This window comes from Aurantimonas coralicida DSM 14790, assembly GCF_000421645.1.
GTDB lineage: Bacteria > Pseudomonadota > Alphaproteobacteria > Rhizobiales > Rhizobiaceae > Aurantimonas > Aurantimonas coralicida.
Genome location: NZ_ATXK01000007.1, coordinates 1 through 57,671 on the forward strand (window position 1 = coordinate 1; position 57,671 = coordinate 57,671).

The 57,671-nt window shown below is 63.8% G+C and carries 49 protein-coding genes and 5 pseudogenes (1 of these 54 running past the window's edge); 29 read left to right on the forward strand and 25 right to left on the reverse strand.

Annotated elements, in window-relative coordinates:
• Nucleotides 1-362: pseudogene (locus tag H536_RS0114745) on the reverse strand (integrase core domain-containing protein); the annotation flags it as partial.
• A gap of 47 nt (nt 363-409) precedes the next feature.
• On the opposite strand from H536_RS0114745, the pseudogene H536_RS22675 reads away from it, so the two are divergent.
• Nucleotides 410-1,578, forward strand: a pseudogene (locus tag H536_RS22675) (IS3 family transposase).
• Nucleotides 1,579-1,728: 150 nt separating this feature from the next.
• Here the strand turns inward: H536_RS22675 and H536_RS24445 are convergent.
• The gene (locus H536_RS24445; protein ID WP_155898505.1) at nt 1,729-3,819 is read right to left on the reverse strand and encodes a hypothetical protein; all 2,091 of its coding nucleotides are present in this window, start codon (nt 3,817-3,819) and stop codon (nt 1,729-1,731) included.
• Nucleotides 3,820-4,139: 320 nt separating this feature from the next.
• Nucleotides 4,140-5,051 (reverse strand): glycosyltransferase family 8 protein, encoded by a 912-nt coding sequence (locus H536_RS0114765; RefSeq protein WP_024351212.1) that lies wholly within the window; start codon nt 5,049-5,051, stop codon nt 4,140-4,142.
• Between the two features lie 224 nt (nt 5,052-5,275).
• Here H536_RS0114765 and H536_RS0114770 point away from each other — a divergent pair, with 224 nt between their 5' ends.
• Nucleotides 5,276-5,572: a hypothetical protein gene (locus tag H536_RS0114770; RefSeq protein ID WP_024351213.1), complete on the forward strand. Its 297-nt coding sequence runs from the start codon at nt 5,276-5,278 to the stop codon at nt 5,570-5,572.
• Between the two features lie 71 nt (nt 5,573-5,643).
• On the opposite strand, the gene H536_RS0114775 is transcribed toward H536_RS0114770, so the two are convergent.
• From H536_RS0114775 to H536_RS24450, 6 genes and pseudogenes are all read right to left on the reverse strand, one after another.
• Nucleotides 5,644-7,134 carry a hypothetical protein gene (locus H536_RS0114775; RefSeq protein ID WP_244495488.1) on the reverse strand — a complete coding sequence of 497 codons (1,491 nt, stop codon included), beginning with the start codon at nt 7,132-7,134 and terminating at the stop codon, nt 5,644-5,646.
• A gap of 40 nt (nt 7,135-7,174) precedes the next feature.
• Nucleotides 7,175-8,542: a polysaccharide biosynthesis/export family protein gene (locus H536_RS0114780; protein ID WP_024351214.1), complete on the reverse strand. Its 1,368-nt coding sequence runs from the start codon at nt 8,540-8,542 to the stop codon at nt 7,175-7,177.
• A 4-nt stretch (nt 8,543-8,546) separates the two neighbouring features.
• Nucleotides 8,547-9,470 carry a glycosyltransferase family 2 protein gene (locus tag H536_RS0114785; RefSeq protein WP_051141605.1) on the reverse strand — a complete coding sequence of 308 codons (924 nt, stop codon included), beginning with the start codon at nt 9,468-9,470 and terminating at the stop codon, nt 8,547-8,549.
• Nucleotides 9,467-11,245 carry a Wzz/FepE/Etk N-terminal domain-containing protein gene (locus H536_RS0114790; RefSeq protein WP_024351216.1) on the reverse strand — a complete coding sequence of 593 codons (1,779 nt, stop codon included), beginning with the start codon at nt 11,243-11,245 and terminating at the stop codon, nt 9,467-9,469. The genes H536_RS0114785 and H536_RS0114790 overlap by 4 nt, the downstream gene beginning before the upstream one ends.
• 92 nt (nt 11,246-11,337) lie before the next feature.
• Nucleotides 11,338-11,955, reverse strand: a complete 618-nt coding sequence (locus H536_RS0114795) for a sugar transferase (protein ID WP_280512689.1) — start codon at nt 11,953-11,955, stop codon at nt 11,338-11,340.
• A gap of 182 nt (nt 11,956-12,137) precedes the next feature.
• A pseudogene (locus tag H536_RS24450) lies at nt 12,138-12,787 on the reverse strand (IS3 family transposase); the annotation flags it as partial.
• A gap of 453 nt (nt 12,788-13,240) precedes the next feature.
• On the opposite strand from H536_RS24450, the gene H536_RS23790 reads away from it, so the two are divergent.
• From H536_RS23790 to H536_RS0114835, 5 genes are all read left to right on the forward strand, one after another.
• Nucleotides 13,241-13,936 (forward strand): Crp/Fnr family transcriptional regulator, encoded by a 696-nt coding sequence (locus tag H536_RS23790; protein WP_162142668.1) that lies wholly within the window; start codon nt 13,241-13,243, stop codon nt 13,934-13,936.
• A 259-nt stretch (nt 13,937-14,195) separates the two neighbouring features.
• On the forward strand, nt 14,196-15,485 hold the full coding sequence (locus H536_RS0114820) for a glycosyltransferase family 4 protein (RefSeq protein ID WP_024351221.1): 1,290 nt from the start codon (nt 14,196-14,198) through the stop codon (nt 15,483-15,485).
• Nucleotides 15,486-15,510: 25 nt separating this feature from the next.
• Nucleotides 15,511-16,713 (forward strand): glycosyltransferase, encoded by a 1,203-nt coding sequence (locus tag H536_RS0114825; RefSeq protein WP_051141612.1) that lies wholly within the window; start codon nt 15,511-15,513, stop codon nt 16,711-16,713.
• Nucleotides 16,710-18,242, forward strand: coding sequence for an oligosaccharide flippase family protein (locus H536_RS0114830; RefSeq protein WP_024351223.1), 1,533 nt, complete (start codon nt 16,710-16,712; stop codon nt 18,240-18,242). Before H536_RS0114825 ends, H536_RS0114830 begins: the two co-directional genes overlap by 4 nt.
• Nucleotides 18,243-18,293: 51 nt before the next feature.
• On the forward strand, nt 18,294-19,091 hold the full coding sequence (locus H536_RS0114835) for a glycoside hydrolase family 16 protein (protein WP_024351224.1): 798 nt from the start codon (nt 18,294-18,296) through the stop codon (nt 19,089-19,091).
• A gap of 60 nt (nt 19,092-19,151) precedes the next feature.
• On the opposite strand, the gene galE is transcribed toward H536_RS0114835, so the two are convergent.
• Nucleotides 19,152-20,147 carry a UDP-glucose 4-epimerase GalE gene (gene galE, locus H536_RS0114840; protein ID WP_024351225.1) on the reverse strand — a complete coding sequence of 332 codons (996 nt, stop codon included), beginning with the start codon at nt 20,145-20,147 and terminating at the stop codon, nt 19,152-19,154.
• Between the two features lie 155 nt (nt 20,148-20,302).
• Here galE and H536_RS24455 point away from each other — a divergent pair.
• Nucleotides 20,303-20,883, forward strand: a pseudogene (locus H536_RS24455) (transposase); the annotation flags it as partial.
• Between the two features lie 168 nt (nt 20,884-21,051).
• Here H536_RS24455 and H536_RS0114850 read toward each other — a convergent pair.
• Nucleotides 21,052-21,501, reverse strand: coding sequence for a hypothetical protein (locus H536_RS0114850; protein WP_024351226.1), 450 nt, complete (start codon nt 21,499-21,501; stop codon nt 21,052-21,054).
• 291 nt (nt 21,502-21,792) lie between these two features.
• Here H536_RS0114850 and H536_RS0114855 point away from each other — a divergent pair, with 291 nt between their 5' ends.
• The 5 genes from H536_RS0114855 to H536_RS25360 all read left to right on the forward strand — a co-directional run bounded on the left by H536_RS0114855 (nt 21,793) and on the right by H536_RS25360 (nt 24,790).
• A complete protein-coding gene (locus tag H536_RS0114855) occupies nt 21,793-22,026 on the forward strand; it encodes a hypothetical protein (RefSeq protein ID WP_155898506.1) in 234 nt (77 codons plus the stop codon).
• 1 nt (nt 22,027) lies between these two features.
• On the forward strand, nt 22,028-22,834 hold the full coding sequence (locus H536_RS0114860) for a TlpA family protein disulfide reductase (protein ID WP_024351228.1): 807 nt from the start codon (nt 22,028-22,030) through the stop codon (nt 22,832-22,834).
• 94 nt (nt 22,835-22,928) lie between these two features.
• Nucleotides 22,929-23,516: a L,D-transpeptidase gene (locus tag H536_RS0114865; RefSeq protein ID WP_373279300.1), complete on the forward strand. Its 588-nt coding sequence runs from the start codon at nt 22,929-22,931 to the stop codon at nt 23,514-23,516.
• Between the two features lie 249 nt (nt 23,517-23,765).
• Nucleotides 23,766-24,536 (forward strand): MauE/DoxX family redox-associated membrane protein, encoded by a 771-nt coding sequence (locus H536_RS0114870; RefSeq protein WP_024351230.1) that lies wholly within the window; start codon nt 23,766-23,768, stop codon nt 24,534-24,536.
• Nucleotides 24,537-24,667: 131 nt separating this feature from the next.
• Entirely contained in the window at nt 24,668-24,790 is a 123-nt protein-coding gene (locus tag H536_RS25360) for a hypothetical protein (protein ID WP_280137485.1), read from the forward strand.
• Nucleotides 24,791-24,801: 11 nt separating this feature from the next.
• On the opposite strand, the gene H536_RS0114880 is transcribed toward H536_RS25360, so the two are convergent.
• The 11 genes and pseudogenes from H536_RS0114880 to H536_RS22695 all read right to left on the reverse strand — a co-directional run bounded on the left by H536_RS0114880 (nt 24,802) and on the right by H536_RS22695 (nt 34,703).
• A complete protein-coding gene (locus tag H536_RS0114880; RefSeq protein WP_024351231.1) occupies nt 24,802-25,215 on the reverse strand; it encodes a c-type cytochrome in 414 nt (137 codons plus the stop codon).
• Between the two features lie 10 nt (nt 25,216-25,225).
• On the reverse strand, nt 25,226-26,626 hold the full coding sequence (locus H536_RS0114885; RefSeq protein ID WP_029703338.1) for a multicopper oxidase domain-containing protein: 1,401 nt from the start codon (nt 26,624-26,626) through the stop codon (nt 25,226-25,228).
• A gap of 61 nt (nt 26,627-26,687) precedes the next feature.
• On the reverse strand, nt 26,688-27,080 hold the full coding sequence (locus H536_RS22690) for a DUF305 domain-containing protein (protein ID WP_051141607.1): 393 nt from the start codon (nt 27,078-27,080) through the stop codon (nt 26,688-26,690).
• Nucleotides 27,081-27,160: 80 nt separating this feature from the next.
• Nucleotides 27,161-27,445: a copper-binding protein gene (locus H536_RS0114895; protein ID WP_024351233.1), complete on the reverse strand. Its 285-nt coding sequence runs from the start codon at nt 27,443-27,445 to the stop codon at nt 27,161-27,163.
• A 31-nt stretch (nt 27,446-27,476) separates the two neighbouring features.
• Nucleotides 27,477-27,965 carry a cupredoxin domain-containing protein gene (locus H536_RS0114900; protein WP_024351234.1) on the reverse strand — a complete coding sequence of 163 codons (489 nt, stop codon included), beginning with the start codon at nt 27,963-27,965 and terminating at the stop codon, nt 27,477-27,479.
• Between the two features lie 44 nt (nt 27,966-28,009).
• A complete protein-coding gene (locus H536_RS0114905; protein WP_024351235.1) occupies nt 28,010-29,401 on the reverse strand; it encodes a multicopper oxidase family protein in 1,392 nt (463 codons plus the stop codon).
• A gap of 17 nt (nt 29,402-29,418) precedes the next feature.
• A complete protein-coding gene (locus tag H536_RS0114910) occupies nt 29,419-30,873 on the reverse strand; it encodes a TolC family protein (RefSeq protein WP_024351236.1) in 1,455 nt (484 codons plus the stop codon).
• Nucleotides 30,874-31,276: 403 nt separating this feature from the next.
• The gene (locus H536_RS24460; RefSeq protein WP_155898507.1) at nt 31,277-31,597 is read right to left on the reverse strand and encodes a hypothetical protein; all 321 of its coding nucleotides are present in this window, start codon (nt 31,595-31,597) and stop codon (nt 31,277-31,279) included.
• Between the two features lie 197 nt (nt 31,598-31,794).
• A complete protein-coding gene (locus H536_RS0114925; protein WP_024351238.1) occupies nt 31,795-33,177 on the reverse strand; it encodes an MFS transporter in 1,383 nt (460 codons plus the stop codon).
• 99 nt (nt 33,178-33,276) lie between these two features.
• Complete coding sequence (locus H536_RS0114930) at nt 33,277-34,014, reverse strand: hypothetical protein (protein WP_024351239.1); 738 nt, start codon at nt 34,012-34,014, stop codon at nt 33,277-33,279.
• A gap of 27 nt (nt 34,015-34,041) precedes the next feature.
• Nucleotides 34,042-34,703, reverse strand: a pseudogene (locus H536_RS22695) (HupE/UreJ family protein).
• 830 nt (nt 34,704-35,533) lie between these two features.
• On the opposite strand from H536_RS22695, the gene H536_RS0114945 reads away from it, so the two are divergent.
• The 10 genes from H536_RS0114945 to cysG all read left to right on the forward strand — a co-directional run bounded on the left by H536_RS0114945 (nt 35,534) and on the right by cysG (nt 49,997).
• The gene (locus H536_RS0114945; RefSeq protein WP_024351241.1) at nt 35,534-36,136 is read left to right on the forward strand and encodes an ANTAR domain-containing response regulator; all 603 of its coding nucleotides are present in this window, start codon (nt 35,534-35,536) and stop codon (nt 36,134-36,136) included.
• Nucleotides 36,117-37,289, forward strand: a complete 1,173-nt coding sequence (locus H536_RS0114950; protein ID WP_169513633.1) for a CmpA/NrtA family ABC transporter substrate-binding protein — start codon at nt 36,117-36,119, stop codon at nt 37,287-37,289. The genes H536_RS0114945 and H536_RS0114950 overlap by 20 nt, the downstream gene beginning before the upstream one ends.
• Before the next feature lie 341 nt (nt 37,290-37,630).
• Nucleotides 37,631-39,013 carry a CmpA/NrtA family ABC transporter substrate-binding protein gene (locus H536_RS0114955; RefSeq protein ID WP_024351243.1) on the forward strand — a complete coding sequence of 461 codons (1,383 nt, stop codon included), beginning with the start codon at nt 37,631-37,633 and terminating at the stop codon, nt 39,011-39,013.
• 74 nt (nt 39,014-39,087) lie between these two features.
• Nucleotides 39,088-40,182, forward strand: coding sequence for an ABC transporter permease (locus H536_RS0114960; protein WP_024351244.1), 1,095 nt, complete (start codon nt 39,088-39,090; stop codon nt 40,180-40,182).
• A gap of 26 nt (nt 40,183-40,208) precedes the next feature.
• A complete protein-coding gene (locus H536_RS0114965; RefSeq protein ID WP_029703345.1) occupies nt 40,209-41,975 on the forward strand; it encodes an ABC transporter ATP-binding protein in 1,767 nt (588 codons plus the stop codon).
• Nucleotides 41,972-42,907 (forward strand): GAF domain-containing protein, encoded by a 936-nt coding sequence (locus tag H536_RS0114970; RefSeq protein ID WP_024351246.1) that lies wholly within the window; start codon nt 41,972-41,974, stop codon nt 42,905-42,907. The genes H536_RS0114965 and H536_RS0114970 overlap by 4 nt, the downstream gene beginning before the upstream one ends.
• Before the next feature lie 11 nt (nt 42,908-42,918).
• On the forward strand, nt 42,919-45,363 hold the full coding sequence (gene nirB / locus H536_RS0114975; RefSeq protein WP_024351247.1) for a nitrite reductase large subunit NirB: 2,445 nt from the start codon (nt 42,919-42,921) through the stop codon (nt 45,361-45,363).
• On the forward strand, nt 45,360-45,704 hold the full coding sequence (gene nirD / locus H536_RS0114980) for a nitrite reductase small subunit NirD (protein WP_024351248.1): 345 nt from the start codon (nt 45,360-45,362) through the stop codon (nt 45,702-45,704). Before nirB ends, nirD begins: the two co-directional genes overlap by 4 nt.
• A gap of 14 nt (nt 45,705-45,718) precedes the next feature.
• Entirely contained in the window at nt 45,719-48,439 is a 2,721-nt protein-coding gene (locus tag H536_RS0114985; RefSeq protein ID WP_024351249.1) for a nitrate reductase, read from the forward strand.
• Nucleotides 48,440-48,491: 52 nt separating this feature from the next.
• A complete protein-coding gene (gene cysG, locus H536_RS0114990; protein ID WP_024351250.1) occupies nt 48,492-49,997 on the forward strand; it encodes a siroheme synthase CysG in 1,506 nt (501 codons plus the stop codon).
• Between the two features lie 84 nt (nt 49,998-50,081).
• On the opposite strand, the gene H536_RS23800 is transcribed toward cysG, so the two are convergent.
• The 3 genes from H536_RS23800 to H536_RS0115000 form a co-directional block, all read right to left on the reverse strand.
• Entirely contained in the window at nt 50,082-50,399 is a 318-nt protein-coding gene (locus tag H536_RS23800; RefSeq protein ID WP_081651944.1) for a hypothetical protein, read from the reverse strand.
• A gap of 389 nt (nt 50,400-50,788) precedes the next feature.
• Complete coding sequence (phnF, locus tag H536_RS0114995) at nt 50,789-51,565, reverse strand: phosphonate metabolism transcriptional regulator PhnF (protein WP_155898508.1); 777 nt, start codon at nt 51,563-51,565, stop codon at nt 50,789-50,791.
• A 5-nt stretch (nt 51,566-51,570) separates the two neighbouring features.
• Nucleotides 51,571-52,779 (reverse strand): alpha-D-ribose 1-methylphosphonate 5-triphosphate diphosphatase, encoded by a 1,209-nt coding sequence (locus H536_RS0115000; protein WP_155898509.1) that lies wholly within the window; start codon nt 52,777-52,779, stop codon nt 51,571-51,573.
• A 71-nt stretch (nt 52,780-52,850) separates the two neighbouring features.
• Between H536_RS0115000 and H536_RS0115005 the strand changes: the two genes are divergently transcribed.
• The 6 genes from H536_RS0115005 to H536_RS0115030 all read left to right on the forward strand — a co-directional run.
• Nucleotides 52,851-53,708 carry a PhnD/SsuA/transferrin family substrate-binding protein gene (locus H536_RS0115005; RefSeq protein ID WP_024351252.1) on the forward strand — a complete coding sequence of 286 codons (858 nt, stop codon included), beginning with the start codon at nt 52,851-52,853 and terminating at the stop codon, nt 53,706-53,708.
• Nucleotides 53,709-53,794: 86 nt separating this feature from the next.
• Complete coding sequence (locus tag H536_RS0115010) at nt 53,795-54,556, forward strand: phosphonate ABC transporter ATP-binding protein (protein WP_024351253.1); 762 nt, start codon at nt 53,795-53,797, stop codon at nt 54,554-54,556.
• Nucleotides 54,549-55,355 (forward strand): phosphonate ABC transporter, permease protein PhnE, encoded by an 807-nt coding sequence (phnE, locus tag H536_RS0115015; protein WP_024351254.1) that lies wholly within the window; start codon nt 54,549-54,551, stop codon nt 55,353-55,355. The genes H536_RS0115010 and phnE overlap by 8 nt, the downstream gene beginning before the upstream one ends.
• A 114-nt stretch (nt 55,356-55,469) precedes the next feature.
• Complete coding sequence (phnG, locus tag H536_RS0115020; RefSeq protein ID WP_024351255.1) at nt 55,470-55,943, forward strand: phosphonate C-P lyase system protein PhnG; 474 nt, start codon at nt 55,470-55,472, stop codon at nt 55,941-55,943.
• 11 nt (nt 55,944-55,954) lie between these two features.
• A complete protein-coding gene (phnH, locus tag H536_RS0115025) occupies nt 55,955-56,551 on the forward strand; it encodes a phosphonate C-P lyase system protein PhnH (RefSeq protein WP_024351256.1) in 597 nt (198 codons plus the stop codon).
• A gap of 1 nt (nt 56,552) precedes the next feature.
• Nucleotides 56,553-57,671, forward strand: partial view of a carbon-phosphorus lyase complex subunit gene (locus H536_RS0115030; protein ID WP_024351257.1) — the 5' portion only. Its footprint extends 12 nt past the window's final position; 1,119 of the gene's 1,131 nt are visible here — the first part of the coding sequence; its start codon is at nt 56,553-56,555; the stop codon falls past the right edge of the window.

Here is a 57,671-nt window from a genome sequence, read left to right on the forward strand (position 1 = left end):
TGTGGTCTGTGATGGTTGTAATCCTCCTTCCATGAGGTGATGGCGCTGCGGGCCTCGGACAGTGTCGAGAACAGCGTGTCATTGAGGCACTCGTCCCTGAAGCGCCCGTTGAAGCTCTCCACGAAGGCATTCTGCATGGGCTTTCCCGGCGCGATGTAATGCCATTCGACGCCGGTCTGCTGGGACCATCGCAGGACCGCCATCGAGGTCAGTTCGGTGCCATTGTCGGAGACGATCGTAGCGGGCTGCCCACGCCAGCAGATGATGGCGTCCAACTCGCGCACGACGCGCAAGCCTGACAGCGAGGTGTCGGCGACAAGCGCCAGGCATTCCCGCGTGTAATCGTCGACCACGGTGGACCTGCCCGGGAAAAGTGGAGAGCACCAACTGAGGAACCAGGGGGTGTTCTATGGGAAACGGGAACAGGTCGACGCCGGAGTTCCGCCGTGAAGCGGTGCGGCTGGCACTGACCAGCGGCCGGACGCGGCGGGAGATCGCGGAGGATCTGGGCATTGGCTTATCGACGCTGACGCGTTGGCTAAGCCATGAGCGCGATGCCAGTGAGCCAAGCGAGGCGCCGGTCGATCTGCATGCCGAGCTGAAGCGGCTGCGGCGGGAGAATGCGGTCCTGAAGCAGGAGCGCGACATCTTAAAAAAAGCCGCGGCCTTCTTCGCGAAAGAGGGAAGTCGATGACCTTCGGCTTCATCGAGGCGGAGAAGGCCAGCTTCCCGATCAGCCGGATGTGCCGCGTTCTCGGGGTCAGCCAGAGCGGCTTCTTCGCCTGGCAGGACCGTCCGGCCTGTCGCCGCCAGCAGCAGGACATGGTCTATCTGGCACATATCCGCACGGCCTTCGCGTTGTCGAACGGCACCTACGGCAGCCCGCGCATGCACCGCGATCTCGTTGATGAGGGCCATGAGATCGGGCGACACCGCACGGCGCGGCTGATGCGCGAGAACCAGTTGATCGCGCGGCAGAAGCGGCGCTTCAAGCGCACGACGGACAGCGAGCACGCCTGGCCCGTCGCCCCGAACCTCGTGGCGCAGGACTTCACGGCGCACGGCCCGGACAGGAAGTGGGGGGCGGACATTTCCTACATCTGGACCGCGGAGGGCTGGCTCTACCTTGCCATCGTGCTCGACCTCTTCTCCCGGCGCGTCGTCGGCTGGGCCACGAGTGACCGACTGAAGCGCGACCTCGCGGTCGAAGCGCTGCGCCGTGCTCTCGTGGCTCGCAACCCGGCGCCGGAGCTGGTGCACCATTCCGACCGTGGATCGCAATACTGCTCTGTCGACTATCAGGGCTGCTACGAAGGCGCGGCATCCTGATCTCGATGAGCGGGCGCGGGAACTGCTACGATTGTGAGACTATGCGGGCAGCCTGAAGGATCTGGCCCGTGCTACGATTGACCTTGTGTCATGGCGTTGATCTGGCAGGTCGCATGGCAATCCCGCAAGCAAGCCGAGAACGCCGTCGCCAGATACATCGACGGGTTCTATAACCCCGTCAGGCGGCATTCATCGCTCGGCTTCCAGAGCCCCATAGCCTTCGAGCGAAACGCCCGGGAAGTAAGCTAAACGCTCTCCACAAAAGCCGGGCAAGTCCACAGGTCAGACTCTAATCTGCCGTGGAGGAAAAACTCAGTGGCAGGTCAGTTCCAGAAGGCACTATGAGAAAGCAGACGCGCGAACCGAAAGCCCGGGGACTAAATCAGATCGAGTGCCACCCTAATTATGGCGTCCAGGGGCATACTTCAATGCCGTAAGGCAGGTCCATCTGAACACTGGCTTCACTGATCTTGCGACAGATCCCTCCGGCCAGTAGGAGATACGGCGGGAGGACCGGCCGCTTTTCGCGAACTTCAGAAGGTTTCTCGGATGGAAGTCCATGAGTCCAGCCAACGGTTCTAGCTGCCGATGCTGTTCGTCCTCTGAATGTAAAAACTGCCCATAAGCATTCGCCTCCTCACGCAGTGGGTACTCGAAAAACATCTCTGTGACTTTCCGAGCGCTCTGCGCCAGCGCCTCGACATGATTGAACGGATCGAGCCTCGCCAGCAGAAGCATATCACCCATTTCCTGCGCGAATGCGATGACAGCTTCCTGCTGGACAATCAGCCCCCAATCCTCTGCGAGAGGGTTCTTTTCCGATTCGAGCAGCGGACCAGAAAGGCCGTCTTCTGCACGAAAATAATTTTTAGTCGTCCCATGAGTGGCTGCACAAAACACTTCGAAGAGCGGGCCCCGTTTAGCCCAATTTCCAGCCTCTAAGCCGCACAGCTCGCTGAACATCGTGAAGGTTCCGGAGTTATCCGGAAAGCTTGTGAGATCGATGTAGAAACCGTGAAGCCTCTCTTGGAACCTAGCTTCTTGCGTAGTCAAGATACGGCAGAGAGAGCGTTGCAGACGACCACGCCATCCGACGTCGACGACGCCAATGGCGCCCGGATCCAGAAGTCCCTCCTGCGCCATGTAGTCCAGGCAAGCGGCGCGACGGTATGCGCTTCGCTGAACGACGAGAGCGCGAAACTCTGACACATCGAGAGCTCGAGATATCTCGGAGACACATGCTGCCGTCAGCCTGCCGTCTGGCGGCAATCGACGCAGTTGAGACTCTGGTGGCACATGGAACAGTAGCTCGAAAGGCTGTATATCAAGCCTATCCAGATGCTCGCGAAGGGTCCTCCCTTCAGCCCCCTCCAAGATCCATTCACGATCCGCCATCCCCACCTCGACCAAGGAAGCCAAGTGAAGACTCTGGCGAGATACGTACAAGTAACGACACTCCACATTCGGCGCGAACTTGGGAGCGAGGACTTTTGCGATCTTTGTCAGTATCTCTCCGTCGCGCGCAAGGAAATAGAGCGTACGCAATCGAAGTCGCACCGCTTCGCGAAGAGACCAGATAACGAAGCTTACTAAGAGCGGACCAACCACGTTAGCCGAAACATCCCACACTGTTTGCTCATGGCTGGAGAGAAACGACCTTCTAAGACGCACAGCACGCGCGCTCCCAGCGAAGATAGAAGCAAGAAGCTCTGAATCTTCGGTAAGTTCACAGGCAGACGCTTCGTATCGGCTCGGTCGTCCCTCGAGGTAGGGAGCCGCTGGCACCCCCCAAGCGCGCGCGCGCTGAACATCGGAGCCGAAATTATCGCCGACGTGCAAGATTTTTTTCAGCGGCTGAGCGGTTCGTGCAAGGTCGGCGAAGAGTTCGCCGCTGTGCTTCGTATGACGTGACACTGATGAGGCGAAAACAGCATCCGACGGCAGACGAACTCCGCACCTTGATAGCAACTGATACAAAACTGAGTGAGGTAGACAAGTGTCGGAAATTACATACGCGCGTCCTCCGCGCGAGACAAAGTCTTTAACAATATTGATATTCGCTTCGATCGGCCGACACAAGCTCTTTTCTAAAAAAATTTCTAATTCCAAAGCTTCGATAATGTTTTCACGAGAAATAAATGCATCACTGACGAGCTTTTCGTAAATCTCCTCAAGAGTCACTTGCTTTGGATAGGTCGCTTTTGCCAGGGTTTGCTCTGCTTCGTGCCTCACGCTCCGCCAGCGCGAAGGTGTCATAAAGATGATAGAACGCTCCCGAAGTGACAATCCGTGAATAAGAAAAATATCTATCGGCCGAGAGAGCGGGCGTGTTATCAACGTATCAAAGGCATCAATCGTCAGAACTTCCGCGAGCATTAACCGTTTGTCATTTGTACGCTTGATCGGCAAGGCTCCGTGCAAATGCAGATACATAGTGCGAAAAAATGGAATTGCTGCTTTTGCTGTCGACGAATCCTGCCACGTTCTCATCTCGAGAGTCCTTTCGTAGTCGCTCGCCCGTGGCTCAGACATGTTATATCTGGGAGACGACAGTTTTTAGCTTGCGAAGACACTATCATGTTCGAGATTCGCCCTCGCGGAAGCCGTTTACGTCGTTTGTACAAAGCGAAATTTGGCGTCTACGGGTATTGTTCGTCTAGCGGGAGAGAAATGGAAGCGAATTGGAGTCGTTCGATCTCGTGTCTCTTATCCGCCCTAGCGTACTCAGCATCGCTAGCCGGTCGTGCGAAAGATGTCACTCGCAGCTGCAGGAACGTCGTGCTACTAGGGCTGACGATTGGACAGGCTCTTCAGGCAGCGTACTCGCCAACGAACAGATCCTCGATTCTCGGATTGGCGGGGGACCGATCAGCCAAGTGCGCAATTCGCTGGCGCGCAGAGCGATAAGTGTAAAGGAGCCGGCGGTTCAAACCAATCCCTCGATAGAGGGCCGCGATCGCGGGATGCTTCAGGCGCAGCTCCTTGTAAACGCCGCTCTCCTTCGCAGTCCAAGGGAAGAATGTGCCATGCCAGGGCTTCGGATGTGCCATGTAGTGAACAATCGAAAGATTGGACATCGGGACGAGGTGAAGGAACTGCTTGGGGAAATTCCAGCGGTTCGAGATCAACATTAGAGCGGGCCCGGCAACCTCGTTGAGCGCGCCTTGGTCGTGCTTACCCGCGCAGGCTTCTGGGTCGCGCTCAAACAGCGCGAGGGCCTCCTTCCCTATCCAACTGGAGCGGTGAAACTTCAGGACGCCCGCGTTGAAATAGTGGCTGTCCGTCCCGTTCACGAGGACGTCGTGAATCGCAGTGTAGTCGCGAGCGGCGAAGAAACGGCCCTCTGGCACATAGGAACACTCGAGTTGGGCGAGGCTTCCCACGATTTGCGTGTCGCCGTCGAGATAAATGACTTGCGTATAGCGGTCCGGAAGCACATCCGGCAGGACGAGTTTGGCCATGGTGCTAACGCTGATGCGCCCAGCGAAATATCGTCGGTCCAGACGTCCGAGCGCTTCCTGCAGGGGCTTCGACGCATCAATAAGGATGACGCCGGCCTCGGCCAGGACCTCAACAACCGCGTCATCGTTCGCAAGCGTCTCAAAGGTAAGGATGAGAACGTCCGTGTCCGGGGCCGCAAAGGCGCGAGCCTGTAGTGCGGACAAGATGGTCGGAAACGCGTATTCGAGGTCGGTTACGTAGACGATGCACTGGTGGTCCATGATTAACTCCCTCATCTCTCCAGCTCGGCCGGCGCGCTGGCGTTCCCGCCCGGCAGTCGCGCAGAATTCGATACGGCGCCGCCCCGCAGGAGAGCCGGAGCGCTGCTTCCGAGCCGATGGGGTGCGTCACTTTGCGAGATGCGGCGATGTGGATCGCGCGATCGCGTGGTAAGCTTCGCAACATCGAGGCATGATTTTATGCGCGCAAGGTAGGGAGGTGAACGATGCTCAATGCGGCCATACTGTCCGTCCTCGCCTCGATCGCAGCCGGGGTCTATATCCGGGCATGGGCGTTCTTGTGTTTCACAGTAGTAATCGCGATGACGGCCGGGGTGATCCTTTCGGATGGCAGCGTATCTGGCGTTATCTTCACCCTGATGGGGTTCCTTGCGATCATGCAAATTGGATATTTCGTCGGCGCCTTCTTGGCCGAGTTCGCGCGACGCCACCAGCGGCGCACCGAGACAAAGCCGATCGGCGAGTCTTCGGCTCAACAGGCCCAGCAGCGAAACGGGCGCTGAGTGGGTGGACCGGGCGAGCGGATTAAGGCCTTTGATCTGGAGACTAGCCCGCGGGACAAGCGATGTGACCATCAGGCACGCGCGCCTTCGCTCTGAAGAGCGGTCGAGAGGCGGTCAGCACCTTGCCGCACCTGCAACTGTCCGACGTCGAGGGCTCTGCGCGCTCTTGGCCCTTCGTACATTGGCCCGAGAGCGTATCCCGCTGCCAGTCCGCTTGTAACGCTGAACAAAAGGCCGAGATCGGTGCTGCTGCCGGATACAGTAGCAGAAGTGATCTGCGCGAACGAGGAGATCAATGCAGCGAGCCCGAGGGTCCGCTGATTGGCAGAGGCCAGCCTCTGGCGCAAAACTCCGGCGACCAGACGGACGAGGAAAAAGCAAAAGAGCAAGGTTCCGAAAAGTCCAACATTTGACAGGAGCGCGACTAGAAAACTCGACGCACGGACCGTCCCCAAACCCGCGCCGAGAAGCGAGGTTTCGATGAAGCTGACGAGCGCAAGAGTGTTCCAGGCCGTTCGTTCCTCTCCCGACTGCGACTGCATCTTCTGCGCTATCGCCCCGTTGAACAGGTCGCTCATCGCCGCATAGGCTTGGGGCGATAGCATTAGCCCCATGAAGGCCAGCGGACCGACGATCAGGAGGCTCGCGAGGAAGAGATTGTGGCGGCGATGCGCCCGCCCGGTCGCCAAACTCACTAGGCAGAAGCACACGACCATGGCGATGACAACGAGGCTGGCCAAATAAGCTGTTGTCGAGGTGCTGAAGAGCACTGCCGCCGCAAGTAGTAGGGTGATGAGTCCTATTGCTCGGGCCGGATACTGATCGAGCCACAGGATCACAAGAAACGTGCACAAGGCGAGTGCAACAGAGCCGAAAGCACTGGCCTCGGGGTAGGAGCCGACGATGCGCTTGAAGCCGTGGAATGTTGCGCCAGTGTGCAGAGTGTAGTTCGCGTTCCGAATCGGGTCCAACAGATCCGCATGGCCAGTGAAATAAGTGCCTAGGTCGAGCACGGCGAAGAGGAGGCATGTGGCGCTCATCACGATTAGCGCGCGCACGATAGCGCCAGCGTAGCCGAACCGTGCGAGGCCGGCCACTAGCAGGAAGCACACGAGATCGCCGAGGAGATACACCGACTGCGTCACGTTCGACGATCCCGGCGCGAGCGGTGCAGCGATCGTCTTCATCATGCCGGAATGGTCGCGGGCGGAGGAGTAGACCAGCGTTGCGCCGGCGAAGATGCGCGGGAGGAAGATCGCCGTCATGACGGAGAAGAGAACATAGGCGGCGAACCAGAAGCCCGCGCCGCGAGAGCCCATAGCAGAACACGCGGCCGTGGCCTGACCGGGACGTAGAATAAGGCCGCAGAGGAGAAACGGCAGGAGAAAATGGCTGGGCTGGATGCTTGCGCCTCCGAGGACTGGCATCTGCAGCACGGCTGCACTGCCCAAGAGAATGGCGAGGCACAAAACGGCCATGGCGAACCGCGCGCCCAGGAAGATCGCGAGCAAACCGCACAAGATGACCAGATATCCAAGCGGCTCAATGTTCACTACGCGCACGCCCCGTCTTTTGATGTTCGATAGTCGCGATATCACCGCCCTACAAACCCACGGCAGCTCCAACGCGTCCGGAGGCGGTATCAGATTCGTTGCCGGTGGCTGCGCTCGCATCATCTCCGGCAACGCTCGGGCTAAGCGACTGCGCGAGATCGAGCGTCACCTTGACTAGATCATGCGGAAGCAGAACTGTCGTTTCCTCGGCGGCAATCGTTTGGGGCGTCCCGTCCTTCTTGCCCCGGACGATCTCGAAACGCGGTCGCGCGCCACCTTTGATAGAGTTGGCTTCCATTGCTTCAAACGCGCCAGCGCTGTAACCGGCTTGCTCGCCGAGGAGTTGGGCAACCTGCATGTCAACTTCAGTTTTGCGAAGAACTAGCTCAAGCGTGTTCAGCTCCTGCTGGTTTTCCGCGTTGCGCGTGTTGACGATGTCGGCCCGATCCCTCTTGCTTTCCTCTAGGGCTTGGCGCGCCTTGGTCAACGCGATCTCTAGATCGAGAAGCTGGCTCTGGGCATCGGCGAGGGCACGATCGAGACCAAACTGGCGTGCGTTGTTCGTCAAACCCCGGTCACGCAAGCTACTTACGGCTTCGAGTTCCTGGCGCGCCATGGCAACCTGTCGATCCTGCGAGACCATCTTTGCTTCAAGCGTCTCGATCTGCTGCTCGTAGAGACTGATCAGATCGTCGGTGCTGGCACGACGACTTTCGAGCTCGACTCTTCGCATGAGCATGAGGTCGAGTTCCTGCGCATGCCCCGTCTCGATACCGGGCGCGTCGGCTATTGCTCCCGGGATCGCAAACGTTTCCCGCCCTGCGATTTCTGCCTGCAAGCGCGCGCGTCGCATCAGGAGATCACGCTGGGTCGTCAATGCGGTGCGATAATCGCCCGCCGCCTGAATTCGATTGCGTTCGAAGGAGGCGGTGTCGAAATCGGTCGCCCGTTCGAGCCCGCCGGCCAGACTCACGGCCTTTAACACCGTCATCCCCGGTTCGAAACTGTAGCGGCCGGGGGTCGTAATCTTACCAGTCACGAAAATGGGCGCGTGTTGCACGATCTCTGCGGACACAAAGGGTTCGAATGCCAATCCCGTGCCTTCCGCCAACGCCGACGCTATAGCTTTCGCGACCTCGTCCGTAGTAAGACCGGCCGCCTTCACCTGCCCGGCGATGGGAATGGCGAGCGCGCCGGCATCATTAACGCCGTACGTGCCTTCAACGGCCTCCCAACCGATGTAGCGACCTTCGCCGGGTTGCCATTCGACAATGCGCAACGCAATCTTGTCCTCTGGGACGAGCGTGTAGGGCGCCGCCCCCGCGAGGCTTGAAAAAGCGAGAATACCGATAAAGACAACGAGCGTTGCGGCCGCGCGACTGCGGAAGGCCTTCCAGCGTAGCGAATGCTTCTCCATAAGCTCAACCCCTTTTAACGGGAGATAGCGCGGTAGCCGAGCGGCGCGAGCTCCCCTCCATGTCAAGGATCCGACCCGGCGAAACTCGGAATCGGACGACGTCCGCGAGAGCCGAGAGATTGCCTTTCAGACGGCCGCGACGGTCGATCTGCGCATCGCCCCGAAGGCTTCCGAAGATGTTGGCGAGAACATTGCGTCCCATCTGTGCGAGTGCACGCGGAGTCGACATCGTGCCCTTGGCGATGAGACGGCTCGGATTTGCGATCTGCGAGTAGCCAAGTCGCAGGCCGGGTTGGCGCCCGGAGCGCACGCCGAGATGCACGCCTACCGCCCCTGCCACCTTCAGGCAGCGACCATGTGCGGCCAACGCCCGGCTGAAATCGACGTCCTCGAGCCAGCCATAGAGTGGGAGCTCTTCGTCGAAAGCAAGAGAGTGTTCTTTGACGGGCTGCAACCGGATCGCCATGTTGCAGCCATAGGCATTGTAGACTGGTTGGATCAAACAACTATTGCGGTCAGCTTGATAAATAATCGCGAGCGAGTCCGAAAACGCTATCGGCTCACCGAGAATGCCGTCCGCGACCACGTGCCCGGTGGCGATTACGGCCGTCTCGTCGGCGGCGAAGGCCGCCTTCATGCGCCGCACATAGTCCGGCGCGGGGGTGAAGTCATCATCAAGGAACACTAAGAAATCGGACTGCGCGTCCAACGCGTCTGCGATAATCTGGTTGCGCTGACGCGTCAGGCCCCGCGGCCCGACGACGACGTGGACGTCGGGACAACCAGACATGTCGCCGGCGTCCTCCCACGCCGGCACGCAAACCACGATCCGATCGCCCGGATCGAGAATTGAAGCGAGGTAGACAATGGTGTCGCCCAGCGTTTGCGGGCGCCCAGCTGAGGCGATTCCGATTGTCGCTCGTATCATGCATGCCCCCGCGGGACTTTGTTGACGATGGCACCGAGCACCGTGCCCCCAAGCGTGCGGAATACATCAACTGCCGAAGCGGCAGCCTCCAGCCCGCTGCGGCCATGGCTCGCGACAAGAAGAATGCCGTCTAGTTCCGGAGCTATCGCGCGCACATCAGGTGTTGTGGAAAACGCCGCCAGATCGACGATTACCATGTCGAAGCGGCTTTTGAGGTCTTCGAGCTTAAGCGCAGTGCGCTGAGATCCGAGCCGAGCTGCCGGACTTGCGCCCGGGGATGAGCCGAGCGGCAGAAAAACGAGCTCATCGGTGATCGGCACGAACGCCTCACTGAGGCGGGAACTGTCTTCCAAGAGCTCTCCAAGACCGGGCCCGCTGTCCCGCAAGAGCGATAGGCTCAACTCGCCGTTCGGTGCCGCATCCACGAGCAGGGTCCTGCAGCCCGACGCGGCGGTGAATAATGCCAGTTCGAGCGCAATCGACGATGCACCCGAGCCGGGGTCCAGCGGAACAAGGCCGATCAGCGAAACCTTCTTCCGGCGTAGCGCGGACACAAAGGCGCCTAGTTCCTCAATGCCTGGGATCGTAGGCCTCAGATAGGCAAAGCCCGGCGCGCCGGGCTTCGATTTGGCGAAACGCGAGCGTAGACGCCGCACCTTCCAGCCCCGCGTCTTGCGCGCGTTGACGACGAAAGGAAGTTGCGCAAGTTCGGCGAGATGATCGGCTCGGTGGAGACGTTTGTCACCCGCATGGCGTGCCAAGCCCGACATTAGCCCGAGCCCCGCCCCGAGCAATAAGGCGAAGGCGAGGACCAGTCCCGATCGGGGCCGCGCTTTTGTCAAAGGCGGCGTTGCGTTGGAGATCACCGTCGCATCTGACATCGGATAGGAGATGCGCTGTTTGACTTTGGTATACTCGGTCAAGGTGTTCTCGTACAGCGCGCGCTGGGCATTGGCCGCGCTCTCCAGTTCAGCGAGCTGAAACTGGTTGCGTGGCCCTGTACCGCCGCCCTTGAATGCGGCAAGCGCGGCCGCCGCCTTGGCGAGCGCGCTTTGCTGCTCGGCGACGAAACGACCCAGCCATTCGCTATAATGCCGCGCACCGTCGGCTTTCATGGCGAGATTCTTCTCTATGTAATGTGCTGCGAGAGAATTCGCAATCTTTGCGGCAAGCTCGGGATCGTGCCCGGAAGCGGTGATCTCTATGATCATTGAGCCCCCGACGCGTCTGAGGCTGACGAGCTCCCGAAGTCGCGCTACAGCACGATAAAGGGGATCGATGGCATCCGCAGAATCGACTGAAGGGACGTCGAGTATAGTTCCCGCCATCTCGACGCCATCGCTGTACCGATCTACTTCAACGATAAGGCTCAGGAGCCAGCTTTTAATCTGTCGACGCAGGTCCTTCTCGGTCGCGGTGAAATCAGGATCATCTATTAGATCCAACGCTGAAGCGGTGGCGGCAAGGACGTCGGTTGAACGGGCGACCTCGATCTGCCCTTCCACAAAGGCATTCTCCGCCGAAGCATTCTGCGCCGGGTCTCCGGCGGTGGTGAACTCCACGAGCAGCTGAGTGGCCGCCACATATGTGGGCTTCGTAACCCAAAGATACGCCGCGGCAAGCGCACCGACCAGAACAGGCCCCGCCAAAATCCACATCCACCGCTGGCGCAGGAAAAATGCAATGTTGCGCCAGGACAGCCGGTAGGCGTCCGCAGGAGGTTGGCCGCCCGGCAATGCGAACACAGTTGGGTACTGCGTAGTGTGGGTAGACATTTGCGAACATTCAGATGGAGGCCTGGCCCGCTTGCTATGAGCCGAATTAAGGCAGTTAATCGCTTCGACTAGAAGCCGGCTTGCCTGGCGGTTCAGTAAGCTCCGCGCCTAGAAAACAGGACCGGAACGGTCTTGAGAATGATCTTTAGGTCAGCGGCAAGAGACCAGTTCGTGACGTAGCCAACGTCGAGCGCCACGCGCTGTTCATAGCCCACATCGCTCCGGCCACTCGCTTGCCATTGCCCGGTCAAACCCGGCCGAACGGCCAAATACATGGACTTGTGTGCGCCATAGAGCGCCAGTTCATCGGCAATCACCGGCCGCGGGCCGACGAGGCTCATTTCGCCTCGCAGAACGTTTATCAACTGCGGAAGCTCGTCGAGGCTTGTGCGACGCAGGACGCTTCCTACGAATGTGATCCGCGGGTCGCATTTTAGCTTACATGACGCGTCCCACTCCCGCCGAGCATCTGGATTCTCTCTCAACAATTCTGCGAGGCAGAGATCTGAGTCTTCTCGCATCGTGCGAAATTTCAAGCAACCAAACTGTGCACCTCGGAAACCAATCCGCGGGTGACAGTAGAACACTGAACCCTTGTCGGAAATCTTGATGATCAACGCAAGAATGATCATCAAGGGAAACAATGCGACTATGGCACATAGCGATACTACGACGTCGAATATTCGCTTAAGAGTCCCGCCGAGCGCCACCTGCGACTCACCTGTGTTGGTGGCATTATCTACTAAACGGAGCCCCGGAACGCTAAGCCTTCTCGAGTAATTTTCCAAGGTTTTACTCCAGATTCTGCTTCTCTAAATTCAGGATGACGAAGGGTTCCCATCCTGTCTGTGACCCCGGTCACAAAGTTAACTTTCGGTTAAACACGTTCGCAGGGCCTCGTCACCGGCAGCCTGCGCAAGAGATAGGGATAGATCTTGTGGCCCGGCGCAGGTTTCGAGGTGTTCGGCCTGCGGTAAATCGCCTCGATCGCCAGTCGCTTCATCAGCGTCGCGACATGAAGGCGGCCGACGACTATGCCTTCCCCGCCGAGGATGTCGCGCAGCATCCGGCTACCGGCAAAGGGATATTCCAGATGCAGCTCGTCGATCCGCCGCATCAACGCGAGGTCGGCGGAGGGAACCGGGCGCGGCAGGTAGTAGACGCTCCCCCGGCTGATCCCGAGTTCACGTGCCTGCCGGGCGATCGGCAGATCGTGCGACCGGTCGATCATCGTCTTGCGCTCGGCAACAGTCCGACCTTGTCGAGCGCGCCTTCCAAAAAATCGTTCGCCAGCGTCAGCTCCCCAATCTTGGCATGCAGCGTCTTCACGTCGACCGTCGGCGCCGCGGCAATAGCAGTCGCTTCCGGCCCAAAGACACCGGCGGCACCTTCCAGGAGCCGGGAACGCCACTGCGTAATCTGATTGGGATGCACATCGAACTGCTGTGCCAACTCGGCCAGCGTCTTCTCACCGCGCACCGCAGCGAGCGCCACCTTCGCCTTGAAGGCAGAGCTGTGGTTCCGCCTGGGTCTCTTTGTCATCGTCTCTCCTGATCACGGCCATCCTGGCCGCCTTCAGGCAGACAATCTACTCAGCCCGCTGTGCAGATTGGCCAAGCCACCTCAGTTTCCACCCGGCATCGAGGCGGCCGCTCAACCCTTTCGAAATGGCCTCTCAAAGAGGTAGTCGCCATGCGACGCATGCTGCGATCAGATATGGAAGAGCAACCGCGTGAAAGTTGGAACTCACCCGGGCAGAGGTACAGAAGTTCACCTGCCCCGGTCTTCGACGACCGCTATTCCCTCGTTGAATTTAAGGGCGCTTCGGAGGCTCGCAGTAGGAGTCGATCGGTCTTTATCAATTCTAGTGTTGACCTCACGTAATCCCTCATGATTAAGATAATTTTCGGATTTGCTTGATGCCGCTGCGGCAGTCCTTGCGATCCATCCGCGCATATTACGATGCGGAGCAACCAGTGTGGCATAGTATCGCGCATGATGACCCATAGTGATCGGAAATCTGCACCGTCATCCGTCGTGCCCTGCAATTTCGATGCAGGTGTTTCCGCCGATCTGCCGTTTCCAGCCGCCGCGCACCGGAGCTTTCGACGCGGAGACGTTGTGATGGGCGTTGACGCTTCAAGCGACACATTTGCGTTCGTTAGATCTGGAATCGTTAACGGCGTTGCATCGCACTACGACGGACGTGAATTCATCCTAGACGTTCTGAGCAAAGGGAGGTTCATCGGCGAATTCGAGGTCCTTCGCCGATGTTCGTCGTCCCTCGAATTTCGGTCGGCGACCGACTGCACGCTCGATTATTATGACGGACGTCATCTTCGCGAACTCTGTCGGCGCGATGAGGAGTTTAAAGAGCGGATCCTTCGGCGCGCGCTCGAACGCGTCGTTGAACTCGAAGAACGCGTAGTCGACAAGGCTTATCACAGCCTTCCGGTGCGGGTAGCCAAGGTACTCTTGCGCCTATCTCGCGTCTATGGATCTGAGACCGGCGTTGACAGCGACGAGTTGGCGATTCTCCAGCATGATCTCGCCGCCACCCTTCCGGCGTCTCGCGAGAAGGTGAACAAGGCTTTGCGGCGTCTGCGCGAACACGCTGTGGTCGATATCCAGCACGGGGTCATCCGCATTCTCGATCGAAACGCCCTCAGACTTCATGCGGAATCCGATTGAACAGCGGCACGCGCGACTCCTCTCGGCCCCAAACGTGGCACAGGCAGTTAACATCTGGACCAGGTCTGGCGAAGTCGGACTCACCTTCTGGATCTGCGAGCATGCGGGCGTTCACAAACGGGGGGGGTGGCGCGGGGATCACTGACCCTATTCCGCCCCGCGCATATCAGAGTTTCGGGATTGGGGATCGCTAGTGCCAAGTCTTTGTCAACAATCCCAGTCGAAGCCTGAGGGGACTCTCGTCGCGCTCCAGCGACCGGTGCAGGACGTCTCCTTCCGGCGGCCCCTCACCCATGGCGTCGGTCGGCTGGTCGTCATCGATGATTATTCTCTAGCGCGAGGCGGTGCAACAGCGTTGGCACTTGCTTGCGCCAAGGGAATGCGCGCGGCGAACATTCCTGTGGTCTATCTGTGCGGCGACGAGGGCGACAACGAGGAGTTGCGCACACTCGGGATCGAGGTAGTCGCCCTGGGGCAGAAGGATCTGCTTCACACCTCGCGTATGCGGGCGTTTACAGTAGGCCTTCACAATCTCGCGGCACGACATCTGATCGAGCAGTGGATTGCGCGCTTCGACGATGAGCGGACCGTCTATCACGTACACGGCTGGTCCAAGATTCTCTCGCCATCGATCTTCGCGGCGTTGAAGCCCGTGGCCCGTCGTTGCGTGATCCACGCTCACGACTTCTTTGCTGCCTGCCCGAACGGCTCCTTCTACGATTATCGTCGAAACGTGATCTGCGAGCGGCGTCCCTTGAGCTCCAGTTGCGTCTTAGCCCGATGCGACAAACGGAGTTACGCCCAGAAACTCTGGCGGGTCGCTCGCGGCTCGAGCGTGGCCGCGGGGCTCTCCGGCGAGCCGGACTTCGCGAAAATCGTCCTGCTCCACCCTCAAATGGTCGAGTTCTTCGTGCGAAGCGGCTATGATGAGAACCGGCTGACGACGATCCGCAACCCGGCGGGTGCCTTCACGACAGAGCGAATCTGCGCTGAAGCAAACGATGAATTCGTCTTCATCGGACGCCTAGACGAGGAAAAAGGCATCGAAGATGTCCTGACTGCCGTAGAGAAGTCCGGTGTCCGGCTTAAAGTCATCGGCGACGGGCCACTCATCGAGCGCGTACGCGCCAGCACCGGTGATGTGAAGGCCACGGGGTGGCTGTCGCATGCTGAAATTGCAGGGACGATCAGCAGCGCCCGAGCTCTCGTCATGGGTTCGCGTTATCCGGAGCCGTTCGGCATGGTTGCAATAGAGGCGGCCAAGAGCGGATTACCCGTCATTCTCCCAAAGAGCGCGTTCCTAGCCGGCGAGATGACCGCTGCCGGTTTCGCTATCTCCTGCGATACGCGGGATGCGGACGCCTTCGCTCATGTCCTGACCGATTATGCGAGATTCTCTGAAACTGAGGTCAAAGGAATGAGCGAACGAGCTTATAGCCTATCTCCCGCTTTTTCCCTTAACCACGACACTTGGTGTGTCGCGCTTCAAGACGAGTATCACGACATCTTGGGTAGAGAAGCTTTAGTCACGATCGGTCGGGATCGATGACGCTCTGATGATGATCGGAACGACGATGGAAGCGGATCTGGCAACCGCAGAAGACACGGCCACGGTAAGCAGCGCCGGAACTGCAGGATCGCCAGACTTGGCTACCCTGCGCGTCGCCATCGTTCACTACTGGCTCGTATCAATGCGAGGCGGTGAAAAGGTTATCGAGCAACTCTGCAAGCTCTTCCCGCAGGCCGATATTTTCACACTCGTTTGCGACCCATCGCGGCTTAGCGACGATCTTAGATCGAAAGCCATCCACACCTCGTTTCTGCAGCGGATTCCGGGAGCCCGTCGACATTACACCAAGATGTTGCCGCTGATGCCCTTCGCGCTTGAGCAGTTTGATCTGCAGGATTACGATCTGATCCTTTCGAGCGAATCTGGGCCGGCTAAGGGGATCGTCCCCCGGTCTGACGCGGTGCATATCTGCTACGTTCATTCGCCGATGCGCTATGTGTGGGATCAGTTCCACGCCTATCGCCGGGAACTTTCCCTTCCGGGTCGTCTGGCTATGACGCTGGCCGGCCCTCCCCTCCGAGCCTGGGATGTAACCACCGCTGCTCGGGTCGATACCTTCGTTGCCAATTCATATTATGTGGCCGGGCGGATCCGGCGCTTCTACAATCGCGCGGCCACGGTCGTTTATCCGCCGGTCGCTGTGCTTGATTTTCAGCTTGCCCGAGACCGGGGTGACTTTTACCTCTGCGCCGGACAACTAACTGGATACAAGCGCGTTGACATCGCAGTCGAAGCCTGTACCGCCACCGGTCGCAGTCTCGTCGTGATCGGAGAGGGAGAGCAAGAGAAACGGTTGAAGAGGACAGCCGGCCCCTCCGTCCGGTTCCTTGGTCACCAGCCCTTCAGCGTCTTGAAGGATCACCTGACGCGCTGCCGTGCCCTTCTTTTTCCCGGCGTGGAAGATTTCGGCATCGTGCCGATCGAGGCCATGGCCTCGGGCCGCCCCGTCATCGCTTTCGACGCCGGCGGCGCGAAGGAAACCGTTTCGAATTCGGACGTGGGTCTGCGCTTTCCTAGCCAAAGCGCGGCATCGCTTATCGAAGCTCTGGATGAGTTCGAACGGCGGGAAGCTAACTTTGATCCTCTCGCGATCCGCGTCCATAGTAAGCAATTCTCCGAAGCGATCTTCCGCAGTCGGTTCGAGGAGGTCGTAAGACGCAGTTTTGCGAGGTGCCGCGCGGGCGGAGCCGAGGCGGTGTCCCCATGAGTTTGCGCCCGTCGCGGGGAGATCGACCGCCGGCGTCGAACGTTTCCATCTCCACGACGCGGGCCGGGTTTTGGCTGCTGAGCGGCAAGTTTCTCGCCCGCTCGCTTGACCTCGTCAGCCTCTTGGTGCTCGCACGGCTTCTAAGCCCTGAGGATTTCGGCCTGGTCGCGATCGCAACCACGGTGCTTGTGATTGTGGAAACCGTGTTCGACCTTCCTTTGGTCCAGGCGCTCGTGCGCCAAGGCGATCTCAGCGATTCCATGCTGACGACGGCCTTTACGCTCGGCTTGATGCGCGGCCTGACAATCTGTCTTATCATGGTGCTGGCCGCCTGGCCGCTGGCATGGATCTACGGCGACCCCCGGCTTACTGCCCTTCTAGCGGCGCTCGCCCTCGCTCCGGCGATGCGCAGCGTAGTTAGCCCGCGGCTCGTCCTCTTTATGCAACGCTTCGATTTCCGTCCGGAGTTCGCGCTCGACCTTATCCAGAAAGGCGCTACTTTGGCTGTCGCAATTGTGGCCGCAATCCTCACAGGGAGCTATTGGAGCCTTGCGATTGGCTCGGTAGTGGGACCCACAGCAGCCGCCGCCGCCTCATACGTCATCGCTCCGATGCGGCCGGCCTTCGGTCTATCCGAATGGGCGCGCTTCAAGGACATGATCGGCTGGCACACGGTCGCTCAGGTGCTTAGCGCCTTCACTTGGCAGATCGACAGGCTTCTACTACCCCGTTTCACCAGCCTGAGCGTTTTCGGCAATTTCACCGTGGCCGACAATCTGGCGAGCATCCCGCACCAGACGTTCGTCGGACCGTTGATCCGACCGCTGATGGCAGCCTTTTCAAAGTTCGAGCCGGGAACCCCGCCCCTCGCGGCCGCCTTCCTCAAGGCGACCCATGCGTTGGTTCTCGTGGGTGCGCCAATCCTGATTGTCCTAGCTTTCCTCGCCGAGCCAGTCATCGCCGTGGTTGCGGGCAGCGGGTGGGATGCGGCCGCGTTAATCCTCCAATGGCTTTGTTTTGCGAGCCTGATCGGTCTTCCGGCCATCGCGATGCCACCGCTCGCCATGGTGCTGGATCGTACGCAATACGCGACGCTGCGGATGGCCCTCGAATTTGCGGCGAGAGTCCCATTGACCGTCGCGGGACTGATGCTGTTCGGACTGATGGGAGCGCTCTTCGCTCGCGTCGCCTCGGCGGTCGTTGCTTATCTAGCCTCCGCGTTCCTCTCTCGCCGACTGATCGGCGTCAGCCTAGCCCTTCAATTTCGCACTCTGTTGTTATCACTGCTGCCGGCGCTGCCGATGATCGCCTTCCTCGCATTCGCCCAGTCCGAATTGGCCGGAGATATCGTGGACCTGCGTCTGATCCTAACCCTCGGGACCAGCGTAGCCCTCGCCCTAGGAATTTTTTGGGTATCGGCCCTTGCGCTGTGGACTCTGCGCGGTAGGCCCGCCGGCCTTGAGTCGACGATCGTTCAGATGGCGGCCGACCTTCTGGAAGGATGGCGGCAAATACCCCGTAAACCCTGACCGCTTCTTCACGGGTTTGAAGCGACAACTATCTTCAAGAGGAGTGTCTCAATGCGCATCTTGGCGGCGAAGTTGCTCACTCTCATGACGATCGCTACACCGTCCGTTGCACAGGAAATTTTCCCGAAGGTGCTGAACATCTCGCAATTCGAGCGTACCTTCACCGAAGACTTCGATACGCTTGACGTCAGCCCCTGGGGCGAGAACGGATCGCGCTGGATCGCTCACACGCCGTGGAACGGCGACTTCGGCGACGCCCGTTTCAGCGATCCGCATCCGGGTTTCCCCTTCACTACTCAAAACGGGATCCTAACGATCGAGGCGCGGAAGGACGAGAATGGCGAGTGGCGCTCGGGCCTTCTAGCCTCCACCAATTCGGGCGGAGAAGGGTTCTCGCAGAAGTTTGGCTATTTCGAAGTGCGCATGAAGCTGCCGCCCGGAAAGGGCGTCTGGCCGGCCTTCTGGCTAATTGGCGTCGATCGATCAAATTATACCGCCGAGATCGATGTCATCGAGTATTACGGAAGAGTGCCTTCCGAATTCAGCAGCGGCTACCGCATCTGGACCGCGGACCAGGACGACGAGGATCCGAGCGACGGTCGTTGGACGAATGTGGAGGACGGATCGCTTAGCGCCGATTTCCACTCCTACGGCGTCGAGATTGGAAGCGAGGAAACCATCTTCTATCTCGACCGCGAGGCGATTTGGTCGTTCGAGACGCCGGAAGAGTTCCACATGCCGTTTTTCCCGTTGGTCAATCTTGCACTTGGCTCCGGCTGGCCGATCGACGAGACACCGAACCCGTCCCATCTTCTCATTGACTACATCCACGTCTATCAGCGCAAGTGATCCCCAATCCAGGTGAATGACGCCGTTTTCCCCGAGCGCGCCTTCGCCGCACACAATTTGTCAGCCGGCTTTTGCCGGCAGCATGCTGCTCCCAGCATGCCATCTCCACGCGCTCTCAATGATAGAGGCGAGATCGTGGCGCGGGCGCCAGCCGAGGGTCTCTGATGCGCGCCTGTTGTCCGCCACAAGCACCGGCGGATCGCCCGGCCGCCGGTCCGTGCGCTCGATGTTGAGCGGACGGCCCGCGACCCGTTCCACCTCCTCAATCAGCTCGGCGACGGACGTGCCCGTCCCCGTGCCGAGATTGAGCGCCGTACTGGATCCGCCGCCTAGGAGGTAGTCCACGGCGCGCACATGGGCGTCGGCAAGGTCCATCACATGGACGTAATCGCGTACGCAGGTTCCATCGCGCGTGGCGTAATCAGTGCCGAATATCCTAAACTGTTCACGCCGACCGAGGGCCGTCTCGATCACGAGCGGGACGGCATGGGTTTCGGGCATATGCCATTCTCCGATCCGCGTTTCTGGGTCGGCCCCCGCCGCATTGAAGTAGCGAAGCATGACGGATCGCATCCGATCGAGCCCAGCAAGGTCGCGCAGGATGTGTTCCACGAGCAACTTGCTCCAGCCATAGGGGCTGATCGGCGCCTGAGGATGATCTTCCGTAAGCGGCGAGAATTCTGGAGTTCCGTAAGTCGCGCAGGTCGAGGAGAAGACGACCTTATCGAGACCTGCCTCCTCTGCCGCTAAGAGCAATGACACTGTTCCGGCTAGATTGTTGTCATAGAAAGCGAGCGGAGCGTGGACTGATTGCCCGACCTCGATTAGAGCGGCGAAATGGACAATAGCCTCCGGCTCGTATCGGTTGAAAACGCTCCGAAGCCTCGCCCGATCGCGAATGTCGCCTAGCTCCAGCGGTCCCCACCGGGCGAATTCGGCATGACCATTCGTTAGGTTGTCGTAGACGACCGGAACGTAGCCGCGCTGGGCGAGAAGTAGGCAGGTGTGCGCGCCAATGTAGCCCGCTCCACCGACTACAAGCACCTTCTTTTCCATTCGCTAAAAACCCTAAATCTTTGGCGACCTGCCGGACAAGATCAATCGACATCTTTGTTACCTGGAACACTTATAGCGCACAAGCGCCCCTGACCTGCCACTGAGTATTTCCTCCACTTCGAGTTAGAGTCCGGCCTCGACGGAAGGACGGGCAGATGAAGCGGATGCGGTTTACGGAAGAACGGATCATCACGTGCTTTGGGAGCAGGAGGCGGGCGCGAGGGCTGGTGATCTGCCCTGCCGGCACGGGGTCAGCGAGGCGACGCTGTATAACTGGAAGGCGAAGTATGGCGGAATGGACGTGTCCGACGCCAAGCGCCTGAAGGCCCTTGAAGATGAGAACGCGAAGCTGAAGAAGCTAATCGCAGACCAGATGCTGGATGCCTCGGCACTTCGCGAGCTTCTGTAAAAAATTGTAGGGGCCGCCGCCAAGCGCGAAAGCCGTTGCGCATTTGCAGTCCGTAATGGGGCTTTCAGAGCGTGGGGCCTGTTCCTTCGTCGGTGCCGATCGCAAGATGATCCGCTACCAGTCGTGCCGTCCGCCGGAGACCGAACTGCGTGGTCGGCTACGTGACGTTGCCAATGAGCGCCGGCGTTTCGGCTATCAACGCCTGTTCGCCGTGCTGCGCGGGAGGGTGAGTATTCGGGGATCAACCGCATCCATCGGCTCTACCGGCAGGAAGGGCTGAAGGTGTCCAAGCGCCGGCCCCGGCGACGCGCGGTGGGGACGCGTGCGGCGCGAAAATCAGGGTGAGAACACGTATTGCTGCATCCAAGGATGTTCCTAAGGGATCAGGCCGTTGCCTCAGCCATTTGTTTCTGGAGGTTTTCGCCCCCGTGGATGTCAGGTTCGGTTGTTTCCCGATGCCCCCTGTCGCGCGAAGCCTTCATATCGCGCAGCGCGTCAGGGGTCATCGGCGGGTTGCGCATCCGCCTTGGCGCCGAACACCAATAGTCTGGCCATGTCTCCTCTCCGAATTTTCACTCGGCGCTGCACCGTGCGGATCAACCTGTCTGGATAAGCATTCGGATGAGTGGTCTGAAGCCTCCCCAGGAGCTCGCGCCCAGTCTGTGACGGGTCTCCGTGGAACCACTCTTTGAGATCTTCGGCGACTTTGGCCAGCGGATCGGGGGCGGCGGCGCCCGCGGGTACGGACAGTTTTTTCCGCAACGTGGGCCTGATCTCACCCTCCATCCAGGCATGGCGCAGACCGCTCAGGAAAGCTTCGACGTCCTCCTTGGCGCCATCGCCACCGGCGAATGGCGTCACATCGGCCACCGCCGTCAGCCGCGCCTGTGCCTGTGCCTGTGCCTGGCGGATCTCGTGGAGCAGGATGACCGGGTCGAGCTGCACAAACTGCGCCGCAAGCGCGTCCTATAAGGCCGGCGCGACGGTGGGATGAGCCTGTACGCGCTGGAACGGCGTCACGGCGGTGCGCCTCCGATGCGTTCGTTGGCGTATACATAGATCCACTCCGAATTTGCGTACTGACTTAGTCGAACGTGCCCCAGCGGAATCATATTTTAGGCAGCATATACTCCCGGTTTTAGTGAAATAATGGTACTTAGTCGCATGACAAATTGGACCTTATGCGCAGATCCGTTGGACTAAAGTCCGGCCATCATTCGTAAGACGCGCAATTAGGTGTTCGAGGATGAGGGGGTGCAGGCGCGGCTCGCCGGATATCGGCTGCTGAAGGTGGACGTCACGGACGAGCGCCCCGGGTCAGCCGGACCGATGTCGGAACTGGCGGTTGTCGGGCCGCCGACCATGTTGTTCGTTGACCATGAAGGCTTCGAGATACCGGGATCGCGGATCGTAGCCGAGATCCCCGCCGAGGCCTTCATCGAGCGCATTCGTCTTGCGGAGGGCAACTGAGGTGGCTGCCCTGACACTGGGTCCCCTGGTCTTCGCCGGAGACCGCCTTGCGGCCATCATGGCAATTGTCGTGTTTCGGGGCGTCGCGGCCATTCTGATAGGACGTGTCGACGAGCGGCTGGGCAACTGGTCGCTGACGGTCGTGCCAATTGGTATCATCGCTGCCCGGCTGGGGCATGTCGCCCTTCACTGGGAGACCTTTGCACCGAAGCCGTTCCGCGTTTTCAGCATCTGGGAAGGAGGCTTCGCAGCGTTGGCCGGGCTTGCGGCCGCCCTTCTCTACACCCTCTACGTGTTTCAGGACGTTCGTCTCCGGATCTGGTCGATGGGCGCGCTCGCCGGCTCTTTCGTTGCCTGGAACATTGCCTGGCAACTGGTCGCGAGCACGGAGGCAATCGCGGCTCCCAGCGAAAGCTTTGCCATGCTGGACGGTCCGGCCCGCTCACTGGCCGATTTCGGTGAGAAGCCGATTGTCCTCAACCTCTGTGCCTCCTGGTGCCCACCATGCCGCCGCGAAATGCCAATGATGGTGAGGATGACCGCAATTCGAGCTGATGCGGTGTTCGTCTTCGCCAACCAGGGCGAAAGCGCGCAAACCGTGTCTCGGTTCCTGGCGAGAGCCGACCTCGAAATCGACCATGTCGTGCTTGATCAAGGGTATGCGCTCGCACAGCATTACGGCGTCTCCGGCTACCCCGCCACATTGTTTCTCGATGCGACCGGAACGCTCCGTTCGCTACATTTCGGAGAGATCTGGCGCGAAGCAATCGCGGCGGATATCGATAACGCCAAGGCGGAATGGGACTGACATGACTTTTAGGAACGCTCACCGCACAGGCCTGCTGGCCGCGGCTCTCCTTACGATGACGGGTTGCTCGTCTGTCGGCGAACTGCCCCGGACCGTGCTCGGCTACGCTGCGCCGAGCCTGATCGGCGATCCGCGATATGCCGCCTTCGAGGACAGTGGCCGCACCATCCCCGCCATTCCCGCTGCCCATCTTACCGATGAAAACCGGCGCCAGATCGTTGATTTCGCCGGCTCTGAAGCTCCGGGCACCATCGTCGTCGATCCGGCCGCGCATTTCCTCTATCTCGTCGAGGAAAACGGCAAGGCCATGCGCTACCGTGTCGGCGTCGGCAAGGCAGGCTTCGCGTTTACTCGCAACGCGACAATCGCCCGCAAGGCTGAGTGGCCGGGCTGGACGCCGACCCCCAACATGCTGAAGCGTGAGCCCGAACGGTTCGGCCCCTACGCGAGCGGCCTTGAGGGCGGGCTCGGCAACCCTCTGGGAGCCCGCGCTCTCTATCTCTATCGCGGTGGCCGGGACACCTACTACCGGATTCACGGCACCAACGAGCCCTCAACGATCGGCCGATCAGTGTCGTCAGGCTGCATTCGTATGTTCAACCAGGACGTCATCGATCTGGAAGATCGTGTTCCCGTTGGAGCGAACGTCGTTGTACGAAGTGCGCTCGGCACCGCTGCGTAGGGCATTCCGAAAAACGGATGCCAGTAGACGCTGACTGGCGATCTGACGTCGAGTTCGTCTCAACGCTGATCCAGTGCTTGATCGCTGTGTATCGCCGCGTCTCCGGATGCGAGCACTCTTGAATTACGACACGCCTCATGTGCGGATTTTCGATCCCGCCTTGACCTTCCAGTAGCTAGAATCTCCATCTGATACCGACGATCGGCGAACGAACGAGTGCTCGCTGATCATCGTTGCAGGAGAAGTGGCATGAGTACGATATTGCCTTCACCAACACGGAAGACGGCCGTCCTCTACCGGATGGTCATGGACGAGCATGTCTGCCCCTACGGGCTGAAGTCGAAGGATCTTCTCGAGCGCGAAGGGTACGCGGTCGAAGACAACTGGCTGACCACCCGCGAGGAGACCGACGCCTTCAAGGCAAAGCATGGCGTCGAGACGACGCCTCAGGCCTTCATCGGCGGCGATCGCGTCGGCGGCTATACGGATCTGCGCGAACATTTCGGCAAGTCGGTCCAGTCTGAGGACGAGACCACCTACCAGCCGGTGATCGCCATCTTCTCGGTCGCATTCCTGATGGCGCTGGCGGTCTCCTTCGCCGCCTATGAAACGATCTTCACCGTGCGGGCGATCGAGTGGTTCTTCGCCATCTCCATGTGCCTGCTCGGCATCCAGAAGCTGCAGGACGTCGAAAGCTTCTCGACCATGTTCCTGAACTACGACCTCCTGGCGAAGCGATGGGTGCGCTACGGCAAGATCTACCCGTTCGGCGAGACGCTGGCCGGCGTGCTGATGATTGCCGGCACCCTCACCTGGCTGTCGGCGCCGATCGCGCTGGTCATCGGGACGATCGGCGCCGTGTCGGTCTTCTATGCGGTCTATGTGCAGAAACGCGAACTCAAATGCGCCTGCGTCGGCGGCGGCTCGAATGTGCCCCTGGGCTTCGTGTCGCTGACCGAGAATCTCGTCATGATCGGCATGGGCCTGTGGATGCCCCTGCGCATGATCTGGGGAGGCTGAAGCCTCCTCGTTCCAACCATGTGCCAACACTGCGGACAAGGATCGGGGGCGCTCCTCGTCTTCGACAAGACTCCGGCGTTGGCTCGCAAGACTACCCGACGGAAAAGCCACCTTTAGCAAGGAGAACAACGATGATGGGCGAACACTCTGGCGATATGGGATGGATGCCCCTTGGCATGGGACTCTGGGGCATTCTGGTCCTTGTGGTCTTTGTGCTGGTGATCGCGGCGCTGGTGAAATACCTGCGACGGTGATCGTGGCGGGTTCAGAAGATGCCGTTGGCCTTCTGGACCGCGCGAACATAGGCAACGATATCGGCGACCTGGCGCTCGCTCACGCCCACGACCGGCGGCATGCTTCCGAAGCCCCAGTGGTGAGCACGGACCCCCTGTGTCACGGCGATCAGGAATGCCTGGTCGCCATGGTGGTTCGGCTCATAGACCCGATGGATCAGCGGCGGCCCCTGATCGGTGCCGCCGGCGTTCTCCCCGTGACAGGCAGCACAGTTCGCGGCGAAGAGTTCCTGTCCACGCTCCGCCCGGACGGAGAGCTGCGGGACTGTCACGGCCACGATATGCGCGTTGGATGCCGGTCCCCCGGACAGGGTCCGCCAGACAATGAACGCGCCGATTGCGAGCGCGCCGGCGACGGCCGCGATGGTCGCTTTCGATGCCCTCATCGGCGTCTCCTCATGTCACGTCGAACCAGGTCATCATGCCGCCGGCGGCATGCTCCAGCATGTGGCAATGAAGCAGCCATTTCCCCGGATTGTCGGCGACGAAGGCGATCTCGATCGTCTCGTCGGGCATCATCAGCTCGGTGTCGCGCAGGACCGGGCTCGCAACGGGCTTGCCGTCGCGAGAGACGACACGGAAGTGATGGCCGTGGACATGCATCGCATGGGGCCATCGGGTCTGGTTGCGCAGGGTGAAGACGATCGGACGGCCTCGCGCCACGGTCGCGAGCGGTTGGTCCATGTCGCCGGCCACCCCGTTGAAGGACCAGACCCGGCTCCTCGAGACGAGTTCGCGCATGTCCATCCAGCGGCCCTGATGCGTGGCGCCCTGCATGCTGCCCATGGCGCCGCCCTCCGTCACCAGTTCGGTCCTGAAGGCGTTCGACAATGCGGGCAGAGCGGCCGGGCCGGACTGCGGCAGCCCGACAGGATCGGCATATCGCGATCGCACGGGTTCCCCTTGAAGCGCGAACGTGGCCATCTCAAAGGGCCCATCCCGCGTCTGGAGCGACAGCGCGATTGTGTCTCCGTCCGCTCCGGCAAAGTCGACGAGGAGGTCTGCCCTTTGTGCGGGCGCAAGCTGGATGGTTCCGCTTAGCGCTTCGATGGTCGTCGGCATGCCGTCCAGCGCCAGGAGGTGCACCGGCAGACCCGCAAAGGCTATCTCCATGATCCGCGCATTGGCCGCATTGATCAGGCGCACCCGGATCCGCTCGTTCGGCCGGACGGCGATCTTTGAGCCCAGGCGTCCATTGACCGTCGGCGTGTTGCCGATGCGGCCGCCATGTGCCCATTCCATCATCTGGCCGAAGCCGTCTGCGATGGCGCCGTCCCGGGCAAGACGCCAGTCGTCGAGGACCAGAACGAGGTCGCGGTCGGCGCCCCGCCACAGCTCAGGCTCGTCGACGATCAGCGCCCCGTGAAGCCCGCGGGCATTCTGCTCCCAGGATCGATTGTGGGAATGGTACCAGTAGGTCCCTGGATCCGGCGGGACGAACTCGTAGGAAAATTGCTCGCCCGGCGCGATCGCCGCCTGCGTCAGGCCGGGAACGCCATCCATCCCGTTGTCGATCCGGATGCCGTGCCAGTGCACGCTGGTCGGCTGATCAAGGCAGTTCTCGACATCGACGGCCAGACGTTCGCCTGCACGCACCCGCAGCACGGGCCCTGGCGCGGTACCGTTGAATGCCCAGACTGGCGTGGGGCCTGCGAATGTCTCGGGCACGATCTGCGCCTGGCCTACGGCAGCGACGAGACGGTGCCGCGTGGCGGCGGAGGCCCTCGGTATTGCCGTCGTTGCAAGCATCGCGCTCGATCCGAGCAGGAAGCTCCGGCGACTGATCGGACATGTCATTGCGGACTTACTCCCTTTCGAGATCGGCGATCAGAGCCTTCATCTCGCCGATCTCCCGGCGCTACGCCTCGATGATCGCGTCCGCGAGCTTGCGGACGCGCGGATCGGAGATGTTGGCACGCTCGCTGGTCAGGATAGCGATCGAATGATGCGGGATCATCGCTTTCATCCAGGCGACGTCCGCGATCGTGTCCTGGCTGCGCACGTGATAGAGCGCGCCGGCGAAGGCGATGATTGCCGCGGCAAAGATCGCGATATTGGTCGTCCGGTTTCGGTACATGCCGAGCATGAAGGCCAGCATGATGACGGCCATCGTCGCCCCCATGACGATCGCCATCCACGCCCGGGTTTCGCTGAAGAGGACATGATCGAGGCTGTAGGTGTTCAGATACATCAGTCCGAACATCACGATGGTGGAGGTCGCGATGATCGCGCCGAAGGTCGAGTATTTCATGGGGCCGGCCTGTGGTGATGGTGGTGGTGTTTGGGACCTGCTCCCGCCGAGCGGTTGGTGCCGCCCGACGGGAAAGGCGCCTATTTCATCTCGACGACGGTCAACTTGCCCCGGATCCGTTCCGCCACGAACTCGATCGCCTGGCCTTCCTTTGCCGTTTCCAGCATCGCCGGATCGGCGACGACGAACACCATCGTCATGGCCGGCATGTCGAGATTGGCCAGTTCCTCATGCCTGATCGTCAGCTTCCCGGCCTTGGTATCGACCTTCTGGACGGTGCCTCTGGTGTAATCGGCGGCAAGAGCCGGCAGAGCCAGGGGAAGCGCAACGAGCGCGAGGGCGAGGGTTTTCACGAATTTGGACATGGTTTTCTCCTGAGAAGCGTTCAGTCGGGGGCTATTCGGCGGCGACGGTCAGCGGACCGTGCATGCCGGATTCGTAGTGGCCGGGGATGAGGCAGGCGAACTCGAAGCTGCCGTCATTGGTGAAGGTCCAGGCGATCTGGCCGCTCTCGCCGGGCTCCAGACGCACGGCGTTCGGATCGGCGTGCTCCATCTCCGGAAACTTCTCCATCAGCACCTTGTGCTCCTGGATCATCTCGTGCCCGTCCATGACGAATTCGTGCTCGATCTCGCCATCGTTGCGGATCTCCAGAAGCACGGTCTCGCCCCGCTTGACCGCGATGGACGACGGCTCGAACAGCATCGCGCCATCGTCGGTCTCCAGCATCCGCACGGCGATGGTTCGCCCCGCCTGCGCGGGCTCCGCCGGCTTGCCAAGCATCATCTCGTCGTGGTGCCCGCCCGAATGGCTCCCGGCCGCCAGGGCGGTGACGGGGGCAAGCGGCAAGGTGGCGGCGAAGAGCAGCATCGTAAGTTTGCGCATGAATGGTCCTCTTTGATTGTGGTTGGTGTCCCTTGCGTCCGGCCTCAATGGCCGGAATGATCGCCGCCGGCCGGCATGACCCGTCTGGCGGATGGCGTGTGGGGCAGTGCGGCACCGTCGGCGCTGCCAGCCGGCGCGACAGGGGCTTCAGGGAGCGATCCGGTCCATTCGTAGGCCACCGTTCCGGCAGGAAACTCGTAATCGCCCGGATCGGCGTAATCGTCGGCCGCAAGCCCGTCCCGGACCTTCATCACGGTGAACATGCCGCCCATTTCGAGGGCGCCGAACTGCCCCCAGCCGGCCATCATCGGGATCGTGTTATCCGGCAGCGGCATCGCCATCTCGGCCATTTCGGCCATCCCGGTTTCGCCCATCGGCATGTAGTCCGGTTGGATCTGGCGGATCTTCGCCGCAACCCTGGCCTTGTTGGCATTCATCGGCGTCGGGATGTCGTGTCCCATCGCGTTCATCGTGTGGTGCGACTTGTGGCAATGCAGGGCCCAGTCGCCCGGATAGACCGCGTCGAACTCGTAGGCGCGCATCGCCCCCACGGGAATGTCGATCGAGACCTCCGGCCAGCGTGCCTCGGGCCTCACCCATCCTCCGTCGGTGCAGGTCACCTCGAAGTCGTAACCGTGCATGTGGATGGGGTGATTGGTCATCGTCAGGTTTCCGACCCGCACCCGGACCCGGTCGCCGGTCGCCGCGACGAGAGGTGCAACATCCGGGAAAACCCGGGCGTTGATCGCCCACAGATTGAAGTCGGTCATCTCCATGACCTTCGGCAGATACGCACCGGGATCGATGTCGTAGGCCGACAGCATGAAAACGAAGTCGCGATCGACCGGCATGAAGGCCGGATCCTTCGGATGGATGATGAACATGCCCATCATCCCCATGGCCATCTGGACCATCTCGTCGCCATGCGGATGGTACATGAAGGTCCCGCTCTTCACGGCGTCGAACTCGTAGACGAACGTCTTGCCCGGCGGAATTCCCGGCTGGGTCAGGCCGGTCACGCCATCCATGCCACAGGGCAGGATGACGCCGTGCCAGTGAACGGTCGTGTGCTCCCTCAACCGGTTCGATACGAAGATCCGCACCCGGTCGCCTTCGACGCATTCGATGGTCGGTCCCGGCGCCTGGCCGTTGTAGCCCCACAGATAGGCGGTCATGCCCTCGCCCATCTCCCGCTCCACCGGTTCGGCAACGAGGTGGAACTCCTTGACGCCGTTGTTCATGCGAAAGGGCAGCGACCAGCCGTTCAGCGTCACCACGGGATTATAGTCCGGCCCGGCCGTCGGCATCACCGGCGGCTGCGTGGCCGCCGTTTCCATGATCGGCGCTTCCGGAAGCCCCATGGCCGACGTCTTCGACCAGGCAGCGACACCTGCAAGAGCCGCTCCGGCCCCGATGAATTGTCGTCTCGAAACCATCGTTCGGATCCTTTCGATCAATCGTCGCCGGAGGCCGACGCCATCTCGGCGCCACCAGCGGCTTCGGGCGCATCTTCGCCGCCGCCGTAGACGGCCGCGGTGAGAGCGGCGTCGGCGAGGTGGAATTCGCGCTTTGCGTTGAGGGAGAGCAGGATCGCGTCGAGCTTCGCCCGCGTATCGGCGAGGAGATCGAAGGTGCTCGTGATCATCCCGTTGTAGGTGAGAAGAGCTTCTTTCTCGATCGTCGTCCGCAATGGCACGACGCGAGAGCGGTAGTGCCGGGCGATCTCGCTGCGACCGCGATAGGCCTTGTAGGCAGCACGTGCCTGCGACCGGATGTCGACGGCTTTGGCTGCCAGCTGGTTGGCTGCTTTCAGGTACTGGAATTCCGCCTTTCGAAGCCGGGCCTGCCCGCTGTCGAAGATCGGGATTTCGAGCCCCACCTCCACGGATGCGGACACGACTTTGCTTGCCGCTTCGGACCCGTCCTCGCGTTCCTCGACCTCGCGTTCGACTTCGACGCCGGCGGCCAGTTCGAGGTCGGACACATATCGCGTGGCCCTGGTCAGGCCGTAGGACCGCGCCAGCGCCTCGAGTTCGAGACGCGCGACCTGAAGGTCGACCCGGTTGCGAAGGGCTTCGGCCTCGATGGCCTTGAAGCCCTTCAGCGTGCCGGGCAGTGCGGGCAATGCGTTCGGAACCTCGAAATCGAGATTCTTCCCCCATACGCCCATCACCCGGTAGAGCTTCTCCTTCGCCAGTTGCGCGGCCAGTCGCGCTTCGGCCGTCCGCCCGGTCAGTTCGGCATAGAAGGCCTGTTCGCGGGCCTGCTCGACCTTCGGCATCGCTCCGGTCCGGCCCAGTTCGCTGGCCAGTTCCGCAGCAGCGTCCGCGGCGAGTTTCGCACGGTTCAGATAGGCGACCGTCTCCCAGGCCGCGACAGCCTCGATCCATGCCTCACGCGTTCTGGCCGCAAGCGCCAGCGTTGCGTCGACGGCCCGCAATTGCGCCTGGAGGACCCGGACCTCCGCGACGTCGAGGCGCCGTTCCCGGGTCATCATCCGGATGATGTTGGCGGCGATCAGCCCCTCGATCGTCCGTCCGACGCCAATCCCGCTGTAGGAGAGCGAAAGCCTCGGATTGACGGCGAGCCCCTCCTGCCAGAGCTCGGCAACCGACAATCCGACCTCTGCATAGTCCGCCTGCAACGTCTTGTTGCCGAGAAGCGCGACCTGCACGGCCGCGTCGGCGCCGATATATTTCGCCGCGAGCAGGTTCCGGACCCGCTCGTTGGCCGCCGCAGCCTGCGCCTGATCCTGGACCCAGACCGTCTGCTTTCCCAGGCGCCGTCCGGCGTCTGCCGACACGACATCGAAGCCGAGATCCGGCTCGAAAGTCTCCGAAGCCGCAACGCAGCCTGACATGATCAGTGGCAGGAGTACGACGCTGCACACCCTGAACAGCGGCCTCATCGTGCCAGCTCCCGGCCGGCTACGGGGGAAACGTCCACGCCCGTACCGCGCCAACCATCCGGCTCGCGGACAGTGCGATGGGTATAGGCGCCGACGACGGAAGCACGGCCGGGTGTTCCGCCAGGGATGCTCGGGTCATCAGGCGACGGGAATAGGGTTGTTTCGGGCAGACCCCGAGCAGCGTCCGCGCAGCCCGCCAGAAGCAGGCCGGGCAGGATGCCGGCAATGATGGAGAATCTCATTGTTGAACCTGAACGCCATACCGTTCGCCGCGAGATGCGCCTCGCGGAACCGGTCATGGAGGAAGAGGATCAGGCTTCGCCGTAGGCGAATTCCTGACGTCCACGCTTGCGACCAAGGGCTGGCCGGAAGACGCAATAAGGCTGAGAAAAGCCCTGGACGATCAGATTCGAGGAGGACGCTCGGTGGTGGGGCCGGACTGTCCGGTCAGATCCGTCGTGAGGATCGGATAGGACAGATTGCGGCTGACCGGCATGGCGTCGGTCGGCCCGATAGCCTGCGGGACGGCTGTCAGGCAGTGCGTCGCACAGTCACTTGCGCCGGCGGCCTTGTGATCATGGGCTTTCGCGGGCGCATGGTGGCCATCGTGCGCATGCCCGGGTTCGCCGGCCATATCCGCCTCAGCGACCATCGCCATGGCGAGGGGCTGCGACGACATGATGGGGGTTTCCGCCCCGACCGATCCGACGGATGCGAACAGCATGCTCAGCATGACCGCGAGAGCAGTCAGCAGCCAAGCAGGCGTGCGAGCATGGGATCGGTGGAACATCATCGCGCTGTGGATATCATGAACTCGAAGAGGCGTCCATTCTCAGACCCCTGCCCTCGTGGGACGCGCCTGACCCGCAGCTGCGACTTCCGTACTCCTGAAACCACCCCGTGATCGGGGCAAGCCGCGGATCAGCCACCGGCGGTGCCGGTCGGCCAGGTCGCGTGGTGGTCGTCGATCACCAGAGCGTGCCGATGGCGGATCGGCTGGTGGCGATGCGGATGGCGGTGTGGCTCCGGACCCTCCCAGCCTTCGTGTTGGTGCTGATGATGATCGTCGTGGACATGCAGTGCATCGTGCGCCAGCGCCTGGTGGACATGCTCGACCTCCACCGGATCGTTCGCCGGCCACAAGACCCGCGCGACTGCGGCGCCCGCAGCCGCTCCAGCAGCCATGACCAGGAAGGTCGGGCCAAGGCCGAGCGCCGCGCCGAGCCAGCCGGCGGCTGGATAGGTGACGAGCCAACAGGCGTGCGAGAGAGCGAATTGCGCGGCGAAGACGACGGGCCGGCTGTCGGCATCGGAGGAGCGGCGCAGGAGCAGCCCCCCGGGGGTGCCGATCGCCGACGCGGCCGCACCGAGCAGGGCCCACAGGATGAGGCTGCCCATCCATCCGGGGCCCGTGCTGGCTATGACGAGGAGACCCGCCATGGCGCTCGCGCCCGTCAGCATGACGGTGCGGGCCGGAACCCGGTCGAGAAGCCGCGAGAGCAGGATGGCGACCGCCATCGAGCCCAGCCCGTAGGCCGCGAAGAGGAAGGCCACGTCGTCGTTGGTGCCGCCGAGATCGGCGCGCACGAACACGACGGTGTTGACGATCACCATCGCCCCGCCCGACGACGCCGCGAAGGACAGGGCCAGGAGACCGCGCAGCCGCGGTGTCGCGAGGTAAACGCGGATACCGCGGGTCAGCTTGTCGACGAACCGACCGCCGCTGGCCGCCTTGGCGACCGGAAGCGCGACCGAGACGACCAGCCCCGCCGATGCGAGGAAGCCGAAGACCGTGCCAAGAAACAGCCAGTGGAAGGAGATCACGGTGAGCAGAAGCCCCGCCAGCAGCGGGCTGAAGAGCGACTCGAGGTCATAGGCAAGCCGCGAGAGCGACAGGGCGTTCGTGTACTCCCGCTCGTCCGGCAGGATATCCGGGATCGTGCCCTGGAAGGTCGGCGTGAACAGCGCCGACATCGACTGGAACGCGAAGACGAGGGCATAGACCTGCCAGATCTCGGTGACGAAGGGCAGGACGAGCACGAAGGCCGCCCGGGCAAGGTCGAGGCCGACGAGCAGCGTCCGCCGCGGCAGGTAACCCGTCAGGACCCCGGCGAACTGCGAGACACCGACATAGGCGATCATCTTGATCGCAAGCGCCGTCCCGAGCACCGCGCCGGCGTTGGCGCCGGCAAGGTCGTAGGCGAGCAGCCCCAGCGCCACCGTCGTCAGGCCGGTCCCGATCAGCGACAGAACCTGCGCTGCGAAGAGATGGCGATAGGTGCGATGGCGCAGGACGGTCAGCATGGTTGCGTTACCTCGACCCCGGCGTTGCGGCTGCCCGGCCGGAAGAAGGTGCCGACCGACGGCACGAGACCATCGGTCGGCGGTGATTGGAAGGCCTTGTCAGACCTTCCGCTCGAAGGCGGTGTAGGTGCCGCTCGTGCGCAGCGTCAGGGACACCGGCGCATCGCCGCGGTTGCGCCAGAACCAACCGTGGTTGCCGGTGAAGGCCGCCTGGATCGTCCCCTCGTCGGAAGAGACCGAGCGCCCCTTCTCGTAGGAGATGTTCTGCCCGCCGCCGTCGCCATGGGTGTCGTAGTTGACCGCACCGCCTTCCGAAACGACCCAGGCGAAGGATGCGATCTCGCCCTCCTGCATGGCCAGCTTGATCTCCGCGCCCTCCCCGGGCGCGAGCGTGATGGTCATCTCGTCCTGGCGCATCTCCTGGGCGACGGCGGACGAGACAAAGAGACTGCCGATCGCACCGAACAGGCTGGACTGCCGCTCCGGGGCGGGCGGTGCCGGTGGCGCGGGCGGTGCCAGCGGGGCGACGGGCGGCGGCACCACCCCGACGGCGGCAGGCGGAAGCGGCGTGGCGTCGGCACCGGTTGGCGGGGCAGCGCGGGTGCCCGCGTCCCTCGCGGCATCGGCTTCGGCTTCTGCCGCGAGCTGGGTCTTGATCTCGCCCATCTCCGTGAGGTTCAGCGCCGATCCGACCCCGGTCGGATCGATCCCGTACTCGGCCGGGAGCACGACCGTGACCAGGATCGCAGTGGCGGAGACCGCCGCGATGACGGTCGAGCGCACCAGCTTCCGCGTGGACGGAAGCTCGGCGCGGGTGGGCATGTCGGTATTGTACATGTGTCGTATCCTTGCGTTGAGAGGTCGTCAGGCGACGAGATAGCCGGCGACCTGGTAGCCGAAGAGCACGAAGCCGGCGGCCATCATGACGACGTTGGCGGTGTAGGCGTGGCGGAAGAAGCTCGGTGTCCTGCGCCAGAAGCCCATGACGATGAGGCGCCGAGGGCGAGGAGTTGGCCGATCTCGACGCCGACATTGAAGGCGAGGAGGTTCGGCACCAGGCCGTCCGGCGAGATGTCGTATTTGAGGATCTTGGTCGACAGACCGAAGCCGTGAAAGAAGCCGAAGATCAGGGTCGCGGCCTTGGTGTTCGGCTGGAAGCCGAACCACCGCTGGAACGCCCCCATGTTGTCGAGCGCCTTGTAGACGACCGACAGGCCGATGATCGCGTCGATGATGTAGCTGTTGATCCCGATGTTGAAATAGACGCCGAGCAGCATCGTCGTGGAGTGACCGATCGCGAAGAGGGTCACGTAGATGCCGATGTCCTTCATCCGGTACAGGAAGAAGATCACGCCGAGCAGGAACAGGATGTGGTCGTAGCCCGTCGCCATGTGTTTGGCGCCGAGATACATGAAGGCGATGAGGTTCACCCCGGTGATCTCCTGGATGTAGCCCTGGTCGCCGGCGGCAACGCCGTGGGCGAGAGCTGTCGTGCCCCATGTCGTCGCCAGGAGAAGCGCGAGCATGGGGGGGCGAAGCGTCGACCGGATCGCGTGGCGCGACTCGAGACGACCTTCGACGGAAGGGTCTTGCATGGTTGGTTCCGATTGTCCGTAAGGTGCCATGCCGTCGCGGGGACGGCGTCTGATCAGGCGGTGACGGACGGTCTCGGCGGTCGATCGAGGGTGGGAGCTTCGCCCTCCAAACCTCGGTCCTGACGGACCAGGGCATGCTGCACGGCACCGGGCGGCACCGGCGCGTCGAACCGGGGCAACGTTCCGGGCTTGTCGTGGGAATGGTCGAACGGGTTGTGCTTGTGCTCGTGATCGCCGTGCCCGGATGTGTCGGCGAGCGGCTCGCCATCATGCGAGTGGCCGTGGTCATCAAGGGCGGCGTGCAGCGTGGCGACCGGGTCGTGCGAAGCCGACGGCCCCTGAGGCGCCGCAAACATGGCGAAGGCGACCGCCAGGGCGATCGTCAGATGTCCAAGGAGGGTTCGACTGGGCGTCAGCATACTGTCGGCGATTGGTTCCCTCGGGCGAAGACCGCGATCCTGATCCCCGATCCCGGCGCGAAACTTGTCGGCGAAGAAGATGGCACGGTCATGGTGGCAAATGAACCTCCTTCGTGCTCGACGCCACCGGCTCGCGATTGCGACCAGGCCATCGCGGCGATGGACCGGTCCAGCGGGAATGCGGAGGGCATCCCCAACACGATGGCGGCGGCTTCTTCCATCGCAGCCAGGAGCAGATGTTCAGCCGGGAGGCAGCGCAACGGGCACCCCAGGCTCCCCCGCGATACAGGCCGTCGAAAATATTGCATTGCGGAAAAATCCTGCGTGCGCACACTGCGCAGCATGGACGCCGATCTTTCCATCCTGGTCTTCGACGAAAATGCCGTTCGTGCCGCGATCATCGAGGCGGGACTGCGCGAGGCCGGACATCGGCGGGTGGCCGTCGTCAGGGAAATCCTCGGCCTTGTGAAACGCATCGAGACGGTTCAGCCGGACGTGATCGTCGTGGACCTTGAAAACCCCAACCGGGACCAGCTGGAACACTTCTTCCAAGTCTCCCGCTTGGTGAAGAAGCCGGTGGCGATGTTCGTCGACCGCTCCGACGCCGGCGCGATCGAGGCGGCCGTCGATGCCGGCGTCTCGGCCTATATCGTCGACGGGCTCAGGAAGGAGCGCGTCAAGCCGATCCTCGACATGGCGATCTCGCGCTTCAATGCCTTCTCCCGGCTGTCCAGCGAACTGGCGGAAGCGCGCTCGGAACTGGCCGAGCGCAAGGTGATCGAACGCGCCAAAGGCATTCTGATGAAACTGAAGAAGCTGGACGAGCCTGCAGCTTACGCGCTCCTGCGTCGAACGGCGATGAACGAGAACCGGAAGATCGCCGACGTCGCCCAGGGCCTCGTCAGCGCCTATTCGCTGTTGGGAGATGCCCGTGACGAAGCTTGAGAGCGTGCGCCTCGGCTATCTGCCGCTGCTCGACAGCGCCGTGCTGCTGGTTGCGGCGAAGCTCGGCATTGCCGAGGAACGCGGCCTCGATCTCACCCTCTTCCGGGAAACCTCCTGGGCGACGATCCGCGACCGGATGGGGGTCGGCCAGTTCGACGCCGCACACATGCTGGCGCCGATGCCGATCGCGGCCAATCTGGGCATTGGCCCGCTCGCCGTTCCGATGATCGCGCCGATGGTGCTGGCGCTCGGCGGCAATGCCGTCACTGTCTCCACCGCCCTCGCCCGGGCCATGGCCGATACGGCTGGCGACGATCCGGATGGACCTGCGGCGGCGGGTGCCGCGCTGAAATCAGTCCTCGGCCGGCGGGCGCAGGCGGGGCGCAGCCATGCCCGCCTTGCTGTCGTCCATCGCTATTCGAGCCACAATTACGACCTGCGGTACTGGCTTGCCGCGTCCGGGATCGAACCGGACCGGGACGTGGAGATCACCGTCGTGCCGCCGTCACTGGTGCCCGACGCCCTCGCCGCCGGGGAGATCGACGGATTCTGCGTCGGCGAACCCTGGAGCACGGTGGCCGTGCGGCGCGGTGTCGGGCGGATCGTCACCAGCAAGGCGGAGATCTGGCGGCGCGGCCCGGAAAAGGTGCTCGGCGTCTCCGCCGCGTTTGCAAGGGACCGCCCGGAAACCCTGTCCCGGCTCATCGACGCCCTCGGCCAGGCCGCGCTCTGGTGCGCTGATCCGGCCAATCATCGCGCTCTCGCGGATTTGCTGGCCCTGCCGCAACATCTCGGCGTGCCGTCGGATGATCTCATGGCGGGGATAACGGGTCGCATGGAAGTCGCTCCCGGACGATTCCGGGCCATCGAGGGCTTCATGATCTTCGCCGGTGGGGACGCCAATCGTCCTGACCGGAGCCATGGCCGGTGGCTTTATCGTCAGATGGCACGTTGGGGCGACGTCCGCTTCTGCGAAACCGGGCTGGCCATCGCCGGCCGGACATTCCGCCCGGATCTCTTCGACGAGGCACGAGGAGATCCAAAGCCCACTGCCGCACAAGATGAAGATGCGGACGAGGATGGACCGTCCTCCATCACGGACCGTCCGGCGGGCCTTTTTGATGCAGAAACCGGCGATCCGCATGAGACATGAGCACATCGCCTGATCGGATCCATGGCGATCTGCACAACAAATATACAGACTTTGGAAAAGTTCAAAAAAACCGCAAAAACGCATCCTGCCGCGTTGCAACATCGCCGCTGCGGCAGTAAGAATGGTCGCCAGAGACCGGATGACTGATCCGTCTCCCATTATCTCCCGGCAACGCTTGCCGGCATCATAGGCGCCCAATGGCGGGCGCACCGGCAAGGCTGCCGACTTCGTTTTCATGCGCTTCCGAGGCTTCGGAGCGACAACGGGTCGGGCAGCCTTTTTTCATTTCAACGATCAGCAACGCCGGCGCGGCATGCCCGGCGAACGGGGACGCTTACGCCATGGCCAGCATCATCGCAGTCTCTCGCCGAACCCTTCTTGGCTGCACGGGAGCGTTTGCCGTCCTGGCCGCCTCGCCTGCGTCGGCCGGCATGCTGCCGGTCGAGAAGGACGAACTGACCTTCGGCTTCATCAAGCTCACCGACATGGCACCGCTCGCCATCGCCAAGGAGATGCACTTCTTCGAGGATGAGGGCCTGTACGTCACGATCGAGCCCCAGGCCAACTGGAAGGTGCTGCTCGACCGCACCATCACCGGCGAGCTCGACGGCGCCCACATGCTGGCCGGCCAGCCCCTGGCGGCGACGATCGGCTACGGCACCAAGGCGCATATCGTCACGCCGCTCTCCATGGATCTGAACGGCAACGGCATCACCGTCTCGAACGACGTCTGGGCGGAGATGAAGACGCACATCCCGGCGGGCCCCGACGGCAAGCCGGAGCATCCGATCTCGGCTGCCGCGCTTGCACCGGTGGTCGAGCAGTACCGCTCGGCCGGCAAGACCTTCAACATGGGGATGGTGTTCCCGGTCTCGACCCACAATTACGAGCTGCGCTACTGGCTTGCGGCCGGCGGGCTCAACCCCGGCTATTATTCGCCGAGCGACACCTCCGGCCAGATCGACGCCGAGGTGCTCCTGTCGGTCACCCCGCCGCCGCAGATGCCGGCGACGCTCGAGGCCGGCACCATCCAGGGCTATTGCGTCGGCGAACCGTGGAACCAGCAGGCGGTGTTCAAGGGCATCGGCGTGCCGGTGATCACCGACTACGAGATCTGGAAGGACAATCCCGAGAAGGTCTTCGGGATGACGGCGGCCTTCGTCGAGGAAAACCCGAACACCGCGATCGCCGTCACCAAGGCGCTGATCCGCGCCGGCCAGTGGCTCGATGCCGATGGCGGCGCCAATCGCCGGCAGGCGGTCGAGATCCTGTCGCGACCCGAATATGTCGGGGCCGATCCCGAGGTCATCGCCAACTCGATGACAGGCACCTTTGAATACGAGAAGGGCGACACGCGCGAAGCGCCGCACTTCAACGTCTTCTTCGACAAGTTCGCGACCTACCCCTTCTACTCGGATGCGGTCTGGTACCTCACCCAGATGCGCCGCTGGGGCCAGATCTCCGAGGAAAAATCCGATGCCTGGTACGCGGAGACCGCGGCGTCGGTCTACCGGCCCGACATCTACCGCCAGGCTGCGGAATCCCTCGTCGAGGACGGCTATCTGGACCCGTCCGCAGTGCCCGACACCGATGGCTACAAGCCGGCGACGGCCGAGTTCATCGACGGCGTCGAATATGAGGGGCGCAAGCCGAACGAATATCTCGCGAAGTTCGAGATCGGGCTGAAGGGCTCCGAGGACGTCGCCAGCGTCGTCTCCAACTGAGCGCAGCCGCTCGCGCCGGGCAGCCCCTGCCCGGCGACCTTGCCGCCGAAGCATTCGACGAAGGAACGCCAGCGATGAGTACCGCCTCCGATTTCATGGGCGACGAGCTGTCCCCCGCCGAGCGCCGGATTCTGAAGCGCGAAAAGCGGATGTCCCGGATCACACGCGCCACCGGACCGCTGACCGCGATCGGCCTCGGCTGGTCCGTGCCGGTCATGAAGATCGCTGCGGGAGACGATGCCCGCAGCAATCTGCGCGCCTTGTGGCAGAGCCTGATCGTGCCGCTGATCGGCATCGTCGCCTTTCTCGCCGCCTGGGCCGCCCTCGCCCCGCAGGTCCAGACATCATTGGGAACGGTGCCCGGGCCGGTCCAGGTCTGGCAGCAGGTCGGCTCGCTCTATGACGACTATCAGCGCGGGCGGCAGGACCGGGTGGCGTTCTACGAGCGCCAGGAGGCGCGCAACGCCAAGCTGGTCGAACAGGGCGTGGCGGACCGCGTGAAGACCCGCAGCTACACGGGCGCTCCGACCTATCCGGAACAGATCCTGACCAGCCTCAAGACCGTGTTTCTCGGCTTCGTGCTCGCCACCATCATCGCCATTCCGGTCGGCATCGCCTGCGGCTTGTCCGCGACAATCAACGGCGCGCTCAATCCGCTGATCCAGGTCTTCAAGCCGGTGTCGCCGCTGGCCTGGCTGCCGATCGTCACGATGATCGTCTCGGCTCTCTACGTGAACGCCTCCGACGCCGTACCGAAGTCGATGGTGGTCTCGGCGATCACGGTCACCCTCTGCTCGCTCTGGCCGACCCTGATCAACACGGCGCTTGGCGTCGCCTCGATCGACAAGGATCTCGTCAATGTCGGCAAGGTGCTGCAGCTGCCGACGCACAAGACCATCACCAAGCTGGTCCTGCCCTCGGCCATGCCGCTGATCTTCACCGGGCTGCGCCTGTCGCTCGGCGTCGGCTGGATGGTGCTGATCGCCGCCGAGATGCTGGCCCAGAACCCCGGCCTCGGAAAGTTCGTGTGGGACGAGTTCCAGAACGGCTCGTCGGATTCGCTGGCCCGGATCATCGTCGCGGTGATCACCATCGGCATTGTCGGCTTCATGCTCGACCGGATCATGGCTGCCCTGCAAACCGCCTTCACCTTCACGTCGAACCGCTGAGACGGCCTTCCCGGGCGCGAAAGGACATGACCATGGCCACTTCCCCGATGATCGAACTGGCGAATGTCTCGAAGGCCTATGGCGAGGGCCCGGCCCGCGCCGAAATCCTCGACGGCATCGACCTCAAGGTCGCGGAAGGCGAGTTCGTCGCGATCGTCGGATTTTCCGGTTCCGGCAAGACCACGCTGATCTCGCTGCTGGCAGGGCTGATCCGGCCCGATGCCGGTCAGGTTTTGATGAAGGGCGCCCAGGTGACGGGACCCGGACCGGAGCGCGGGCTGGTCTTCCAGTCCTATTCGCTGATGCCGTGGCTCACGGTCCGCGGCAATGTCGCGCTCGCGGTCGACACCGTTTTCGCCCGCGAGACGAAGGCCTCCCGCAAGGCGCGTGTCGACCGATACATCGAGATGGTCGGTCTCGCACACGCCGTCGACCGCAAGCCGGCGGAGCTCTCCGGCGGGATGCGCCAGCGCGTCTCGGTGGCGCGGGCTCTCGCCATGAGCCCGGAGATTCTGCTGCTCGACGAACCGCTGTCGGCGCTCGACGCCCTGACCCGCGCCAAGCTGCAGGACGAATTCGCCGCGATCAGCCAGGTCGAGAAGAAGACCATCATCCTGATCACCAACGATGTCGACGAGGCGATCCTGCTCGCCGACCGGATCATTCCCCTCGATCCTGGCCCGAAGGCCAGTCTCGGCCCGTCCTTTCCGGTCGAGCTGCCGCGCCCGCGCGACCGCTCGGCAATGAATGCCAATGACGAGTTCAAGCGCCTGCGGCGCGAGATCACCGGCTATCTGATGGATCGGGGGCGCCATGCCTCCGCCGACACGGATGCAGCGGTCTGCCTGCCCAACGTCGTCCCGATCACCCAGAAGACGACGAAGGGACCGGTGCCGGAGCTTCCGGCCGCCTATCGCCGCGCAGCGCAGTCCGCCATCGGGCGCGGCTATGTCGAGTTCTTCGAGGTCACCAAGACCTATCCGACGCCGAAGGGGCCGCTGACCGTCGTCGACGGCTTCGACATGAAGATGGAAAAGGGCGAGTTCGTCTCGCTGATCGGCCATTCGGGCTGCGGCAAGTCGACGGTCCTGTCCATGGCCGCCGGCCTCAACGACATCTCGTCGGGAGGCATTATCCTCGATGGCCGCGAGGTCAGCGGGGCCGGCCCCGAACGCGCGGTGGTCTTCCAGTCGCCATCCCTGATGCCCTGGCTGACGGCCCGGGAGAACGTCGCTCTCGGCGTCGACAGGGTCTATCCCGACGCGACGCCGGCCGAACGCCGCGATGTTGTCGAACATTATCTCCACCGCGTCGGGCTCGGCGATTCCATGCACCGACGGGCCGAAGACCTGTCCAACGGCATGAAGCAGCGGGTCGGCATCGCCCGAGCCTTCGCCCTGTCGCCGAAACTGCTGCTTCTCGACGAGCCGTTCGGCATGCTCGATTCACTGACCCGCTGGGAGCTCCAGGACGTCCTGATGGATGTCTGGAAGCGGACCCAGGTGACCACCGTCTGCGTCACCCACGACGTCGACGAGGCGATCCTCCTCGCCGACCGGGTCGTGATGATGACCAACGGCCCGATGGCCCGGATCGGCAAGATCATGAAGGTCGACCTGCCGCGCCCGCGCACCCGCAAGGCGCTGCTCGAGCATCCTGATTACTACCTCTATCGCGAACAGCTCCTGAGCTTCCTGGAAGAGTACGAAAAGGGTGGCCCCGGCGCACAGGCGGCCAGCGCCGAGACGACCGCCGACGACAAGGCCGCCGGCGCGGAAAGGGAAGCGGCATGAGCGTGATCGCGCCCGAAGTCGCCACCCGCGCCTTTATCGAGGTGACGGAAGTATGGGTCCCCGACGGCGACCGCCTGGTCTGGTCGAGCGGCAATTATGGTTCCCTGGACGCCTTCGCCGCCGTTTCGGCGAAACAAAGCTTCTCCAGGGGCGAAGGCCTGCCCGGCCGAGCCTGGGACGAGGCCCGCCCGGTGGTGCTGAAGCAGTTCGACGGCTCCTATTTCCAGCGCGCCGAAGCCGCGAGGGCGGCGGGACTGACCTGCGCGGTGGCCGTGCCGATCTTCGCCGGAAGCGCCCTGAAGGCCGTCATCGTCGTGCTGTGCGCCGATGACGAATCGCGCACCGGTGCTATCGAGGTCTGGCGCGAGAGCGACGGTCTCCTGATGCTGGACGAAGGCTATTACGGCGCGGCGCGGCACTTCGAATGGGTCTCGCAGCATACGCATTTCCCCCGCGGACAGGGCCTGCCCGGCGGCGTCTGGGCGGCGAACGCGCCGATGCTGATGCGCGATCTCGGCTCGGGCTACCGCTTCATCCGCGCCGAAAGCGCCGGCAGGGCCGGCCTGACCACCGGTCTTGGCCTGCCGATCACCGTGCCGGGGGACCGGACCTATGTCCTGACGCTGCTTTCGGCCCGCGGCACGCCAATCGCCCAACGGTTCGAGCTGTGGAATGTGCGCGCCGCCGGAACGACCGGCGCCAGGGAAGCGATCCTCGCCGACGGCATCTGCCAGCGCGAGGGACCGCTCTGGGACGACGAGACCGAGCGGCGCGTGGCGGCCTGGCAGGGACCGATCGGCGAGGTGCTGGGCACCGGCATCCCCGCCGTCAAGCACGACAATCCCGCTCTGACCGCCGGCTACGCATCGATGGTGGCTGTTCCGATCTATCGCGACGGAACGATCAGCCACGTCGTCGCCTGGTACTACTGAAAGGAACGTTCATGCGAAAACTGGTCGTCATCGGTGCCGGCATGGCGTCCGGCCGGGTGCTCGAGACCCTGTTCGAGGCCGATCGGGACGCCTACGCGGTCACGCTGTTCAATGCGGAACCGCGCGGCAACTACAACCGCATCATGCTGTCGCCGGTCCTGTCCGGCGAGAAGAGCTATGACGAGATCGTCACCCATGACGAGGAGTGGTACGGCGCGCACGACGTGACCTGCCGCTTCGGCGAGAAGGTCGTCGCGATCGACCGGGAGCGCAAGATCGTCACCGGCGCGAAGGGCGAGGTGCCCTACGATAAGCTGATCATCGCCACTGGCTCGGTCCCGTTCATCGTGCCGGTGGAAGGCCGGGACCTGCCCGGGGTCATCACCTACCGCGATTTCGACGACACCCACGCCATGATCGAGGCGTCCGGCACGCCCGGCAGCCATGCCGTCGTCATCGGCGGCGGCCTTCTCGGCCTGGAAGCGGCGGCCGGGCTGCGGCTGCGCGGCATGGAGGTCACCGTCCTGCATCTGTCGGGTCACCTGATGGAGCGCCAGCTCGACGAGGCGGCCGGCTATCTCCTGCGCAAGGACCTGGAAAAGCGCGGCATCACGGTGATGACGCGGGCCTCGACCCAGAAGATACTCGGCACGAACCGTGTCGAAGGCGTCGAACTGGCGGACGGGACGACCCTGAAGGCGGATCTGGTGGTCATGGCGGTCGGCATCCGCCCGGCGGCGCAGATCGCCAGGGATGCGGGTCTCGACGTCGGCCGCGCGATCGTCGTGAACGCCCAGATGCAGACGTCGGACCCCGACATCTACGCCGTCGGCGAATGCGTGGAGTTCGACGGCACGCTCTTCGGCCTCGTCGCCCCGCTCTACGATCAGGCCAGGGTGCTGGCGAAGTCGCTGCTCGGCCAGCCGGACGCTTTTGCGGTCAGGGAATTGTCAACCAAGCTCAAGGTCACGGGATGCGACCTCTTCAGCGCCGGCGACTTTGCCGAGGGCGAGAAACGCGAGGAGATCGTCCTTCGCGATCCGGCGCAGGGTGTCTACAGGCGCCTCGTGATCGAGGACGACCGGCTCGTCGGCGCCGTGATGTACGGGGATACCGCCGACAGCAACTGGTTCTTCGACCTCATTCGCGACGGCGCGCCGGTATCGGACATGCGCGAAACCCTGATCTTCGGCCAGTCCTTCCAGGGGGGTGCCCCCCTGGACCCTATGGCGGCCGTTGCAGCCTTGCCGGATGATGCGGAAATCTGCGGCTGCAACGGCGTATGCAAATCAAAGATCACCGGCGCGGTTGCCGCGGGCGGGCTGACCAGCCTCGACGAGGTGCGGGCCCACACCAAGGCCTCCGCCTCCTGCGGCTCCTGCACCGGGCTCGTGGAGCAGCTGATGGCGCTGACCCTGGGCGCCGCCTTCAATCCCGCGGCCGTCAAGCCGATGTGCCCCTGCACCGATCTCGGGCATGGCGACGTGCGGCGGCTGATCCGCGCCAAGGCGTTGAAGTCGATCCCGGAAGTCATGCAGGAGCTGGAGTGGAAGACCTCCTGCGGCTGCGCGAAGTGCCGGCCGGCGCTCAACTACTATCTGATCGCCGACTGGCCGGGCGACTATGTCGACGACAAGCAGTCCCGCTTCATCAACGAGCGGGTCCATGCCAACATCCAGAAGGACGGCACCTATTCGGTCGTGCCGCGCATGTGGGGCGGCATCACCTCGGCCAACGAATTGCGGGCGATCGCCGACGTCGCAGACAAGTTCGCCATCCCGACCGTCAAGTGCACTGGCGGCCAGCGCATCGACCTCCTCGGCGTGAGGAAGGAGGATCTGCCCGCGGTCTGGGCCGATCTGAACGCCGCCGGCATGGTCTCCGGCGCCGCCTATGCCAAGGGCCTGCGCACCGTGAAGACCTGCGTCGGCACCGACTGGTGCCGCTTCGGCACGCAGGATTCCACCGGCCTCGGCGTCAGGATCGAGAAGTTCATGTGGGGCTCCTGGACGCCCGCCAAGGTAAAGATGGCGGTGTCTGGCTGCCCCCGGAACTGCGCCGAGGCGACTTGCAAGGATGTCGGCGTGATCTGCACCGACGCCGGCTACGAGATCCAGTTCGCCGGTGCGGCGGGGCTCGACATCAAGGGCACGGAAATCCTCACCCAGGTGAAGACCGAGGACGAGGCGCTGGAGATGATCGTCGCCCTCGTCCAGCTCTACCGTGAGCAGGGTCATTACCTGGAGCGCATGTACAAATGGCTGAAGCGGGTCGGCATGGACTCGATCCGCGCCGTCATCGTCGAGGATCCTGCGCGGCGACGCGGCTATTACGAAGCCTTCGTCCACAGCCAGACCTTCAGCCAGACCGACCCCTGGTCGGAGCGGGCCTCGGGCGCGCGCGCCAGCCACGAGTTCCGCCCGATGGCCGATCTCACCCTGGAGGCTGCGGAATGACCGGCTGGCATCGCATCGGTGCGGTTACCGACATTCCCCGCCGCGGCGCGCGCTGCGTGCTCACCCCGTTCGGGCGCGTCGCGGTGTTCCGGACCGCCAATGACGGCATCTTCGCCACCGAGGACCGCTGTCCGCACAAGGGCGGGCCGCTCAGCCAGGGCATCGTCCACGACGCCTCGGTCACCTGCCCGCTGCACAACATGGTGTTCTCGCTGGAGAGCGGGATCGCCGCCGGGCCCGACGAAGGTCGGGTGCGGGTCTTCGCCGTGCGGGTCGACCCGCCGACCGGCGCCATCGAACTGTCGCTGGACGAACCCGCCCTCGTCCTCGCCGCCGAATAGCCGGGACCCGCGCGATGGACGAACGACCGGCCGACACCACCATCCGGACCACATGCCCCTATTGCGGCGTTGGCTGCGGAGTCCTGGCAACTCCGCGTCCGGGTGGCAGCGTGGCGATCGCCGGCGACCCCGCGCATCCGGCGAATTTCGGCCGCCTCTGCTCCAAGGGCTCGGTCCTCGGCGAGACACTGGGGCTGGAGGAACGGCTGCTGTTCCCCACCATCGCCGGCGCACGTGCGACCTGGGACGACGCGCTTTCGCTTGTTGCCGAACGCTTCACCGCCACCATCGCCGAACACGGCCGTGACTCCGTTGCCTTCTACGTCTCCGGCCAGTTGCTGACCGAGGATTACTACCTCGCCAACAAGCTGATGAAGGGCTTCATCGGCTCGGCGAACATCGATACCAATTCCCGGCTGTGCATGGCCTCCTCGGTCGCCGGCCATCGCCGGGCCTTCGGCTCCGACACGGTGCCGGGCACCTATGAGGATCTGGAACAGGCCGATCTGATCGTCCTCGTCGGCTCGAACCTCGCCTGGTGCCATCCGGTGCTCTACCAGCGGATCGCCGCGGCCAGGGCCGCGCGCCCGCAGATGAAGGTCGTGCTTGTCGATCCGCGCCGTACGGCGAGCGCCGATCTCGCCGATCTGCATCTGCCGATCGCTGCCGATGGCGACACGGCGCTCTTTGCCGGATTGCTGCCGTTCCTCGCCGAGGCCGGTGCGATCCATTGCGACTATGTGGCCCGGCATACCGACGGCTTCGTCGAGGCGCTGCGCCGGGCCCGTGGGATGCGGCTGCCGCATGTCGCGGAGGCCACCGGCCTCGACAGCCGCCAGATCCAGGCCTTCTACGAACTCTTCGCCAGGACCGAAAAGGTCGTCACGGTCTACAGCCAGGGCGTCAACCAGTCGGTGACGGGCACCGACAAGGTCAACGCGATCATCAACTGCCATCTGGCGACCGGCCGCATCGGACGGCCCGGCATGGGCCCCTTCTCGGTGACCGGCCAGCCCAATGCCATGGGCGGGCGCGAGGTCGGCGGCATGGCCAACATGCTCGCGGCGCACATGGCGATCGAGGACCCGGCGCATCGCTCCCTGGTGCGGGACTTCTGGGACGCCCCGGCGATGCCCGACCGCGCCGGCCTGAAGGCGGTCGACATGTTCCGCGCCGTGGCCGACGGCCGGATCAGGGCGCTCTGGATCATCGGCACCAATCCCGTCGTCTCGATGCCCGACGCCGATTCCGTGAAGGCGGCCCTCGCCGCCTGCCCCTTCGTCGTCGTCTCCGATGTCGTTGCACGCAACGACACCCTGCCCTTCGCCGATGTCGCCCTGCCCGCTGCGGCCTGGGGCGAGAAGGACGGAACGGTCACCAATTCCGAGCGACGGATCTCGCGCCAACGTCCCTTCCTGCCGCTGCCCGGCGAGGCCCGGCCCGACTGGGCGATCATCGCGGACGTCGCCCGCCGCATGGGCTTCGCCGACGGCTTTTCCCACGCCAGCGTGGCGGACGTCTTCGACGAACACGCACGGCTCTCGGCCCATGGCAACGCCGGAGCGCGCGACTTCGACATCGGCGCGCTCGCCGGGCTCGACCAGTGCGGCTACGACGCCCTGGAGCCGGTTCAGTGGCCGCAGCCCCGCGTCGTCTCCCCATCCGATTCCGGCGACGCCCCGGCCGAAGCAGGTGCGGCTTCGGCGAAGGACGGCAACCGCTTCTTCGGCGACGGACACTTCTACCACCCGGACGGGCGCGCCCGCTTCGTGGCAGTCGATGTCGGCCCCCGTCGCCGGACGGACAAGGGCCGGTTCCTGCTCAACACCGGGCGTGTGCGCGACCATTGGCACACGATGACCCGCACCGGCCGCTCGGCCCGGCTTTCGGCCCATGTCGCAGAACCCTTCGTCGACGTCCATCCGGCGGACGCCGCAGCGCAGGGGATTGCGGAAGCCAGCCTCGTCACCGTGCGATCCGGCTTCGGCGCGGCGATCGTGCGTTGCCGAACCACGGACCGGCAATCGCGCGGCTCGGTCTTCGTGCCGATGCACTGGAGCGACGAGTTCTCGGGCAGCGGTCGCATCGACGCCGTGGTCGCACCCGCCGTCGATCCGGTCTCCGGCCAGCCGGGTCTCAAGGGCACCGAGGTGTCGATCGCGCCGTTCCCAGCCGTCTGGTTCGGCTTTGCCGTCACGCGGTCGCGGCCCGATCCGCACGGCCTCGACTATTTCGCGCTGGCGCGGGCCGAGGCCGGCTGGCGCATGGAATTGGCCGGCCTGGCGCCGCTGGCCGACCCGAGCGCTTTCGCCACGGCGTTGCTCGAGGCGCCGGACAGGGCGCAGATGCTGGCGTTCCACGACACGACGACCGGTGCGCATCGCTTTGCCGCCTTCGACGGCGAAGCACTGGTCGGCGCGCTGTGGATTGCGCGCGATCCCGTCGCCGTGTCGCGCGTCTGGGCCGCGGGGCAGTTGGGCGACGCGCACAACGCTGTCAGCGACCGCTTCCGGCTGCTCGCCGGGCGCGGGGGAGCCGACCGCCCGGACCCCGGTGCGATCGTCTGCTCCTGCTTCAGCGTCGGCGTCAACGAGATCGCGGCGGCGGTGACCACCGGCCGGGCAATCACTGTCGAGGCCGTCGGCGCGGCGTTGAAGGCAGGAACCAATTGCGGCTCCTGCCGCAGCGAGATCAAGGGGATCATCGATGATGCACGGCTCGCGAACACGGCGTAAGCCGCCCCTCGCCGTGAACGACACCGAACAGCTTCCGCAGCGCTCGCAGCGCATGGGTCCGCTGGCGAGCCTGCCGGTGTTCTTCGATCTGGCGGGCAAGCGCGTCGTCATGGCCGGTGGCGGACCGGGCGCGGCATGGAAGGCCGAACTCCTGGCCTCGGCGGGCGCCCACGTCGATCTTTACGTGCCGGCCGACGGGATCGATGGGGAGATGGCCGAGCTTCTCGCCGTGCCCCCGGAAACCGGCGCAATCCTTCATCACGACCGGCCCTGGGCGATTGATGTCTTCGCCGGGGCGGCGATCGCCGTCGGCGATACCGAAAGCCTCGCCGAGGGGCAGGCCTTCGCCTGCGCCGCGCGAGCGGCCGGCGTGCCGGTCAACGTCGTCGACAAGCCGTCCTATTGCGACTTCCGCTTCGGCACGATCGTCAATCGCTCGCCGGTGGTCATCGGCATTTCCACCGACGGCGCTGCACCGATCCTGGGGCAGGCTATTCGCCGCCGCATCGAGACCCTGCTGCCGCCGGCGCTCAGCCAGTGGGCGGCCCTGGCTGCCAAAGTCCGCGGCGCGGTGATGGAGCGGCTGGCGCCAGGCCCTCTGCGCCGTGCCTTCTGGGAACGCTTCGCCGACAGCGCCTTCACCACCAAGCTGCCCGACGCGGCAGCCGAGGCGGCGGCCAGCGGCTTTATCGACGATCTGGCGCGCTCGCCCGAGGCCGGCGGCCGCGTGACCCTGGTCGGGGCTGGTCCCGGCGAGGCCGAACTCCTGACGCTGAAGGCGGTGCGCGCCCTGCAGGCAGCCGATGTGATCCTGTTCGACGACCTCGTCTCCGACGAGATCCTGGAGCTTGCCCGCCGCGAGGCACGCCGCATGCTGGTGGGCAAGCGCGCCGCCCGCGACAGCTGCCGCCAGGAAGACATCAACGCCATGATGGTCAGCTTCGCCAAGGCCGGCAAGCACGTGGTGCGGCTGAAATCCGGCGACGTGTCGGTGTTCGGCCGAGCCGGCGAGGAGCTGGACGAGCTGGCGCGCGAGAACGTTCCGGTCGCCATCGTGCCGGGCATCACCGCCGCTTCGGCGCTGGCGGCGAGCTTCGGCGTGTCGCTGACCCATCGCGACCGGGCCCAGCAGCTGCGTTTCGTCACCGGCCATTCCAAGAAGGGCGGCCTGCCGGAGGATCTCGACTGGCATGCGCTGGCCGATGATCACGCCACCACCGTCTTCTACATGGGCGGCCGGATGGCGGCGAAGATCGCCGAACGCCTGATCCGTCACGGCCTGCCGGCCACGACCCCGGTCGCCGTCGCCGCCAACCTGTCGCGCGACGACGAGACCCGCGCCGCCGGCACGCTCGCCGATCTCGGCGCCATCGTCGCCAGGATCGGCGTCGACCGTCCGATCCTGATCGGTGTCGGCCGGGTGTTTGCGGAGCGCGCACGGTTTGCCAGCACCATTGCGCATGCGCGCGGATGCGCGATCACCGGAGAGGCACACCGCGCTTGGCGTGGGCCTCCCAACGCAACTGACGATCTGGAGGCTCTCGTCGACGCGTGCTGATGATCGCTCATTTAGAATGGGCCGGTTGCAGCCCGGCAGCTCTCCGGGAGAAGAGGTGACGAAGCCGACGTTCGACTGACAGCCCTATTTGGTCGCAGAATGGAAGTCAGCAGGCTTCTTGGCGACCCATTTTACGAAGCGCGCGACCGTCTGATTGTCCGTAAGGGGCGTCCCGCTTTCTGCGTGGCGGACCAGTTCGCTCGCCGTGAAATTGGCGTCGATGGTCTCCCGGCAGATGGGATGGACAGGAACGGTGTCTCGGCCACCCCGGCTTTTGGGGATCGGGTGGAAGCGATCCACGGTCTCACCCAGCAATCGGCCGCATAGCCAGCACGGTTCCGGAGGCTCGGCATCGGCTGTCTGGTTCTCAAGCCAACTTGCGTCCCGAATTTTTCGCGCCATCTCACAGCTCCTATTGCGCAGAACACGGTGCGGCTTTGTGCTGTGGCACTATCTGCATTCGGCGCGAACTGATGGGCCGACTTCACGCGGTCGGTCAAGTCTCGGCGCCATTTTTGACTAACGGAACGGGGCCGAAAGCGGACTGGCAGCATTGGGGCGTTGCACGCGGAGAGCTGCCGTCCCATTCTCGGCCCAGTCTTATCGACGCCGTGAAGCGTCCACCAGAAGCCGACTTAGCGTTGTGAGTGCCTCTCAAGGTCCGCGCCAAGCCGGATGCCGCCCTCGTTCGGCGCCGGCGCGCAGGGCTTCGGCCATGACGCGAAAGGCCCCGATCACCTTCGGCAGGACAGCATGGGATTCGTCGCCGGTAGGCTCGGCTCCTGCGGCGCTCAGAAAACGAAATCGACCGACGTGAGCAGCCAGCAGCCGGTGCCCCATTCGATCCGGTTCCCCGCCGCGTCGCCATTGACGGCACTGGTGCGGAAGACCGGCGTGCTGGGCGTGAGCTCCAGCTGGCTCGCCTCCTCGGCGGTGGCGAAGCCTCCGCTGATCCGCGTCTCGATCCGTCGATACTTGCCGATGCCATGTGCGACGAACACATCGGTGACCGATTGCCGCCGCGCATAGACGGCGGCGAAGTCCGGCAGGAGCCTCGCGGGCAGGATCTTGGTGCTGGCGTGGATCGGCTGCCCATCGGCCGAGCGCACGCGGCGCAGCCGGATGACCGGAGCGCCGACCGGCAGATGCAACTGCGCGGCGGCTGCCGCGTCGGCCTCCTCTTCGACCAGCACCAGCGTGCGCGTCTCGACCAGTTTGCCGTCGGAGCGCAAGCTGTCGAAGAAGCGACTGCCGTCGCGCACCGACAGCACCGAGGGCGGGCTGCGCACGAACACCCCGACGCCCTTTCGTGAGGTAAGATGCCCTTCCTGCTGCAATTGCAGCAGCGCCTGGCGGAGCGTGATGCGGGTGACGCCGAATTTCTCGGCCAGATGGACCTCGCCCGGCAACTGGCTGCCCGGGCGCAGCCGCCCATCCTCGACAAGCGCCAGGACATAATCGTGGATCTGCTGCCAGATCGGCATGTCGCTGCGCGGCCGTAAAACCAGATCGCCGAAATCCGGCGTCGCGGCGTCGTTTGCAAGCTTCTGCGAGGCGATGCTGCTCATGGGTCCTACCCCGCCGCCATCTCGGGGGTCGCCTGGACCGGTGCCGCCAAAGGCGACTCTTCCAGTGCCCGCCGTGCGTACACGATGCGCCCGCCGACCATCGTCGCAACGATTTCCGGATGCCGCATGTCAGCCATGTCGACCAGGATGAGATCCGCCCGTTTGCCATTCGTCAGACTGCCGCGATCGTGCAGACCCGCGGCGCGCGCAGCGTTGGCGGAGACAAGCGGCCAGTAACGCGCCAGCGCGTCCACGTCGCCATCGGCCAGAGCGAAGGCCGCATGCAGCGGAGACGGATAGTGGTAGTCGCTGGTCAGCACCGTGCAATGGCCTGCTTCGACCGCTTCGCGCGCATCCATCGCCTTGTTGTGGCTGCCGCCGCGCACGACATTCGGCGCGCCGAGAATGACGTCCTCCCCGCCGGCGCGGGCCGCCGCGGCGGTCTCGGCATTCAGCGGAAACTCGCAGGAGCGCGCGCCGAGCGCCCGGAACCGGGCGCGCTCCTCGGGCGTCGCCTCGTCATGCGCCAGCAGGACATTGCCCCCGGCCTTTGCTGCCGCCGCGAGATCGGCGATGGCGCCCGGCACGTCGTCACGCCGCGCCCACACGGCGTCGAGCAGCGCCATGTAGTCCTCGCGCGACAGGCCGGAGCGCTCGGCCATCTGGCCGATCTTGCGTGCAATAGTCCCCTTCAGCACCGAGCCGGTCGTGTGGTCGTTGAAGGCGAGGATCGGCGACGGCTCCAGCGACAACCACTCGGTCACCTCGGAGACCGCATCGAGCGCGAATGTTTCCCAGCGCAGATGCAGCCGCGTGTCGCAGTTCAGTTGCGAGCGCAGGGCCTGGAGCGATCCGATGAAGCTGCGCGCCGCATCGAGCGAGCGGAGCCCCGGCTCCCAGGAGATCGTCACGCCGTGAAACGCCGTGGTGATGCCGTTGCCAACGAGCTGGCGATCGGTGTCGCGCAGCGCCAGACCGACATCGAAGCGCACGCCGGGCCGCGGCATGATCTGCCGCTCGAAGGCGTCGCCATGGATGTCGACGATGCCGGGCAGCACCAGCAGCCCTTCGGCATTCAGTCGCCGCGGACGCTCGGCCCGGTCGACGATGTGCTCGCCCGCGACGTGCAGCCCTCGCTCATGCCAGCTGTCGCCGGCCAGCGTCGTTGCGTTCTCGATCAGCCACGCCATCTCGGCCCCTCGTGCTTTTGTCATTCATGCGTCACCTGCTGTCTATACAGGTAGCTGCGAACCCGCTGCCCTGTCTATACAGAAGGACAAACAGAATGCTTCGTTCGCTGGTTTTTGCTCTCGCCGCCTCGGTCGTCACTTCGGTGACGGCCATCGCCGGACCCGTCCGCTTCGCTGTCACCGACATCGAGGGGCTCGAAGCCCTGCAGCAGGAGTTCGGAGGTTTCCAGGAAGCGCTCGAAGCCGAGACCGGCCTCGATATCGAACTCATTTCCGTCAGCTCGCGCACGGCGGCCGTCGAGGCGCTGAACGCCGGACAGGTCGAGCTGGTCCTGACCGGCCCCGCCGAATACGTGGTGATGAAGGAGCTGAGCGATCCGCGCATCGTGGTCGCCTGGCAGCGCCCGGACTATTTTGCCCAGCTCGCCGTTCTCGCCGACGGGCCGATCCGCACCATCGAGGACCTGAAGGGCAAGAAGATCGCCTTCGGTTCGGTCGGCTCGACCTCGCAGCATCTGGGACCCGCCCAGGCGCTCGCAGACCAGGGCGTGAACTACGGCGTCGACTACGAGCCGGTGATCATTTCGCGCAACGTTGCGGCCGAGGCCCTGATCCGCGGCGACATCGCCGCGATGGGGCTCAATTTCGACCATCTCAACTCGATCCGGGCCGCCTTCCCCGACAAGGCCTTTGCCGTCGTCGCCCGCGGCCGCGATCTGCCCAATGACATCCTCGTTGCCCGCAAGGACATTCCCGAAGACGTCTACGAGACGATCCGCGACGCCTTTCTCGAGAACGGCAACGAACTGATGAACGCCGTCCTCAAGGGCGAGGACAATCAGAAGTTCAAGGGCGGCACCTTCCTGACCGACATCGACGACAGCGAGTACGACTATGTGCGCTCGATGTATCGCACCATCGGCGTCGACACCTTCACCGCCTTCGTCGAATGAGCGTTCTTCTGGACCAGACGGCGGCCGCGAAGGCCGGTCCGTTTCACGCAGCCCTGTCGGCTCCCCCTCGCGGGGAGCCGGAACGATTGGATGTCCCACCGGCCACGGCGCCGGGGGCAACGATCATCAGCACCCGTGATCTCGGCAAAGCCTACGCCAACGGCCGCCATGTCTTCGCCGGCGTGAAGATCGACATCAGGAGCGATCAGCGTGTCGCGCTGATCGGCTCGAACGGCGCCGGCAAGTCGACGCTGCTCAAATGCCTCGTCGGCCTGCTGCCGCTCAGCGACGGCGAGATCATGACCTTGGGCGAGACCTTCCGGTCGGCCCCGAGCGGCGCGCAATTGCAGCGCCTTCGGCGGCAGATCGGTTTCGTCTTCCAGAACCACGGACTGGTCGGGCGCCAGTCGGTGCTCACCAACGTCGTCCAGGGCAAGCTCGGCCTGCCCGGTGGATGGCGCGCCTGGCATCACGCCCTCGCCCGCGAGGACTGGCGCGAGGAAGCGATGCAGGTGCTTGCCGACAAGGCCTGCGCCCGCGCCGACCAGCTTTCCGGCGGCCAGGCCCAGCGCATCGCCATTGCGCGCGCGCTGATCAGAAAGCCGAAGCTGCTGATCGCCGACGAGCCCGCCGCGAGCCTCGACCCCTGGGTCGGTCGCGAGATCATGACGATCTTCTCCGACCTCGCCTCCGAGCACGGCATCACGCTGGTCTACACGACGCACGATATGGAGCATGCGATGCACTATTCGGACCGGATCATCGCCTTGAAGGCCGGCCGGGTGCATTTCGATCTCCCAACACCGATGGTCGACCGGCAGCAGATGGAAGACGTCTTCAATGGGTGACGCGCCGGCTCGGATGCGCGCGCCCTCGCGTCTGCCCTCGATCTCGCCGATCAGCTTCACGCTGCTCGTCGCATTTGCAGCGGTCTTCCTGGTCTCGCTCGGCCAGGTCGCCCCGTCGCCCGAGCGGCTCGCCGCCGGGGCGCCGCAGATGGTCGAGCTGATCGGCCGCATGCTGCCGCCCAACCTGGAACCGACGTTCCTCCAGCGCATGGGCTGGCGCATTCTCGAAACCCTGCAGATCGCGCTCGTCGGCACGGTCATCGGCGTCGTCATCAGCCTGCCGATCGGCTGGCTCGCAGCGCGCGGCATCTCCCCGCTCGGGGCGTTCCGGCAGCTGCCACGGGGCATCATCTCGCTGTTTCGGACCATCCCGGATCTCGTCTGGGCACTGGTTTTCGTCTCGACCGTCGGGCTCGGCGCAATTGCCGGCACCATGACGATCGTTGTCGACACGATCGGCTTCTGCGGCCGGTTCTTCGCCGAAGCCATGGAAGAGGCCGACAAGAAGCCACAGGAAGCCTTGCGGGCGATCGGCGCCTCGCGGGTCAGCATCCTCTTCGGGGCGACGTTGCCGAGCATCATGCCGACGCTGATCAACAGCTCGCTCTTTGCGCTGGAAAAGGGGGTCCGCTCCTCGGTCGTCCTCGGCCTCGTCGGCGCCGGCGGCATTGGCCAGGAGCTGAAGGTTGCCTTCGACCTCTTCCAGTACCGCAACGCCTCGGCGATCATCCTCGCGATCTTCGCGATCGTGCTGGTGATGGAATATTTCACCGACCGGCTGCGTGCCCGGTTCGAGTGAGCCGGCCATCGCAGGCCTGACGACCGCCACCGCCAAAGCGGGTCCTGTCGGGACCCGCGCTGACTGTCTCAGCAGACCGACGCCATCAGATCAGACCACAACGGACAGAATGCCATGCCCTCCTCGGACAACCACTCCTCCGATCCCAGCCGGCCCGCGCGTCGCCGCGCCATGGAAGCCTTTGCAGCCAGCGATGCACACACGCTCGCAGCGGCCTGGGACGCGATCGCCGGCGAAGCGCCGGTCACCAGCCTGCGCGGCCCCGAGGTCGGGCTTGTCATGCTGCAGGGCCGGATCGGCGGCAGCGGCGCGCCGTTCAATATCGGCGAGGCCAGCGTCACGCGCGCCAGCATGCGCCTCGCCTCGGGCGAAGTCGGCCACGCGATGATCATGGGTCGCGACGCCGACCACGCGCGCCTCGCCGCGCAACTCGATGCCGGCTGGCAGCGCGACGACTGGCGAGCCGCGATCGAAGCCATGGTCGTCGGCCCCGCATTGACGAAGCAGGAGGAGGCCGACCGGCGCTCCGCCGAGGAGACCGAGGCGACGCGCGTCGACTTCTTCACGATGGTTCGGGGCGACGAATGATGAGCGGCACAATGACCACTACATTCCTCGAAGGTGGCTTCGCCGACCCCGTCTTCGATGCCCAGGCCGCCTTTTTCGCGATCATGAATGCCTTTGCCCGGCCGGGCACGATCGTCGACCTTGGCGCGTTGGCCGCGCCGCCTTCGCCTGTCCCACCTGCGGCGGGGGCGATCCTTGCCGCGCTGGCCGACTACGACACGCCCCTCTGGCTCGACCCTGCGGCGCTCGGCGCCGGTGTCGCCGAATGGCTTGCCTTCCACACCGGTGCGGCGATCGTTCCCGAGCCGCAGGCTGCCGCCTTCGCCCTCGTCTGCGACCCGACCAAGCTGCCAGCCCTGTCGCAATTTTCCGCCGGCACTGCGGCTTATCCCGATCGTTCGGCGACCCTGATCCTTTGCCTCCCGGCTCTTCGGGGCGGCGATCGGCTGCAGCTGACCGGCCCCGGCATAGAGACGACCGCCTCCGTCAGCCCGTGCGGACTGCCGGACTTCTTCCTTGAGGATTGGGCCAACAATCGCGGCCTTTATCCCCGCGGCCTCGACATGCTGCTCGTTTCCGGCAGCGAAGCCCTCGGCCTGCCGCGCACCACCCAGATCGGAGATCGCTGAGATGTATGTCGCCGCCAAGGGAGGCGAAGCCGCAATCGCCAGCGCCCACCGTCTTCTCGCCGACCGTCGTCGCGGCAACCGCGACGTCCCGGCACTGACACTGGAGCAGATCGCCGGTCAGCTGGCGCTCGCCGTCGACCGGGCGATGGCCGAGGGCTCGCTCTATGATCCGCAACTCGCCGCGATGGCCGTGCGTCAGGCACGGGGCGATCTGATCGAAGCGATCTTCCTGATCCGCGCCTATCGCACCACCCTTCCCCGTTTCGGCAATTCGCAGCCGCTGGAGACCGGGAACATGCGGATCGAACGGCGGGTGTCGGCAACTTACAAGGATCTGCCGGGCGGCCAGTTGCTGGGCCCGACCTTCGACTACACCCATCGGCTGATCGACCCGGACATGGCGGGCGACGCGCCGGTCGAGGCCGGCGCGCGTCGCGACTGGCCGGGCGAAGCCTGTCCGCGGGTGACCGACATTCTCGGCGCCGACGGCCTGATCGAGCCGGACGGCGACGGGCCGGACGGCAAGCCGGGTGACCTGACCCGCGAGCCGATGGAATTTCCTGCCGGCCGCGACCTGCGACTGCAGGCACTGGCGCGCGGCGACGAGGGCTTCCTCCTGTCGCTCGCCTATTCGACCCAGCGCGGCTTTGCCCGCTCCCATCCCTTCGTCGGCGAAATCCGCATCGGCCTCGTCGATGTCGTGATGGACATGCCCGAAGTCGGCTTCCCGGTGACCATCGGTCGGGTCCGGATGACCGAGTGCCAGATGGTCAACCAGTTCCGGGGCTCGGCCAAGCAGCCGCCGCAATTCACCCGCGGCTACGGACTGGTCTTCGGCCAGTCCGAGCGCAAGGCAATGGCCATGAGCCTCGTCGACCGGGCGCTCAGGGCCGACGAGTTCGGCGAGGAACGCACCGCCCCCGCACAGGACGAGGAGTTCGTCATCGCCCATTCCGACAATGTCCAGGCCACCGGCTTCGTCGAGCACCTGAAGCTGCCGCATTATGTCGACTTCCAGGCCGAGCTCGATCTGGTGCGCCGCATGCGCCGGGAGCACGCCGCACGAGACATCGATGAGGGCAACGGAGAGACCGGCGACGACGAAGCCGCCGCGCGGGAG

Bases quoted from the DNA above. Each gene is read 5' to 3' on its own strand.
- H536_RS24445 (WP_155898505.1), bottom strand. From the start codon at position 3,819: ATGAGAACGTGGCAGGATTCGTCGACAGCAAAAGCAGCAATTCCATTT.
- H536_RS0114765 (WP_024351212.1), bottom strand. From the start codon at position 5,051: ATGGACCACCAGTGCATCGTCTACGTAACCGACCTCGAATACGCGTTT.
- H536_RS0114770 (WP_024351213.1), top strand. From the start codon at position 5,276: ATGCTCAATGCGGCCATACTGTCCGTCCTCGCCTCGATCGCAGCCGGG.
- H536_RS0114780 (WP_024351214.1), bottom strand. From the start codon at position 8,542: ATGGAGAAGCATTCGCTACGCTGGAAGGCCTTCCGCAGTCGCGCGGCC.
- H536_RS0114785 (WP_051141605.1), bottom strand. From the start codon at position 9,470: ATGATACGAGCGACAATCGGAATCGCCTCAGCTGGGCGCCCGCAAACG.
- H536_RS0114790 (WP_024351216.1), bottom strand. From the start codon at position 11,245: ATGTCTACCCACACTACGCAGTACCCAACTGTGTTCGCATTGCCGGGC.
- H536_RS23790 (WP_162142668.1), top strand. From the start codon at position 13,241: ATGATGACCCATAGTGATCGGAAATCTGCACCGTCATCCGTCGTGCCC.
- H536_RS0114825 (WP_051141612.1), top strand. From the start codon at position 15,511: ATGGAAGCGGATCTGGCAACCGCAGAAGACACGGCCACGGTAAGCAGC.
- H536_RS0114830 (WP_024351223.1), top strand. From the start codon at position 16,710: ATGAGTTTGCGCCCGTCGCGGGGAGATCGACCGCCGGCGTCGAACGTT.
- H536_RS0114835 (WP_024351224.1), top strand. From the start codon at position 18,294: ATGCGCATCTTGGCGGCGAAGTTGCTCACTCTCATGACGATCGCTACA.
- galE (WP_024351225.1), bottom strand. From the start codon at position 20,147: ATGGAAAAGAAGGTGCTTGTAGTCGGTGGAGCGGGCTACATTGGCGCG.
- H536_RS0114870 (WP_024351230.1), top strand. From the start codon at position 23,766: ATGAGTACGATATTGCCTTCACCAACACGGAAGACGGCCGTCCTCTAC.
- H536_RS25360 (WP_280137485.1), top strand. From the start codon at position 24,668: ATGATGGGCGAACACTCTGGCGATATGGGATGGATGCCCCTTGGCATG.
- H536_RS0114880 (WP_024351231.1), bottom strand. From the start codon at position 25,215: ATGAGGGCATCGAAAGCGACCATCGCGGCCGTCGCCGGCGCGCTCGCA.
- H536_RS0114885 (WP_029703338.1), bottom strand. From the start codon at position 26,626: ATGACATGTCCGATCAGTCGCCGGAGCTTCCTGCTCGGATCGAGCGCG.
- H536_RS22690 (WP_051141607.1), bottom strand. From the start codon at position 27,080: ATGAAATACTCGACCTTCGGCGCGATCATCGCGACCTCCACCATCGTG.
- H536_RS0114895 (WP_024351233.1), bottom strand. From the start codon at position 27,445: ATGTCCAAATTCGTGAAAACCCTCGCCCTCGCGCTCGTTGCGCTTCCC.
- H536_RS0114900 (WP_024351234.1), bottom strand. From the start codon at position 27,965: ATGCGCAAACTTACGATGCTGCTCTTCGCCGCCACCTTGCCGCTTGCC.
- H536_RS0114905 (WP_024351235.1), bottom strand. From the start codon at position 29,401: ATGGTTTCGAGACGACAATTCATCGGGGCCGGAGCGGCTCTTGCAGGT.
- H536_RS0114910 (WP_024351236.1), bottom strand. From the start codon at position 30,873: ATGAGGCCGCTGTTCAGGGTGTGCAGCGTCGTACTCCTGCCACTGATC.
- H536_RS24460 (WP_155898507.1), bottom strand. From the start codon at position 31,597: ATGCTGTTCGCATCCGTCGGATCGGTCGGGGCGGAAACCCCCATCATG.
- H536_RS0114925 (WP_024351238.1), bottom strand. From the start codon at position 33,177: ATGCTGACCGTCCTGCGCCATCGCACCTATCGCCATCTCTTCGCAGCG.
- H536_RS0114930 (WP_024351239.1), bottom strand. From the start codon at position 34,014: ATGTACAATACCGACATGCCCACCCGCGCCGAGCTTCCGTCCACGCGG.
- H536_RS0114945 (WP_024351241.1), top strand. From the start codon at position 35,534: ATGGACGCCGATCTTTCCATCCTGGTCTTCGACGAAAATGCCGTTCGT.
- H536_RS0114950 (WP_169513633.1), top strand. From the start codon at position 36,117: ATGCCCGTGACGAAGCTTGAGAGCGTGCGCCTCGGCTATCTGCCGCTG.
- H536_RS0114955 (WP_024351243.1), top strand. From the start codon at position 37,631: ATGGCCAGCATCATCGCAGTCTCTCGCCGAACCCTTCTTGGCTGCACG.
- H536_RS0114960 (WP_024351244.1), top strand. From the start codon at position 39,088: ATGAGTACCGCCTCCGATTTCATGGGCGACGAGCTGTCCCCCGCCGAG.
- H536_RS0114965 (WP_029703345.1), top strand. From the start codon at position 40,209: ATGACCATGGCCACTTCCCCGATGATCGAACTGGCGAATGTCTCGAAG.
- H536_RS0114970 (WP_024351246.1), top strand. From the start codon at position 41,972: ATGAGCGTGATCGCGCCCGAAGTCGCCACCCGCGCCTTTATCGAGGTG.
- nirB (WP_024351247.1), top strand. From the start codon at position 42,919: ATGCGAAAACTGGTCGTCATCGGTGCCGGCATGGCGTCCGGCCGGGTG.
- nirD (WP_024351248.1), top strand. From the start codon at position 45,360: ATGACCGGCTGGCATCGCATCGGTGCGGTTACCGACATTCCCCGCCGC.
- H536_RS0114985 (WP_024351249.1), top strand. From the start codon at position 45,719: ATGGACGAACGACCGGCCGACACCACCATCCGGACCACATGCCCCTAT.
- cysG (WP_024351250.1), top strand. From the start codon at position 48,492: ATGGGTCCGCTGGCGAGCCTGCCGGTGTTCTTCGATCTGGCGGGCAAG.
- H536_RS23800 (WP_081651944.1), bottom strand. From the start codon at position 50,399: ATGGCGCGAAAAATTCGGGACGCAAGTTGGCTTGAGAACCAGACAGCC.
- phnF (WP_155898508.1), bottom strand. From the start codon at position 51,565: ATGAGCAGCATCGCCTCGCAGAAGCTTGCAAACGACGCCGCGACGCCG.
- H536_RS0115000 (WP_155898509.1), bottom strand. From the start codon at position 52,779: ATGACAAAAGCACGAGGGGCCGAGATGGCGTGGCTGATCGAGAACGCA.
- H536_RS0115005 (WP_024351252.1), top strand. From the start codon at position 52,851: ATGCTTCGTTCGCTGGTTTTTGCTCTCGCCGCCTCGGTCGTCACTTCG.
- phnE (WP_024351254.1), top strand. From the start codon at position 54,549: ATGGGTGACGCGCCGGCTCGGATGCGCGCGCCCTCGCGTCTGCCCTCG.
- phnG (WP_024351255.1), top strand. From the start codon at position 55,470: ATGCCCTCCTCGGACAACCACTCCTCCGATCCCAGCCGGCCCGCGCGT.
- phnH (WP_024351256.1), top strand. From the start codon at position 55,955: ATGACCACTACATTCCTCGAAGGTGGCTTCGCCGACCCCGTCTTCGAT.